Annotated in this window: 37 protein-coding genes and 1 pseudogene; 16 read left to right on the top strand and 22 right to left on the bottom strand. The window is 48.0% G+C overall.

Annotated features, from left to right (window positions below; translation table 11 throughout):
* Window positions 1–171: 171 nt before the first annotated feature.
* Entirely contained in the window at window positions 172–1,137 is a 966-nt protein-coding gene (locus tag GF401_16925; GenBank protein MBD3346741.1) for an alpha/beta fold hydrolase, read from the top strand.
* A 20-nt stretch (window positions 1,138–1,157) separates the two neighbouring features.
* Complete coding sequence (locus GF401_16920; protein MBD3346740.1) at window positions 1,158–1,568, top strand: hypothetical protein; 411 nt, start codon at window positions 1,158–1,160, stop codon at window positions 1,566–1,568.
* A 10-nt stretch (window positions 1,569–1,578) separates the two neighbouring features.
* Here the strand turns inward: GF401_16920 and GF401_16915 are convergent, their stop codons facing one another.
* The gene (locus GF401_16915) at window positions 1,579–3,075 is read right to left on the bottom strand and encodes a hypothetical protein (GenBank protein MBD3346739.1); all 1,497 of its coding nucleotides are present in this window, start codon (window positions 3,073–3,075) and stop codon (window positions 1,579–1,581) included.
* 290 nt (window positions 3,076–3,365) lie between these two features.
* Window positions 3,366–4,373 (bottom strand): DUF2914 domain-containing protein, encoded by a 1,008-nt coding sequence (locus GF401_16910; protein MBD3346738.1) that lies wholly within the window; start codon window positions 4,371–4,373, stop codon window positions 3,366–3,368.
* A gap of 165 nt (window positions 4,374–4,538) precedes the next feature.
* Between GF401_16910 and GF401_16905 the strand changes: the two genes are divergently transcribed.
* The 3 genes from GF401_16905 to selD all read left to right on the top strand — a co-directional run bounded on the left by GF401_16905 (window position 4,539) and on the right by selD (window position 7,012).
* Window positions 4,539–5,690 (top strand): aminotransferase class V-fold PLP-dependent enzyme, encoded by a 1,152-nt coding sequence (locus tag GF401_16905; protein MBD3346737.1) that lies wholly within the window; start codon window positions 4,539–4,541, stop codon window positions 5,688–5,690.
* Window positions 5,690–5,917: a DUF3343 domain-containing protein gene (locus GF401_16900; GenBank protein ID MBD3346736.1), complete on the top strand. Its 228-nt coding sequence runs from the start codon at window positions 5,690–5,692 to the stop codon at window positions 5,915–5,917. The genes GF401_16905 and GF401_16900 overlap by 1 nt, the downstream gene beginning before the upstream one ends.
* Before the next feature lie 75 nt (window positions 5,918–5,992).
* Window positions 5,993–7,012: a selenide, water dikinase SelD gene (gene selD / locus GF401_16895; GenBank protein MBD3346735.1), complete on the top strand. Its 1,020-nt coding sequence runs from the start codon at window positions 5,993–5,995 to the stop codon at window positions 7,010–7,012.
* A 235-nt stretch (window positions 7,013–7,247) separates the two neighbouring features.
* Here the strand turns inward: selD and GF401_16890 are convergent, their stop codons facing one another.
* Window positions 7,248–9,170 (bottom strand): hypothetical protein, encoded by a 1,923-nt coding sequence (locus GF401_16890; protein MBD3346734.1) that lies wholly within the window; start codon window positions 9,168–9,170, stop codon window positions 7,248–7,250.
* Between the two features lie 157 nt (window positions 9,171–9,327).
* On the opposite strand from GF401_16890, the gene GF401_16885 reads away from it, so the two are divergent.
* Window positions 9,328–10,215: an HD domain-containing protein gene (locus tag GF401_16885; protein ID MBD3346733.1), complete on the top strand. Its 888-nt coding sequence runs from the start codon at window positions 9,328–9,330 to the stop codon at window positions 10,213–10,215.
* 86 nt (window positions 10,216–10,301) lie between these two features.
* On the opposite strand, the gene GF401_16880 is transcribed toward GF401_16885, so the two are convergent.
* Window positions 10,302–11,627 (bottom strand): hypothetical protein, encoded by a 1,326-nt coding sequence (locus GF401_16880; protein ID MBD3346732.1) that lies wholly within the window; start codon window positions 11,625–11,627, stop codon window positions 10,302–10,304.
* Between the two features lie 114 nt (window positions 11,628–11,741).
* Between GF401_16880 and GF401_16875 the strand changes: the two genes are divergently transcribed.
* Window positions 11,742–13,403, top strand: coding sequence for a hypothetical protein (locus GF401_16875; protein MBD3346731.1), 1,662 nt, complete (start codon window positions 11,742–11,744; stop codon window positions 13,401–13,403).
* Between the two features lie 32 nt (window positions 13,404–13,435).
* Here the strand turns inward: GF401_16875 and flgI are convergent, their stop codons facing one another.
* From flgI to GF401_16845, 6 genes are all read right to left on the bottom strand, one after another.
* Window positions 13,436–14,536, bottom strand: coding sequence for a flagellar basal body P-ring protein FlgI (gene flgI, locus GF401_16870; protein MBD3346730.1), 1,101 nt, complete (start codon window positions 14,534–14,536; stop codon window positions 13,436–13,438).
* Window positions 14,537–14,602: 66 nt separating this feature from the next.
* Window positions 14,603–15,175, bottom strand: coding sequence for a flagellar basal body L-ring protein FlgH (locus GF401_16865; GenBank protein ID MBD3346729.1), 573 nt, complete (start codon window positions 15,173–15,175; stop codon window positions 14,603–14,605).
* The gene (gene flgA / locus GF401_16860; protein ID MBD3346728.1) at window positions 15,172–16,152 is read right to left on the bottom strand and encodes a flagellar basal body P-ring formation protein FlgA; all 981 of its coding nucleotides are present in this window, start codon (window positions 16,150–16,152) and stop codon (window positions 15,172–15,174) included. Before flgA ends, GF401_16865 begins: the two co-directional genes overlap by 4 nt.
* A 3-nt stretch (window positions 16,153–16,155) precedes the next feature.
* The gene (gene flgG, locus GF401_16855; GenBank protein MBD3346727.1) at window positions 16,156–16,944 is read right to left on the bottom strand and encodes a flagellar basal-body rod protein FlgG; all 789 of its coding nucleotides are present in this window, start codon (window positions 16,942–16,944) and stop codon (window positions 16,156–16,158) included.
* 50 nt (window positions 16,945–16,994) lie between these two features.
* Window positions 16,995–17,816 carry a flagellar hook-basal body complex protein gene (locus GF401_16850; protein ID MBD3346726.1) on the bottom strand — a complete coding sequence of 274 codons (822 nt, stop codon included), beginning with the start codon at window positions 17,814–17,816 and terminating at the stop codon, window positions 16,995–16,997.
* Between the two features lie 221 nt (window positions 17,817–18,037).
* On the bottom strand, window positions 18,038–19,231 hold the full coding sequence (locus GF401_16845; protein MBD3346725.1) for a carbohydrate-binding protein: 1,194 nt from the start codon (window positions 19,229–19,231) through the stop codon (window positions 18,038–18,040).
* A gap of 240 nt (window positions 19,232–19,471) precedes the next feature.
* On the opposite strand from GF401_16845, the gene GF401_16840 reads away from it, so the two are divergent.
* Entirely contained in the window at window positions 19,472–20,047 is a 576-nt protein-coding gene (locus GF401_16840) for a YqgE/AlgH family protein (GenBank protein MBD3346724.1), read from the top strand.
* Between the two features lie 29 nt (window positions 20,048–20,076).
* On the opposite strand, the gene GF401_16835 is transcribed toward GF401_16840, so the two are convergent.
* The 7 genes from GF401_16835 to GF401_16805 form a co-directional block, all read right to left on the bottom strand.
* A complete protein-coding gene (locus GF401_16835; GenBank protein ID MBD3346723.1) occupies window positions 20,077–20,922 on the bottom strand; it encodes a sigma-70 family RNA polymerase sigma factor in 846 nt (281 codons plus the stop codon).
* Between the two features lie 291 nt (window positions 20,923–21,213).
* Window positions 21,214–24,147: a DNA polymerase III subunit alpha gene (gene dnaE, locus GF401_16830; protein ID MBD3346722.1), complete on the bottom strand. Its 2,934-nt coding sequence runs from the start codon at window positions 24,145–24,147 to the stop codon at window positions 21,214–21,216.
* Between the two features lie 138 nt (window positions 24,148–24,285).
* Window positions 24,286–25,449: a hypothetical protein gene (locus GF401_16825; GenBank protein MBD3346721.1), complete on the bottom strand. Its 1,164-nt coding sequence runs from the start codon at window positions 25,447–25,449 to the stop codon at window positions 24,286–24,288.
* Between the two features lie 100 nt (window positions 25,450–25,549).
* Entirely contained in the window at window positions 25,550–26,326 is a 777-nt protein-coding gene (locus tag GF401_16820; GenBank protein ID MBD3346720.1) for a DUF72 domain-containing protein, read from the bottom strand.
* A gap of 149 nt (window positions 26,327–26,475) precedes the next feature.
* A complete protein-coding gene (locus GF401_16815) occupies window positions 26,476–27,615 on the bottom strand; it encodes a radical SAM protein (protein ID MBD3346719.1) in 1,140 nt (379 codons plus the stop codon).
* 15 nt (window positions 27,616–27,630) lie between these two features.
* Complete coding sequence (gene lexA / locus GF401_16810) at window positions 27,631–28,248, bottom strand: transcriptional repressor LexA (GenBank protein ID MBD3346718.1); 618 nt, start codon at window positions 28,246–28,248, stop codon at window positions 27,631–27,633.
* A 179-nt stretch (window positions 28,249–28,427) separates the two neighbouring features.
* The gene (locus tag GF401_16805; protein MBD3346717.1) at window positions 28,428–35,957 is read right to left on the bottom strand and encodes a PKD domain-containing protein; all 7,530 of its coding nucleotides are present in this window, start codon (window positions 35,955–35,957) and stop codon (window positions 28,428–28,430) included.
* 303 nt (window positions 35,958–36,260) lie between these two features.
* Here GF401_16805 and GF401_16800 point away from each other — a divergent pair, with 303 nt between their 5' ends.
* From GF401_16800 to GF401_16765, 8 genes and pseudogenes are all read left to right on the top strand, one after another.
* The gene (locus GF401_16800) at window positions 36,261–36,986 is read left to right on the top strand and encodes an SDR family oxidoreductase (protein MBD3346716.1); all 726 of its coding nucleotides are present in this window, start codon (window positions 36,261–36,263) and stop codon (window positions 36,984–36,986) included.
* A gap of 63 nt (window positions 36,987–37,049) precedes the next feature.
* On the top strand, window positions 37,050–37,889 hold the full coding sequence (locus tag GF401_16795) for a hypothetical protein (GenBank protein MBD3346715.1): 840 nt from the start codon (window positions 37,050–37,052) through the stop codon (window positions 37,887–37,889).
* A 442-nt stretch (window positions 37,890–38,331) separates the two neighbouring features.
* On the top strand, window positions 38,332–39,411 hold the full coding sequence (locus GF401_16790; GenBank protein ID MBD3346714.1) for a serine hydrolase: 1,080 nt from the start codon (window positions 38,332–38,334) through the stop codon (window positions 39,409–39,411).
* 484 nt (window positions 39,412–39,895) lie between these two features.
* Window positions 39,896–40,363 carry a hypothetical protein gene (locus tag GF401_16785; protein MBD3346713.1) on the top strand — a complete coding sequence of 156 codons (468 nt, stop codon included), beginning with the start codon at window positions 39,896–39,898 and terminating at the stop codon, window positions 40,361–40,363.
* A 273-nt stretch (window positions 40,364–40,636) separates the two neighbouring features.
* Complete coding sequence (locus GF401_16780; GenBank protein ID MBD3346712.1) at window positions 40,637–42,661, top strand: PAS domain S-box protein; 2,025 nt, start codon at window positions 40,637–40,639, stop codon at window positions 42,659–42,661.
* 637 nt (window positions 42,662–43,298) lie between these two features.
* Entirely contained in the window at window positions 43,299–46,187 is a 2,889-nt protein-coding gene (locus tag GF401_16775; GenBank protein ID MBD3346711.1) for a PAS domain S-box protein, read from the top strand.
* Window positions 46,188–46,200: 13 nt separating this feature from the next.
* On the top strand, window positions 46,201–46,743 hold the full coding sequence (locus tag GF401_16770) for a PAS domain-containing protein (protein MBD3346710.1): 543 nt from the start codon (window positions 46,201–46,203) through the stop codon (window positions 46,741–46,743).
* Window positions 46,472–47,606, top strand: a pseudogene (locus GF401_16765) (AAA domain-containing protein). The gene GF401_16770 and the pseudogene GF401_16765 overlap by 272 nt, the downstream one beginning before the upstream one ends.
* A gap of 341 nt (window positions 47,607–47,947) precedes the next feature.
* Here the strand turns inward: GF401_16765 and GF401_16760 are convergent.
* The 5 genes from GF401_16760 to GF401_16740 form a co-directional block, all read right to left on the bottom strand.
* Window positions 47,948–48,583 (bottom strand): hypothetical protein, encoded by a 636-nt coding sequence (locus GF401_16760; protein ID MBD3346709.1) that lies wholly within the window; start codon window positions 48,581–48,583, stop codon window positions 47,948–47,950.
* Between the two features lie 104 nt (window positions 48,584–48,687).
* Window positions 48,688–49,323 carry a hypothetical protein gene (locus GF401_16755; protein MBD3346708.1) on the bottom strand — a complete coding sequence of 212 codons (636 nt, stop codon included), beginning with the start codon at window positions 49,321–49,323 and terminating at the stop codon, window positions 48,688–48,690.
* A 190-nt stretch (window positions 49,324–49,513) separates the two neighbouring features.
* A complete protein-coding gene (locus GF401_16750) occupies window positions 49,514–50,365 on the bottom strand; it encodes a carbohydrate-binding protein (protein MBD3346707.1) in 852 nt (283 codons plus the stop codon).
* Between the two features lie 3 nt (window positions 50,366–50,368).
* Window positions 50,369–50,971 (bottom strand): hypothetical protein, encoded by a 603-nt coding sequence (locus GF401_16745; protein ID MBD3346706.1) that lies wholly within the window; start codon window positions 50,969–50,971, stop codon window positions 50,369–50,371.
* A complete protein-coding gene (locus GF401_16740) occupies window positions 50,952–51,443 on the bottom strand; it encodes a hypothetical protein (GenBank protein MBD3346705.1) in 492 nt (163 codons plus the stop codon). The genes GF401_16745 and GF401_16740 overlap by 20 nt, the downstream gene beginning before the upstream one ends.
* Between the last annotated feature and the right edge of the window lie 53 nt (window positions 51,444–51,496).

Here is a 51,496-nt window from a genome sequence, read left to right as displayed (position 1 = left end):
CCATATCGGCGCCTCGCTGGGGGTTAAAAAGTGGGATATCCTTATCGAAGGCGTTGTATATACTCCCAATCTCTTGAATACCGGGCGGGGCACGAAGAATATCGGTTTGGGCGACCAGGGGGTCCTGGGTGTCTTTCTCGGTGTCGGCTACCGGTTCGGTGGAGGTGTACAATGAAAAGGCATGTTTTGCTCTGGGGACCCGGTATTGCCGGAATTATGCTTATCGGCTGCATGAGTCTCGACCCCTTCCTTTTTGGCGGCGAAAAACTCGATACCTGCTTGTTTGACTCCTATGGGGGAGAGCAGGAGTGCAGTGATGCTATCGATTCGCTGGAGAAATATCAACAACAGGGGCTTGTTGCCTCCTACACTGCCGACCATATTCATCACTACTCGCTTTCGAGCGGCAATGAAACGATTGCCGCGGTGCTGGTTGCGCCGGATACCACGCTGGTTAATGATACGCTTATTGTCTATTTCCATGGAAAAAGCCAACATATCGATTACTACTGGCAGCGAATACGACTTCTGTACGCAACCGGGTATCCGGTCATTGCAGTCGACTACCGGGGGTTCGGCATGAGCACGGGTTCACCCGATGAGCAGGGGTTGTATGAGGACGGTCAGGCGGTGCTGGATTTTGCCCGTGAAAATCTCGGGAACCCATCGGTGGTTATTTACGGCTACAGCCTGGGAACCATGATCGCGGGCGAAATGGCGTCCCGGACGACCAACACAGCGGTCATTCGACTGATTTTTGAAGCTCCTATCGCTTCGATTGAGACGATTGTTGATGACGCCGCCTATTTGAACCTTCCGGGGCACTATGTCACCACTTTTACGGGAGACAACCTGGAAAAGATCAAAAGGGTTACCGTGCCCTTCTTCTGGCTTCATGGCGCCGAGGATGAAACCCTGGCACGAAAAACCCATGGCGTTCCGTTGTGGGAAGCCTATTCGGGCCCTTTGGGTATATCTATCAAGGCGATAGAAGCAACCCATCGAACAGTTCCCCGGACAGTCGGTTATCTGCGCTATGTAAGAGCTGTAGAGCAATTTATCGAATCGAATGGTATGCTCAATTTTGAGCCCCTGTTCAGTGATGCTCCAGGCATTGTCTGGGGGATAAAAGAGTAGCTCCGGAAGGGAAGGTATTAATGAATGAAAGAAACTCGAGTGAAATTCCATCGGGCCTTCGGGTGTGGTTTGTGATCCATTTTTTCGCCGATGTTATGGTTGGGATTCCGCTGCTTTTTGTTCCCGGACTATTTCTACCGCTTCTTGGCTGGGATGTTGTCGATCCCGTCTCGAGCAGGCTTGTCGGGGCTGCCCTGATGGGCATTGGGATCGAATCGCTACTTGGACGCAATGCCGGGGTAGAAGCATTCAGGGGCATGCTCAATCTCAAGGTTATCTGGGCGGTGAGTGCGGTTATCGGTATCAGCCTTGCTTTTTTTCACGGCGCTCCGGTTTCGGCATGGGGAATCCTGGCAATTTTTGTTGTTTTTGGCGGCGTATGGGTCTATTATCGCATGAAATTGAGGAAAAATCCGGGGAGAGGAGAATAGCGGCTCTGCGTCACATTCTTCTTTTCTTCTTGCCGGCATTCTTATGAACAGCTGACTCGAGGGCGGCAAAATCGGCAGAAGAGAGATAGGCCTTTAAAAAGTTTTGTAACTCCTCAAAGGTACGTTGAGCCTCTTTTTGCTTTCGTTTTTCTAAAAGAGCATAAATCTCGATCAGGCTCTCCTGAGCTTGCTCCTTTTTCTTCAGTTCCTTTATGATCTGCCGTTTCTTTTCCATTTCCTCTTTGACTTTCATCCTGCTCCGTCGAACTTCTTCAATCTGGGTCAGTTCACCCTTTTCTTTTCGGGTAAGCTCATTACCCTCAGACCTGGCCTTTGCCAGGAGTTTTGCTTGGGCCAGCATATCACCTACGATCAGTTCGCTCTGTGGAGCAGCTGTAAGTTCTTGAATTTCTTTGCTGATATCACTATCTTCTTTAGAAGCCAGTTGAAGGGCGGCTTCGGTTATTTGCTGATCGACCTGCGCAATTTTTGCCCGACCTACACCTCTTTTTTTCAGGGTTGTATCCAGAAACTCGGCGGCAGCGTAGATGCCGGCTGTATCTAAAACCGCAAGATTGGCTTCCACCAGCTCATCTTCACTTTTTTCGATCTGACGTTTCAGGCGCTTATTTTTGAAAAACCGACGGTCCCATTCCCTTGGAATTGTTTTGTTTTTGATATTATCGAGTCTGATAGATACGACTTTGGACAATTCGGATGCCCGGCCCAGGTTGCCATCGGCGATATGTTTATGCATATCAGGAAAAGTATTGTCGATAAATTCCAGCTCTTTATCTACCGAGATATTCGATTCGACACGGGCGGACAACCGGGCAAATTGAGTTAAGGAGATGGAAAGGTATTTGCGATTTAATTCACAATATGCCAATTCTTTACGGGCCTTATTGTAATCATCTTCTTCAAGGGATTTTTCAATAGTATAAAGGACTTCCTTGCTGATATTGGTTTGACGATCCACCATGGAATTGAAAATCTCCCGGGCCTTTTTCTCGTCGATTGAAGTCATACGCTGGTGGATCATGGAGAGTTTGCTGAAATCGGGACGGGACCGGGCAAGTTCCGCGTTGAATTGTGCAACAAGCTCATTCATGCCCGTAATCCGTTTTTTCTCCTGTTCCTCAAAAAGTCCACGCTCCTCGAGATAAAGAAGGCTTTCCAGTTCTCCGATTTTCCAGAGGATATATTTCCGGTTGGGATCATTCTCGGAAAGCTCTTTCATTTTTGTGACAATCTTTTTTGCATAAGCGATGGCTTCTTTGCGAGCGATTCCAGAACCGGGATCATCGGCTGCATTGAGCTTGTAGTAGGCCCGGGCAATAACCGTATCGATATAGGTCTGGGAGAGGTACTCAACGGCTTTGGCGGCATGACAATCTGACGGGTAATTCGGAAGGAGAGGAGAGAGGAGAAATAACAGCAGTATAAGAAGGAAAGACCGATTATTTACGGAGAACAGGGGAATATCTTGTGAGAAATATATTCTCATAAATCCTCTGAGGGGAATAGTGTTGAGTAATTGGTAAATTATGCTGCCGGTGCACAGGAAATTCTTTAATGGTTTTCAATCTATTCTATAATATAATTTCACGATTGCAGTGGCGCTTATATTAAAATCAAATTATACGTTTCCTTTCCCGGCAAGCAGAACATATTGTTTTTCGCAACAATATCCGACCGCTTGAGGGCACAAAAAAAACCCGCTGTAAGCCCGGAAAACCGGACCCGCGGGGTATTTTGAATTATAGCGTTTATGCTAATCTATTACCGGAACCACTTCTACTGTATCTTAAAACCGACCGTTTCAAGAACTTCACCACTCTCAACATCAACGATATCAACTTTCCAGTTGCCGGTACCCTTTGCGGGAACATCGATCTGGCTGTACGTTCTGAAACTTGCCGAACGTATCTGAAGCGGGACGAGGCTGAAAAGTTTATCATCTCGATACCATTTGTGTTGGATTTTAACCGTATCCTTTGCGCCTTTGATCTGAGAAAAGCAGTAGAGTTCTTTTACATCGGTTGAAAATGACGTGCCCTTTTCTTTTGGCTCGTGATTGACAATTTCTTTGCAGATTGCCGACCGTGCCACTTTAATGGTACTGCTTTTTTTGTCGGCTTTCTTTTCCTTTGCCGTTGCCTTTTTGGCCTTCTTTTTGACAGGAGCGGCTTTGACCGCTTTTTTCTCCGGCTGCGAAGCCTTTTTGGCTTTTTTGACGTCCTTAGCCTTTGGAGCTTCAGCTTTTTCGGCTTTCTTTTCCTTCGAAACTTCTTCTACGGCTTCTTTTTTTGCCCTTTTAGCGGCTTTTGCCGGTGAAGAGGCTTTTTTCTCCTTGGGAGCAGCTTTTTTGGTTGCCGCCGAAGCTTTTTTCTTTTCTGCCTTCGGCTTTTCGGTTTCAGCCTCTTCTTTTTTCATCGATGCTTTTTTCTCGACGACAGCCGCTTTCTTTGCCGGTGTGGCTTTTTCCTTTTTAGGGGCCGGTGTTTTCTTGACTTCTTCGGTTTCTTCCTTTTTCTTCTTTGAAGTCTTTTTAGTTTCAGCTTTGCTTGCTTTTGCTTTGGTGGAAGCTGCTTTTTTCTCCTTGAGGGCCGCCTTTTTGTCGGCCTTGGCCTTCTTTTCTACTTTCTGTGTTTCTTCTTTTTTTTCAACCTTCTTTTCTGCCGCCTTCTCCTCTTTTTCTACAGCAGCAGCTTCGGCCTTTTGTGTCTCTTTTTTATCCTTTGAGAGGACAGAGAAAACAACAGAAAGGACCAGCACTCCGGCAAGTAACAGGACATGCTTCATGAAAACCTCCTCCTTTTTCATAAAAAATTATTGGGTAGTAGTGGAACAGATAGTATAGATAAGATATTAAAATTTCGCTCATCAAGTCAAAATTTCAAATAATTAATTTTGTAAAAACATATTTTAAGGAATATTCCAATACATTAAACCGCAAAAAGCACCGGAATGATATATCTCGATAATCCTGCAACCTCATTTCCCAAGCCATCATGTGTCACCGAGGCAATGGTTCATTTTATGAATGACATTGGTGCAAATCCGGGCCGGGCAGGACATCACCGTGCAAATGAATCCGGTCGATGTATCTTTTCTGCACGGGAATCGGTTGCGGCGCTGTTCTCCTGTGATGATTCTTTGCGGGTAGTTTTTACCGGTAATGCCACCGAATCGCTCAATTATATTATTGCCGGTTTTCTTGAGCCCGGCGATCATGTTATCACCTCGAGCATAGAGCATAATTCGGTGATGCGCCCCCTGCGAGCACGGGAAAAAGAAGGAATTGTAATAAGTACGGTCTCCTGTGACAGACAGGGTTTTCTTTCACCAATTGCCCTCGAAAATGAGATCAGGCCATCAACGAAACTCATTATCCTCAACCATGCTTCAAATGTAACCGGTTCTCTCCAGCCCCTGGCTGAAATCGGCACGATTGTGCGAAAACATGATCTCTATTTTTGCGTAGATGCAGCTCAAAGCGCTGGTGCAATACCGATTCATATGGAGCGTGATGCAATCGATTTTCTGGTCTTTACGGGTCATAAAGCACTCTACGGCCCTATGGGAACCGGCGGGCTGGTGTTCGGCAAACGGGTTGATGTCGACAGTGTGCGACCCTTTATCACCGGAGGAACCGGAAGCAAGTCGGAATACGAACAACAGCCCTGCTTTTTGCCTGATAAATTTGAAAGCGGAACGCCCAATACTGTCGGTATTGCCGGCTTGGGAGCGGGAGTAGATTATATTTTGAGCAGGGGAGTGGAGTCGATCAGGAAAAGGGAAATGGAGTTATGTGAACAACTCATCGGTGGATTAAGCGCTTTGCACAACGTGACTGTCTATGGAGGACTGGACCCGGAGCGACAAACGGCAACCGTCTCTTTTTCTATTGACGACATTTCTTGTTCCGATGCCGGCTTTCGATTAGATGAAGTGTTCGGGATCTGCTGCCGGGTAGGTCTTCACTGCGCACCCTCGGCACATAAAACAATCGGCACGTTTCCCCAGGGCACAATCAGGTTTGGAGCAAGCTATTTTACTACCATGGAGGAGATTGAAATAGCGATCGATGCTGTTAAAGCACTAACGCAATGCAGATAATGAAAAAAGAGCAACAATCGGTAATAATCGTACATTCGACCAACTATGCATTGAAAGCAGAAAAAATGGTTAAACTGGCCGGACTCTCCTGTGCACTGATTCCCGTGCCCAGGCATATTGCTTCCGATTGCGGTGTATGCCTGAGAGTCTTGCGTGTTGAAAAAGAACAGGCACGCGAGATACTTGAGCAGGGCTGTATCGAAATTGATGGGGTAGAGGATCTCTGAATCCTTTCGATTACTATATCACTTTTAAACACGGAGCGGCATCCTTTGTCCGATAAAGAAATCAGATTGACGGCGATGACCTCTGCTGCCGGGTGAGCGGCCAAAATCGGGCCTGAAACCCTGGCGCAGGTTCTGCAGCCACTGAAAAATATGTTCACCCCTTCCGAGTTCCCGAAACTCCTGGTGGGGCTTGGCGTCGCTGATGACGCGGCCGTGTATAAGGTGAGCGATGATCTTGCTGTTATTCAGACACTGGATTTTTTTACTCCTATTGTCGATGATCCCTATGATTTTGGCGCCATTGCCGCAGCCAATTCAATGAGTGATGTTTATGCCATGGGAGGTGAAGTTATTCTTGCGCTCAACATTTGCGGTTTCCCCTGCAAACTTCCTTCGGAAATTCTCTCCGAAATTCTTCGCGGCGGTGCGGAAAAGGTCAAAGAAGCCGGAGCGGCTCTTGCGGGTGGTCACAGTATCGATGATCCTGAGCCGAAATACGGATTATCGGTGTTGGGACTGGTCCATCCGGAAAAAATTCTTACCAAAGCCAATGCCCGCAAGGGCGACCGGATAATTCTCACCAAAATGCTCGGAACCGGCATTATTACCACCGCGTCAAAGGGTGATCAGGCCGAAAAATCGCATGTAGAACAGGCGATTGTAAGCATGAAAAAACTCAGCAAGATTCCTTCAGCCATATTCAGACGCTTTGATATTCATGGATGTACCGATATTACCGGCTTTTCGCTTTTGGGCCATGGCTGGGAAATAGCCGAAAAAAGCTCGGTGAAACTTCGGTTTCAGCTCGAAAAAATCCCATTTCTTCCCGGCGCCGTCGACTATGCCGGTCAATGGCTATTCCCGGCAGGAACAATCCGCAATGAAACACACTACCAGAACCATGTTTCCTTTGCTTCCGATATCCCGCTCGAAATAAAACAATTGCTTTTCACCCCTGAAACCTCCGGCGGCCTGCTTGCAACAATTGATCCGACGGCGCTCGATGATATCAAAAAGGCTTTTTCCGAACAGGATCATCCTTTCTGGGAAATCGGTGATGTCGTTGAAGGCGACGGCATTGACGTGATTCGATAGAGGAACAGAGGCCGGTTTAGTGTGCAGAATTAGTCGTTGATATGCATAATAAACGGCATAACAAATGTCGCATAATATATATTATGTAAACTTAGGTACAGAGCAAATTCTCCCCTTTCGTATCCCAGGTCATGAACGCCTGTATTCTGCCTGAAACTATCGGCAAAAATAATGGCCGTAAATATGGATTTTTATTTCACACTCACGGCCGGAAATATATCGATGGATAATTTATTTATGAAATATCAGTTAAAAGATGATCATACTGTTGGTATGAATTCAGCTTCTTTGATGCATTGTTAAAAATGGTATCGGAAATAAGCCCGGTAGTATGAGTCAGAAACAGGAGGTAGGAGGCAACATTTTTTGCATACCGAAGCCGGGCTTCATCGCTGATCGAATAGAATCGTTTTCGTTGTACATAACCTTTGGAAGAGTGGTCGCCCAAAAGGGTAGTGGCCCCCTCCCCTGCCAGAACAAAGAGAAAATTATACTCAAACCAGAACATGTGGTCCGGTGACGGTTTTAGCGAATCAAGAGCATTTCTAAGGCTTTCAATTGATGAAAAAATGCCGTTACTATCGATATTTTCGGCATTTGCGGCGTGTTCGATGAATTCCCGGGCAAACTTTCGCTGTGTCTCATTGTCCGAAAAAGCACCTTCAACAGCAAGATCTTTGGTGAAATTGTACCAGTCTTCCCACAGCTTTTTATCATCGGGATAAATTGTTTCACTCAGCGCTTTCCCCATCTCATAGGTATACCGTCCGGAGGTTTTAACCTCAAAATTACCCCTGGTCGCCTTCCCGATAACGGCATAATTTTCGGCGGATTTGCCGCTTCCGGAGTGAAAACCAAAAGATATATTAAATTTTTCGGCTATTTCATAGAGTGCAACGATTTTTTTCTGCAGTTCATCGTTGTCCGGATAAGGAAAATTCTTCGTAAATCCTATATTTGGAGCCACATAGTTAAATTTTACGTCCATTGATTCGGCCATTGCCAGACACACCGCCAGTGTTTCGGTTGTTGTCTGGCCCGGAAGTTCATCGATCGATAACTCCTTGAAAAACTTTCTGCCTGCAGCAGTCGTGAAATTATCTTCCCTGATTTTTGTATAGAGCTTATCACGCTTTTGCATTTTATTCATGGCCGGCGTGAGATAGGTTATGAGCTTTTTTACAAGCGTTTCATTAACGGAAATACTCTTTTCTTTAAGTATTTCAAGGACTTTTGCATAAATATCCTTATCAACGGTCTGCTCGAATTCCTTTTCAAGCTCCTGATCATCATCAATAGTATTGTATTGTGTGAGTTCGGGGCTGAGATCATAGGTGATATAGGTGGCAAAAAGACTGCCTTCAACCAGTTCATTTTCGATTGAATCGAACCGTCCTCCTATCGGTTGATGGTCGGCATTGAATCCCCATGCTATTCGATTGTTATGAAAGCCGTATTTCAGATAGGTCATTATCGACGCGTGGGACATTCCCTGCACCGACTGCCCCTGATGGCCTTCCGGAACATTTCTGCCGATAAAGGGAAAAGGGACTTGTGCCAGACGATCTTCGTGCATGGCTTTAACATCATACACAAGCTCACGGGGAATGGAATTCTGATTTGCGGTCATTGAGAGATTACACTGTTTCATTGACCAGGCAACCGCGGGCCAGTGAAGGGTGGTAAATCGGGCGCCCACGCCAAGACTCGTATGCTCGAGAATGCCTTCTGCTTTGGGGAAAATTGTCGATGACCGATCATTTTCCTGTACAACGTTTTTCAGGCGAATCAGATTGCTCCAGTAGAGCGGAATCACTGTCAGGCTACCATCTATAACTTCAATATTTTCAAAGGGTAACGACTCAGCTCCTAACGTTATCAGTGATGAATCACCGGTAGCTTTTGATTCGATCAGATAAAAAGTTGTGTTTCCCACCTCGAATTTCGATTTCGGCCAGAGAATCAGTTTTTTCAGCCCCTGTGAAACAGCGTCAGCTTTGGAATTGTCTTTTAATTTAAGAAGAGCAGCTTTTTCTTCGGCGATTTCTTCAACCAGACCTTTAAAATCCAACACGAGGTCGGGTGATACGGCGGGATTGTTTTGTATCCGAATGTTGTTTTCGAGAAGGTAGGCGTTGATTATTGAAGGTTGTGCCATGAGCAATCTCCCCTTTGTGGCAGAATTAACAATTTAATTTTTATCAAGAGAAGTTTTAAAATAGGTAATGGTTGTTTTATCACAAAATCTGCTTGCTTTCAGACTTCCATAATGATAAGATTCAAAAAAAGAATAGCCATATATGAAGTAGGGATTTATGCCTTCACGCAAAAACCCGTCAAAGAAAACACCGATCCGCAAGGCGGCTCCTAAAAATAAGCCATCAACCTCACCCGTTTCGAAATCATCTTCACCCCCACCTCAAAAAAACAAAAATGATGAACTCTTCGAATTACGGCGCCGGATTAATGAACTCACTCATCAGAACCAAATTCTCGACAAATCTTTAAAAAGTGCCACAAGCGAACTGGAAATGCTGAAATCAGAGAATGCCGAGCTGGCTGCTTCCTATGCCTTAACAATATTCAAGCTTGCAGTTGCAAGTGAATACAGAGATAAGAGTGTTTATGACCATATCAAACGTATCAGCAAATACAGCGGAGCACTTGCTCGTGCAGCCGGCTTTTCCAATGATGAGATTTCTGCAATCGAACTCGCCGCACCGATGCATGATATCGGCAAGGTCGCCATCCCAAATGAAATTCTTATGAAAAAAGGGCGACTTACCGTTGAAGAATTTGCAATAATCAGGTTTCATACGGTCACCGGCGGCAATATGCTGGCCGATTCAGACTCGGAAATCCTGAATTATGCCCGTCGGATAGCACTTACCCACCATGAACAATGGAATGGCAATGGGTATCCTGTTGGATTAAAAAAGAAAAAAATCCCCCTGGTTGGAAGGATTGTCGGGCTAATGGACGCCTTCGATGCGCTTACCTCACCCCGTCCTCATAAAGACGCCTACCCTATTGAAGTGGCGGTTGATATTATCCGCGAAAACAGTGGAAGGCAATTCGATCCCGACCTGGTCGACTGCTTTCACGATAATGTCGACAAACTAATCAAGATTAAAGCCGATGTCGACCGTCCCGAAAATCTTCCATCCTACGATTTCCTGTTCAGCGAGCGAGACAGGAATTGAGAAGCGTTGGGGTGGTGGGATGACAGCGTGACAACAAGGTAATGTTTCTTGCTCCCCGAAACTCCCAATACTCCATTCCCCCATTCTTATTTCATTTGCAGTTTCCTGCATTCATGAATTTCTTTTTCGGGCATATTTGAAGGCATTGCGCTCAAAGAAACATTTTCGATTGTTCCGGTATCAACTCTTTTCAGATAAAACATTCCCCTGTCTGCTTCGTCTGATGCCCTGGTGTCAATGATTTGAACATTTTGGAGGGAGAACCCCGTTACATGCACGGCAATCAAATGAAAGGGGTTGGCAAGGTAATTCTCGGCCTCCGGATCCGACGCTGCTCGGGCGGTCCCGGCAGTTTTTATATGGGATGATAAATCCAGTTTTTCACCAGTGATATTCCAACGAAGATTTTTAATGGAAAGATTTTCGATCCTGTTTTCCGGCGTCCCCTCGATAAGCATTCTTCCGGGGCCCGTGAACTGAATGGTATCAAAAAATACCGAACGAATGCTTTGAGGGTTCGATGTTTCCGGATCGCGGGGGGCAATATCGATCATAAAGGGCAGCTCGTTTCGTGCTTCGGCAATAATATTTGAAAGTATGATGTTTTCGTAAGGACCATTATCTTTTAAAAACATGGTAAGCGCCCGTTCCGAGTCTCTGATTATGCAGTTCGAAATTGTGATATTTCGGATCGGCCCCTTGCTTTCGGTGCCGAATTTGATGGCCTGGCAACTCGAGCGGAGTATGCAGTTGGAAACGGTGATGTTTTCACACGGCTCACCCTCGGTGCTCTTAAACACCAGGCTGTCATCACCGGTATCCACAATGCAATCGCTGATACAGACATTTCTGCAGCCGTCAGGATCGATTCCGTCGGCGTTAATCCTCCGTGGATGAGAGGTGATTCTGAGGCCCGAAAGAACAACATCGGTACAATGCTTGAGATGAAGAGTCCAGTATTGAGAATAGAACAGGCTGACATTGGTGAACGTTACGTTTCGGCATGAATCGAAAAAGACCAATGCCGGGCGAAATGTTGCATCTTTGGACATCTCCCCCCACAACTCACTGTTGCCGTTACCGTCGATCGTTCCCTGACCGGTAATGGAAACATTCTCAACCTCCGCGGCATACAGGAGTGCCTGTATGTGCCCGGGAAGGTTTCCAAAGGGGGTCGGCCCTAAAACCGGATACAGCGACTGGTTGTCATCCGCCTCTATTCGCGCACCGGATTCTAAGTGAAGGGTGATATTTGAGCGAAGGCGCAGCATACCCGATTTATACATGCCGCCGGGAACAACAACTGTCCCGCCGCCATCCTCCGACGCCCTGTCCATGGCGGTTTGAAGCGCCTTTTGATCGCACACCATGCCGTCACCGACAGCACCAAAATCCCGTACATTATAACTCATTTGAGTACCCTTCGCTTACGTTTATCATTATTGTTCTATGCCACCATAAAATATATTCTATAATCGTTGAGGAACATCCGTAGAAAGAAAAACAATGGTTGAATCTCGAGGCCAATGATCCCAGAACTCCTTCAATTGCCCGGGCCGGAAAGTACACTACCCTTTGTGCCCTTTCTCTTTCTCTATGCCGAGACCCATTTCCGGTTTTTCAGGTTTTTTCCTAACTTTCTTTATAGAAGATCGCCGGAAATACTGTTCGATATGCCAGCACGGCTCGATCCGGGCCACGACCTTCCGGTCATGTTGCTGATCAATGATATTGATCGCTTTCCTGTTGATATTACCGAAGTTACACTCAGTGTCTCAAGCAAATCGGAAAGGCCGTTTACGGTTAAATTTGAAAGTCCCGGCAACCACCTGATCGACCACCCGATGTCCTGGAGAAGCAAGGTCTATCTCTTTGAAATTCCACGGAGTCGCCTGAAAAACACCACCATTTATGTCAACGGCAAAGCCGAAGTCCGGAAAGGGAAAAGAAAAAGAACCTATCCGGTTATTAATGATAATCTTATAACTTCATCAAAAACACCGCTCATTTGCCGGGTATCCGACACTCCCCTGCCCGGTTCTGACAACTGTTCCTATGGAGATCTCCATGTCCATTCTCAGTTTTCTCAGAGTCATGTTGAATTCGGACCGCCGGTTGCCGCAATCGACAGGCTCGGCCATGCTTCGGGCATTGATTTTATTGGAATTACCGATCATTCCTATGATATTGCCTGCAGGATGGATAATTATCTGGAGCAGGATCCAGCCTTGCAGCGATGGAGCGAACTCTCCAGGGAAATCAAAACGCGTAAGTTTAAAACACTCATTGTTTTAGGTGAAGAGATTTCATGCCTGAATTCAAGAAAGAACGTAGTCCATCTTTGCGGCCTGGGCCTTTCCGATTTTATTCCCGGCTCCAGCGACGGGGCCCGCCGTAACGTTTTGCATACAAAAGAATTATCGATACATGAAGCCGTGAACGCTATTCATGATCAGAACGGTGCGGCAGTTGCTGCGCATATCGGGGCGAAGCCGGGGCGACTCCAAAAGATCTTTCTCCATCGGGGCATATGGAATTCTGAAGATTTAGAGGCGAATCTCGACGGTATACAGGGAGTCAATACCGGGTTTACCGTGTCATGGGAACGGTCTAAAGCCTTATGGATAAAAAAATTACAGCAGGGATTAAGAATTCCGTTGATCGCCGGCAATGATGCCCACGGCGATTTTAACCGGTACCGGTATCTTGGAATCCCCTTTCTTCTGGTAAAAGAGATGTTCGAACGGTACTTAGGCTATGCTAAAACAGGCACATACGGAAAAGTTGTCTCCACCCTGGAGCTGGTTAACGCTATCAAAGAAGGGCGAACCTTTGTTACCAACGGCCCCTATCTTGGGCTCGGAAGTTCACCCGATGAAAAGGACACCCTCATTTCCAACAACGAAACGAAGCTCGATTACAGCTCATTATACCTTGTAATGAAAAGCACTTATGAGTTTGGCAAGCCCGAAGAGATTCGACTCTTTTGCGGCGAATATGCCCCCGATGGGAGCGAAAAAACAGTATTTCATCGAAAATGCGCTAACTTTCCCTGGGAATTCACCGAGAAAATTGCAATAACCGGTTTACCCTCCTCAAGGGGATACCTTCGTGCCGAAGCCGAGTGCAAAAAGGAGGACGACTCCAAAACATACGCATTCACAAGCGCTTGTTATTTTTATAGGTAGAAGCTTTCGACCTTTGTCCTTTTTCTCATCTTTTACAAAATTATCAGCTCTCCATGCAGCGCGCCGGCCTGTTTGATTGCCTGAAAAATCGAGATGACATCACGGGGTGCAACGCCCAGTGAATTAAGGGCATGGGCCAAGTCGGAGACTGTCGTCGTGCCGTCTAAAACCACCAGTTCGGCATCCTTTTCATCAACAACGACTTCCGGTTCGGGAATAATGGCTGTCTGTCCCATCGAAAAGGGTTGCGGCTGAACAACTTCGGGCTTATTCACGATTTCCACTTTAATCGACCCATGGGTGACAGCGATTTCTGAGATTTTTACTGCTGAACCGGCCACAATTGTACCGGTCCGTTCATTGACTACTACCCGGGCGTGAGAGGAAACACCGAATTCGACATTTTCCACAGCTGAAATAAATTCAACGAGATTCATCTTGTTTCGAATGGTATCTCGAGTGATCAGGCTGTAATCGAGCGCCACGGTTGCGGCGTCAACAGCTTTGGCGATATTCGAATTTGTGGTCTCTTCAAACCGGGCATTGATCGCCTTTGCCATGGCTGAAGCTGAGGAAAAATCTGGTGTATTCAGTGAAATCGATATTTCAGCGGCCCGGAGCGGTTCCAGTTCATATTGGCGTTGAACAAGGGCGCCGTCGGGGATCCGCCCAACAAGTGTATGATTTTTCTTGACATGCACCAGTCCCCTGTTGCGGACATCGTATCCACCGGTGGCCAGTGGCCCCTGGGCTGAAGCATAAATGACACCATCAGGGCCAAGAAGCGGCGTCATGATAAGGGTTCCCCCCTCCAAACTGGTAGCATCACCGAGCGATGATACCGTGATATCAAACCGGGTGCCCCGTTTCAGAAAGGGTTTCAATGTCCCGGTGACGATCACTGCTGCCACATTCCGAAGCCGCATGTATTTGTCCGGAAGCTCTATCCCCATGTTTTTCAGCATATTAATGACTGTCTGGTTGGTAAATATTGTCTGCTGACGATCTCCGGTGCCGTTGAGACCGACAACCAGGCCATACCCGTAGAGCTGCAAATCCTCGAGACCATCAACAACAGAAACATCTTTTACCCTTACTCGTTGCTGGCCGTTGATGAGCCCGGGAACTACCATCAGAATGCATAACAACGCCGGTACAGTGAAAAAAGAGCTTTTCATATCTCTTTCTCTTTCTATAGATTAGAATATCCAGTTGAAAAATCGGGCGATCAATCCGGGACGCCTGGCGGTCGTGTTTACCCCTTTGCCGGAATAATTTATCTTCGCATCGGCAACATTATAAGAATAAATGATATTATCGGTTTCGATATCCTGAGGACGAATAATTCCCGACAGCTTGATGATTTCTTTTTCGTTGTTAATTTCCACAACCTTGCTGCCGTCAATGACAAGATTGCCATTATCAAGCACCTTGGTAACCCGGGCCGATATCTTTGCAACCAGACTTCCCTGACGCGTGGTCCCGCCCTTGCCGTCATAGTCGACATTGGTTCCCGCGGATGTTCCGAAAGAGGGTAAAAAATCTAAAAGCCCCGAACCACCATTGCTCTGGGCGCCAACAGAATTTGACTTGCTTGTTTTTGTCCCGCTCTGACTCCCGGCTTTCGCTTCCTCCACAATGATAACCGTCAGAATATCATCGACTTTCATTGCCCGATGATCGGTGTAGAGACTGTAAATAGAATTTGCCCTGCAAAGATAACATGCTGCAATTAAAAGAAATGTAGCAGTTTTTCTAAAGCGTGACATCATATATTCTTCTCCCCTTTTCGAATAAGTCCCACCTTGTTTTCGGTGAGGATTTCAACGCGTAACAACCGATTGGATCCGATATTTTGGACCCATATCCTATCACCCACGTAGCCGTCTTCACGAGCCCGGCCATCAACAGAAACCGAAACCGCTCCCTCGGACAGCACAATCGATACCAGATCACCTTTTTTTATCGCAGGGACAGATTCACAGTTTTTGTCGTTGATAATCGTTCCCTGTGAGAGAGACCGGGATGCTGTTTTGCCGGAAATTGCATTCAGATCAGAATAACAGAAATACCGGTAGCCGGTGATGTCCTGCTTTATAATTTCGCAGTTGTGGCTCCCAAGCTCTTCACCTCTCCGGACATTTTCCTTTGCCGTCACAACAGCAGTTTCCACATTGATTTTGCAGCCAACAGAAACGCGTGTTGTATGAGCTTGCTCGATAAGCATTGTTAGCCGTAGCGGTCCTTTGGGATAGAACGTTTCGAGTTTATCAAATGAGACCGACCAGGGGCCGGGATAGAGCCTGAATTTATGGTCGGGATTATGGATCTCGAGCGTATAATCCTTTTCATTCCATCGTGTAGACTTTTTAATGAAACCGGCAATTTCTTTTTCAAAGTCGGTAATTCTCTTTTCCACACAATCGGTAAACACACGGATCCTTCGTGACGCGGGCAGGATAAAATCGAGTGAAGGCCAGACTGGTGAAATCTTGTATTTGACAATATCTGCCGGGTTCAGATATCTGCTGTAGCCCGGAGGAGCAGATTCACCGATAACGGTCTGTTTCAGCTTGTTTGCTGTTTCCCGATTATCGGCGACAATAACCGCAGCATCTCCACAGGTGATTTTTGTTCCCGAAACCATCACCGAATCATAAAAACGGAGAGTAACTCGTTGCCCGGACCAGGATTCGGTACTCAGGCAAAAGCAAACCAAGGAAAGTAACAATGCTCCCCGAACAGTCATGAATTATCTCTTGAGATTGTTGGTGACCTGAAGCATTTCTTCTGAGACCTGAATCGACTTTGAGACAATCTCGAAGGCCCTTTGAGCGTTTATCATATTTACCATTTCTTCGACAATCTGCACATTTGAAGCTTCAATAGCTCCCTGCTTGACATGTCCCATATTCAACTCTCCGGGCAAGCCGACAATGGGCACACCCGACGCTTCTGTTTCGGCAAAAAGGTTGCCGCCAATTGCTTTAAGTCCCGAGGGATTTATAAACCGGGCCAGTTCGATCTGACCAATCTCCGTCGAAGTATCTTCACCCGGAAGAATTACGCTTACTCGTCCTTCTGGGCTGACAGAGAATTCCTGAGCGCCTTCGGGAATAACGATCTGGGGTTCGAGATAGAACCCGCTTGATGTCACCAGACTGCCGTCGGATGAAAGCTTGAAAGAACCGTCACGGGTATATCCAACGCCGCCATCCGGGAGCATGACCTGATAAAACCCCTCACCTTCAACCGCCAGATCCATCTGATTTGAGGTGGCGTTTATCGAGCCTTGCTCAAAGATACGGTTTGTCGCTGCTGTTTTTACCCCAAGGCCGACTTCAATTCCTGCGGGAGACATGCTTCCTTCAAAGTTGCGGACACCCGGTTCACGTAGCGTCTGATACATGAGATCGTGAAACTCGATCTTCTGACGTTTGAATCCCGATGTATTTACGTTGGCCAGATTGTGAGAAATTGTATCCATATAGAGTTGCTGGCATTCCATCCCTGTAGCTGCTGTGTACATCGAACGAAGCATAACGAATCCCTCGCTTCAAAAAATTGTTAAACTAAAGAATGCCCTGTCTGTTACTGCACTCTTCCGACTTCATTAACCGCCTTGCCCAGTGATTCATTCTGCGCAAACACTGCACGCTGATCTGCTTCAAAATTTCTGTGAGCAGCAATCATCTGAGCCATATTTTTAATTATATTAACATTCGAACCTTCCAGAACCCCCTGTTGAATTGCATAGCCGGGTGATTCGACAACCTTTTCATCGGGCTTTTTTGGTACAAAACAGCCGTTTCCATAGCGGAGCATTTTGTAGGGCTTGTTAAAATCTGCGATCCGGAGCTCGCCTTTGCTCTCATTGCCCTGAAGAATTTCTCCCGTTTCGGTGACTGTTACCGCCGGAAGTTCGCTGTCGATTCGAATATACCCACCCTTTCCCATAACTTTGGAGCCGTCACTGGTGATAAGCAGACCATTCTTATCGACCGAAAAATTTCCATTGCGGGTATAGGCTATCCCCTGGTCGGTCATGACAGTGAAACACCCCGAGCCCTTGATCGAAAAATCGAGCGGATTACCGGTTTTGATCTGCCGCCCTTCCGAATAATCGATATAGACCTCATCGGATTTGATTTCACGATTTGCAAAAGGACGCAACTGATCGTCGGCAAGATATTTCTGGTATGCCCTGGTAAACAGGCCGCTCTGCTTGTACCCGGTGGTATTGATATTGGCAAGGTTATTGGCAATCTGATCCTGCTTCTGCATGAGTGTTGTCATACTTTGAGATGCGAGATAAAGGCCTTGTAGCATATTGTTTCCTTCGGATTGAACTGCAAATAATCGATTCCTGAAAAATCCTCCATCGCTGCACTTAAAATTGTATGCATATATCATGCCTGTTTGATAAATAATCTCAAGCGATTGTTTTTAAAAGGATTACAAAGTTTAGTGTAAGGAGCGTATTACCTGAAGAATGTGCCCATTTTTTCCGGCGGGAGGCATAATTTTCCTATTGCGGGTACTCTGGGATTTCGGGAATACTTATTTAATGACAAGATATAAAAAAGGCATGCGAATAAGAGACGCATGCCTTGAGTTTTCGATAAAAACCGGCGTTATCTTCCGATAACAATATTCCTGCGGTGGGTGCGGTTTTCCGTTTGCAGTATAAGCGTATAAGCACCATCGGCAAGATTGCCCAGAGGAATTTGTGATTTACCGGTAAAATGCTCTTTCATAACAACACTGCCGTTTGGACGGACAAGGGAAACCGTGTACTCCCCTGCAAGATTGGGGTCGATAATCAGTGAAGACGTATTCTGAATAATTGCATAAGGAATCATGGTTTTTTGTGAGACGATATCATGGCGAGTATCGACTATTGAGGAGGGAGAAGCGAAGGTGAACCAGTCGACAAGAATATTGACTCCATTTGAAACATAGGCAACCAGATAAAGGTCGTGCACACCGGTAAGTGGTGTATCAAGGGCTGCGCTGTAGACTTGATATTCACCACTGCCGATGGTTACTTTTGCGATTTGAGTTCCAACGGTCGAATCGTGACTTCCTGCATAAACAAAGAGGTCCTGGGATGTGGCGGCAAAACTACCCCCGTAGTATCCGGCAGCAAACACTGAAACCGATTCGGGAGCAGTCGTTCCCAGGTCGACAAAGGAATATTTGGCCCAATTGCCCTCTTTCATATTATTCAGGATTGTTTCGGGATAAACAGTGGCGCCTTCGGATTTTTCTGTAAAGGATTCTGCCTGAATTGTCGTTTGAGCATCAATGTTGTTGGCGCCGAACATGAACCAGTCGATGGCGATTCCTCCGCCGCCGGTGTTATAGTTTGTTATGTAGAGATCGTGCACACCGGTGATTGCCGTATCAAGCATACCGGAAAAGAGTTTAAATTCGCTCATATTATCCGTTACCCGCAACTTTCCGATAATCCCGGTGCTGTCGAACGTGTCGATAATAAAAACAAGATCTTTTCCGCAATAATTATCGACACACACGGCGTTTGCCGTTATGGAGTTGACACTTTCGGTACCAAAATCGACACCGGTGTATTTTGCGTAATTAGAGTCGATAAAACTGGTGACTTTGGTGGGATAAGCAGGAGGTCCTATGACACCCACAAGGGTATCGGCAGCTTCTGCCTGGATCGTATCGAGTCCGTTATGCTGTGCGGATACAATAAAGGACAGGCTCGCAACCACAATCACCAGGGATTTGACGGGGTTCATAACTCCTCCTCTCAACCTTATAAAAGAATATAAAAAAAATTTGTTTAATAATCGTATCATGTATAATGATTTGAGAATATAAACAAATGCAAAGAATTATTCAATTATTTTCGCAACTATTTTGATTGTGGGCAAAGGTCAGGCAATGTAGGGTAGATACTTTTCCAATTGGCTGTTGCCGACGGCAGGAGAGCCCCGGCTTTTTGCAGCATTAGTTTATACTCTCATTTGCTACATCGCCGGGCTGCACGTATTATTTTTAAAGGAAAGCGCATAAAATCTCTACCAATAAGAGTGTTTATGGAACCTTCATTAGGCGAATATTTTGACGACATTGCAAAACAGCGGCTAAAACGCCTGAAAAGCGGCTGCATTCTTCTTTCTGAAGAACGGCTGCGCGACCCCAATTTTGAATCATCGATTGTTCTCATCTGTGCCCATAATGATGATGGGGCTTTTGGCTTTGTGGTCAACAGACCATCCCACATGCCGCTCTGTGAGGTCTTTTCGGTTGATGTCCCCCTGAGGGATTGTAAAAGAAAAATTTATATCGGCGGCCCGGTCCGTCAGGAAGAACTCCAACTGCTGCAAATCACCGATAATCCCCGGCAACATTCCCTGGAAATTGCTCCTCGTGTTTTTCTGGGAGGCGAATGGAGTACGCTTGAAGAGATCCTGGATACCGATGAAAACGCTACCCGCCTCTTTTTAGGATATTCCGGATGGGGCGCTGGGCAACTTGAAGGCGAAATTCTTCAGGGCGCCTGGGAAGTCTTCAATGTGGATCTCTATAAACTTTTCACCAACCCCGAGCAGAACCTTATCGGCAATGTCGAAACGCTCCGGAATTATCTTTCCGAAGTAAGCTCGGCCTGAGCATTCAATCGATAGGTTGGTTTTGCCGTTCAGGCGATATAGGCTTTAAGGGTTTTGCCGTAACTGGAGCGCCGTACCCGCAGAAGTGCCCGTTCTTTTATCTGACGTGCCCGTTCACAGGTAAGATTGAATCTTTTGCCAATTTCACCCAGGGTGTAGCGCTGATGTTCTTCGAGGCCGAAGTAGAGCCTGAGCACTTCCTGCTCCCGTTTGCTCAATGCTCCAAGAGCCTTCCGGATGTTTTCCTTTAAATCTGATTCTTCAAGATTTTCATCTGGAAGTTCCTGATTTTCATCGTATAAAATATCAAAAAGCGTGGTATCTTCCTGCATATCAACCGGCGCTTCAAGGGAAAGATGCTTTTCGATAAGATGGAGCACTTCTTTTATCTCATCACCAGTCATGCCGGTTTCATCGGCAATTTCATCAATATCGGGATATCGCGCAAGCTTCTGCTCGAGCTTTTTGACTGCCCGGCCTATTTTGTATACTACATATACCCGCTGAGCCGGTACCCTGACAATGCGTGACTGATCGGCAAGGGCACGAAGGATTGCCTGGCGGATTCTCCAGACAGCAAAGGAAATGAACCGTACGTTACGGGATTCATCAAAAAGCCCTGCCGCACGAATCAACCCGATATTGCCTTCACTCACAAGATCACTGAGCGGAAGCCCCTGATGCTTGTATGTTTTTGCAACACTCACCACAAAACGGAGATTGGCCACAATCATCTCGGTCAGGGCCTCGTGATTGCCCTTTCGTATTTCCGATGAAAGAAGAGCTTCTTCACTGGAACTGAGATTTTTTTCTTTGCCGATTTCAGCCAGATAATGCATCAGAGAGCTGTCTTTTGTTTTCATAAACAAAACCATGCTTTTTAAGTAACTAAAGATATTTCAGCTTTTTAACCGCTCAAACAACCTGATAGTCGTCCAGCTTCGTACTCCGGTTCAAATATTTAGTATTTAATTTCAAAAAAAGATTAAAGTGCCCAAATAAAATCTCCGATACATTTTAATGTAAAGTGCCTTAAAACTCTGATGCACCTCCCTTGTGTGCTTTCTGTTCACTCATAGCTTCCCCAAGACCTCTGAGTGCCGGAAGAGTTGAAAGGCTCCAATTTCTATAGAAAAAACGGATGCTTTTTATGGCATCCGTTTTTTTTATTCCTTCAGCGGTGCAATTGAACGAACCTCAACGATTATCGCCCCATGGTCATCAACCACTTTCCCCCTCACCCAAAACGCCTCCTGCCACGTAAGATAACGCACAAAAATAGTGTAGGCATCGGGAAACAACACCGTTTCACAGATCCCGGTCTCATCTTCAAAGGTCACAAACTGCATGGATTCACCGGATTTCGTGGCCACAGTCTTTGATGTCACGCACCATCCGGAAAAAACAACGAATCGGTTAACCTTCGATTTATTTATCATACTGATTTTAATAGTATTAGGAATTCTCCTGTGACTTACCAGTTGAATCGGATGACAGGCGGTGAGAAAGCCCGATGCGCCATACTCAAAGCGTAAAAGTTGAAGTCGTGAAAATGATCTGAACCGCGGCACACTCTTTTCTTCATTGAAACTGCGATAAAAACAGCGCATCTGCCAGAATATCTGCGGGCGGTTGTGTTTTGGTGACAAACTGTCGAGAGCACCGGCTTTAACCAGGTGCTCGGCATCGCTTTCATCAATGGAACATCGTTCAAGGAAATCATTAACATTCCTAAACAATCGGCCCTCGTGCCGCCGGTTAAGAATACGTTCCTTTGCTGTGGATGACAGTCCTTTGATCTGGCAGAGCCCTACGCTGATCGAATTGCCCCGGGCAATAAAACGGTCTTCACTGGCGTTCACATCCGGAGGATACACGTGTATCCCCAGCCGCTGTGATTCGCTGATATAAGCCTGGGTTGTATAAAATCCTCCATAATTGCTCATCACTGCAGCCATGAACGGCGCAGGATAATGGGCTTTGAGCCAGGCAGACTGGTACGATATCCGACAATAGCTCGCCGAATGGGGCTTACAGAACGAATACCCGCCGAAATGGAGGATCATCTCCCAGATCTGTTTCCCATGGTCCAGGAGTATTCTTTTTTGTTTTACCCCTTCAAAAAAGGCCCGCTGATACCGGGCAACCGCCTCTTCACTTTTCTGGCGGGTCACCAGTTTCCTGAGTTTATCGGCATGCTCATAGGAAAACCCCGCTACCGCCATCGCCACCCGGGTAACGTCCTCTTCATACACGAGTATGCCGTAGGAATCTTTGAGAAGCTCGCTCAGTGGAGGGATAATCTGTTTCCAGGGTTTGCCTTTCAGACGGTCGATATACTCATTGATCCACTTGTTTGCCGCGGGGCGTATTATCGATGAATGGATTACCAGATGTTCGAAATCACCCCGCCCGGTTTTCTCCTGGAGAAGGCGCATGGAGGGCGATTCCACATAAAAGACCCCGATCGATTTTCCCCGGGCCAGAAGGCGTTGTGTTGAGGGATCATGGGCCGGTTCCCAGGCCTGTTCATTAATCGAAATTTTTTCCTGTTTCAGGTTGGCCAGGGTATCCCTGATCACCGCAAGAGAGCGGTTGCCCAGAAGATCGATTTTAACCAGTCCCATGCGCTCGGCGCCGTCCTTTTCCCACTGAATAATCGGATATCCTTTGGCGGATATCTGTACCGGCGCTACCGAGGCGATTTCCATGGGAGTGATAATAACCCCGCCGCAGTGGGTCCCGATCCCCCGGGGCATTTTCAAAAGCCGCTGTGCAATCCTTATTATCTCCGGCCAGGGAGGGTCGAGGGGAATGTCTCTCAGTTTCGGATGCAGCCGAAAAACCTCTTCAATTTCATACCCCATGGGCGCCGCCATTGCCAAGAAAGGAATTTTTCCGGTAACCGTACTGATCTCGGATTCGGTCATGCCGTAGACCCGGGCAGTCTCACGGAGTGCCATTCGGGGACCGAAGGTCTGATGGGTCGCAACCATGGCTGCGTGTTTGCCGGTATATTTTTCAAAAACATAATCTAAAACATCATCCCGCTCATCCCATGCAAAATCGACGTCGATATCGGGTGGATCTTTGCGCTCCGGGCTGATAAACCGCTCGAACATAAGATTGTAACGTATTGGATCGACATTAGTTATGCCGAGACAGTAGGCGACCAGGCTCGCTGCCCCCGACCCCCTGCCGCAGGTACGGGGCGACTGCTTAACGATATCATCAACCACAAGAAAGTATGATACATATCTCTTTTTTTCGATAACACCGAGTTCGTATTCGAGGCGGTCGGTAATTTTACGGGTCAGCTCGGGATATCGGTAATGGGCTCCTTCATAGGCTTTTCTCCGAAGAAGCTCCGGCGGCGGTTCATCGCTGTTGAATTCCGGCATGATCGGTGCGCCGAAATCGGTCTTTGAAATCAGCGACCCGGCAAAATGTTCTGTAGCCGCAACAGCGTCTTCGAAAACCGCAAAACGGGCCCTCAGCTCTTCCCAGGGAACAATCACGGCATTTTCGGGAATACAATCCTCTTCAGGAAGCCGGGAAAGGGACGTATTGTTGTCGATTGCACGAAGAAGCCGGTGGAGCGCATAATCTTCCGGGGTAATAAATGCAGCCCACGGAACGATCAGCGCCGGAATGCCGCACCCACGAACAGCTTCAGGAAGCCGCTTGAGCGAGGTAATCCGGTAATATACCGGGAGTTTCCGGTGGAGCTCCATAAGCAGAGAGGTATCCCGGGTCGCCATAGTGAGCCCTGAAAAATGAGCTTTAAGCTCTCCCGCAAGATCGAACGACTTACTGCAATGCTTATGTGTTATTATCCTGCAGAGATTGGAATACCCCCGGTTACCGTGAGCATACACCAGAGCACTTACTCCATCGTGATAAAGCTCGGCCCCGATAATCGGCTTAAGACCATGTTTTTCGCAGAGATCCAGAAACAATGGAAGCGCATAGAGATTGTTCCGGTCGGTGAGGGCAATCGATGAGTAACCGTTCTTTTTTGCATATACGCAGAGCGCCTCGGGAGTATGCACCCCCCTGAGGATGGAGTAGTGAGTGGTTGTTGCGAGGAGCGGTGCCATGATCGTTATACAAGGGTTTCCCGCTGGGCGGGACTTTCGCGACGCTCCAGCAGTGGTTCAGTTTTAATTTCCGGACTTGTTCTCAGCAGTCAGCGACCAGCGGTCGTTGGTTTCGACCTGTTCTCAAATCTTCTCCCCTCATTCCATCATTCCAATCTGTTTCCCATAAAACTTCACCGAATTGATGCCGAATTTACCCCTGATTTTATCGAGGGCGTTCATGAGTTGATTTTCCTGTTCGTTGTCGACAAAGAGGTCGAGCTGGCCATAGGGAGAAGAGAGCTGTTGCAGTTGGATACTCATCTCGGTGAGACATATCCGCCGCTTGTACGACAAATTCAGCATGGTGCGACAGCAGTCGAAAATGCTCAAATCACCGTTGATCGGGGTGTGAAGGGATGTTGTGCGCCGGCTCCGGGAGTTGTCTTTGTAGGTGATTACAAGCACAATTTTCCGGGTAGCTATCCCCTGCTGTCGAAGTCTGACTCCGGCCCGTACAACGAGATTGAAAAGCTCGGATTTGATATACTCCAGATCGTTGGACTGTTGTTTCAGGCTTGCCTGTTCTTGTAGTGATGGTGCCGGGTCTTTCAGTTTCCGGACCGGGGTGGAATCGATCCCGTGGGAAAGGCGCTGGACCGTGGAGGCGATATCACCCAGGGCCTTTGACAGTTCCCGGGGCTGCAACACATGCAAGTCGCTGATTATGTTTAAATTAAACTGAATAAGTTGCCGGATTACCTTATGATCGATTCCCGGCAGAAAGGTAATAGGCAGGGGGGCCATAAATTCATCTTCACACCCATGAACAACCGAGCAGAGCCCGACCGGTTTGATCACCCGGGTGGCGACCTTGCTGACCAGTTTGCTCCCTGCCAGGCCGGCTGTGCATGGAAGGCGGTATTTGTTTTCGATCGTCTGTTTCAGCCGATAGCCGACATCGACCGCTCCGCCAAAGAGCCGCCGGGTTCCGGTGAGATCCACAAAGAGATGTCCCGGCCCGGCGGTTTCCACCTGGGGTGAAAGACGGGAAGCCTCGCCGGTCAGGGCGGCATAGGCCCGGTCGTATATCGACGGCGTGGGGTTGAGTATGCGAAGGTCCGGGCACCGGCGCCGGGCTTCATCCAGAAGCATCCCCCGATAGAGCCCCGCCTCCCGGGCCTCCGAGGAAAAATCCAGCACCACCCGCCGGGTTGCCCCCGCCGAGACCACCGCCACCGGCCAGGATTCCAGCCGCGGATTAAGCGCCCGGGCTACCGCGGTGTAGAAATTCACTATGTTGATGTGCAGAATGTTGCGCATGAGTATACGAAGTTACGAGTTCACGAAGTGACGAGCGTAAGAGGACGATTTTTGCTTCCCACGTGCGTTCGTGCGCTCGTGAACCCGTACGCTCGTACACTCACCCCTCAAGCATCTCCTTCAACCGCTTCGCGTTCTGAGCTGCCTGGCCTTTGGAGTGGTTGTTAAATGCCACCATTACCCTGTGGGCCGTTGCAGCCATGGTCTGGATCCTGGGGACCCACTCCATGAGTTCATCATCGCTGTACAGGTAGTCGTACCGGGAGACATTGTCGCCGGTCCACCAGTTCTGTTGGTTTCTTCCATGAAAACGGACATAGGCAAAATCTGCGGTGGTGATCTCGGTCGGCTTGAGCAGTTTGGGTAAATCGGGTTCATCAACACTCACCAGCGCGACATTCCGTTTTTTGAGCCCGTTATAGACCGAATCGTTCTGCCATTCACTGTTGCGAAACTCCACGGCAAGGGGAATATGCTCGAATTCGGCACAGAGTGCATCGAGATATTTCCGCGACCGGGGAACATAATGGAAACTGTAGGGGAACTGAAGTAATACCGCACCAAGTTTCCCCGCTTCGGTCAGGGGCCCAATCCCATGCTTGAACACGGCGGCGTCTTCCCTGAAATTCTTGATCTCATGGGTCAGACTCTTATGCCCTTTCACCACAAAAGTGAAATCATCACCCGTCATATGGGCCATTCGCCCCATGGTCCGCTGGTCCGGTTGACGGTAATAGGAAAAATTGAGCTCGGCCAGCGGAAACATTCCGCTGTACAGCTCCAGAAAATCCTTCGGCGCGGTCCCCGGCGGATACACCGGGCCAACCCACTCCTTGTAGGAGTAACCGCTTGTTCCTATGAGTATTTGTTGTTTCATGCTTAGTAAGAATGAGTATCGTTGTCACAAATCGAATTATTTGTGATGCTTAGGGCCTGGGGGTCTATTCCCTCCCCCGGTCGGGACCATGCTAAAACCCAGCTTGGAAAATGCTTTTCCTGATAGCCCAGCCCCCCGGGCTCCGCCCTTCACACACACAGATACCCTCTCGCTTTTTCAAGCCGTTTTCCGACTCTTCCGATATCTTCCAATCTCCTGATTCTTCTCCCCTCCTTTCTCATAGAAAGAATGGTGTTTACTGTTATATGGCCTATCCCCGGTACCCGGAGCAGATCGTACTTGTTTGCCCGGTTGAGATTGATCGGGAAAAATTCCGGATGGCACCGGGCCCAATGTTCTTTGGGATCTATGTCGAGGGCCAGATACCCTTGTCTGTCCAGCGGGATATCCTCGGGAGCAAAACGGTATTTCCGCATGAGGAAATCGGTCTGGTACAGGCGGTGCTCCCGGGTCAGGAGGTCTGCATTGCTCTGCAGTGAATGCTCTCCCGGAAGGTCGGCGGTGCCGGCACCCCGCTGATAGGCGCTGAAGTAGATACGGTTGAGTTTCAGTTTGTTGTACAACCCGCCAGCATACCGGACAATATCCCTGTCGGTTTCATCGGCCGCACCCACAACAAACTGGGTAGTCTGTTTCACCCGGCTGTATTTCATTCCTTTACCCGTTAGTTTACTGATATATTTCAACGGGCGAATTACATCATTGAAATAGTCTTTTCGGCCGCTCAAAAGCCTGAAATGATTTTCACCGGGCGTTTCGATATTGATCGAAACCATACCGGCCAGCGAAACCGCCTCTTCGATGGCGCCATCCGATGCGCCGGGAATGATTTTCAGGTGCATATACCCTTTGAATTTGTGCTTTTTCCGTAAAATCCTCGCTATCGCCGTGATCCGGTCCATGGTGCTGTCCGGCGTGCCGATCACGCCGCTGCTGAGAAAAATACCCATCACTTTTTTCCGGGTATAGTAGTCCATAAACACTGACGCCACCTCCTCGGGACGTAAACTGCACCGGGGAACATCACGCTCACTCCTGATCGGGCAGTACTTGCAGTCGTTACTGCACACATTGGAGATCAGGGTCTTGAAAAGAAATCGCTTCTCCCCGCTCCCCGGCAATGCCGCCGGATACACCCACCGATCATCCCCCGACCGGTGACGGCGCTCCTTGTCGTTGCTTCCACAAGCACAGGATAAATCATATTGAGAATCCTGCGAGAGGAGGTGGAGTTTTTGGAGAGTGGTTGGTTGTTTGTGTATGTTCATTTTACGAGCGTACGCTCAACATCTCCTCATAACCCCCACCAATTTCCCCACGACCCACACATCCTTATCATCAAAAACGATCATATCCCCATAGGCCGGGTTTTCGGCGCGGAGAATTATGTGGTCGTTGTGGCGGATAAAGCGCTTGAGCGTGGCATCGCCATCGATAATCACCACCGCGACTTCGTTGTTTTCCACCATAGACTGCTGACGGACTATCACGATATCACCATCCATAATACCGATATCTTTCATGCTGTCCCCGCTGATACGGAGGGTAAAAAGCCCTTCACCACGGAAAATTGTCCGGTCGAGCGTAACATAACCGTCGAGATTCTCCACCGCGGTAATCGGTTTGCCGGCCGCAACCCGCCCGACCATGGGTACCCGGAGCCCGGAATCGTCTTTCTCCATCTCGAATCCCACCACAATCTCGATCCCCCGGGCTTTGCCGGGAATGCTCCGGATATACCCCTTTTTCTCGATCAACCGAAGGTGCTGGCGGGCACTGTTGATACTCTTATACCCAAGTTTCTCGGCAATCTCACGAACGGTGGGCGGCGCACCACGATTCTTCTGGCTGTGGATCACAAACGAAAGAACACGATGCTGTTCGGGGGTAAGATCTCGCATAAAACTCCCTTGTGAAATGAAAGAATGCTCACTCCTATAATATACTGTACATTTGAACAGTATGCAAGTGGAATTTGAGGTCACGAGCGCACGAAGTCACGAGCGTAAGAAGTCACGAGCGTAAGAGGACGGTTTTTTACTCCACTCGTGCGCTCGTGACCTCGTCCCTGCCCCTCGCCCTATTTCACATAGGTCAACCTTCGCTTGAACAACCGCGTTTCCTGTTTGTTGTCGACAGCGGTCATGCGGAGCATGTATGTGCCTGAGGCGATTTTGTCGCCGGTGCGGTTGAGGCCGTTCCAGGTGATACGGTTGAGACCGGGGCGCATGCTCCGGGAGGGGATTTTCAGGTCCCAGACAGTCCGTCCGAGCATATCGAATATGCTGAAATGAAGTTCCCGGATGCCCGAATAGGGCAAGGAATAGAGGATCGTAATGGTATTTCTGAAAGGATTGGGAAAGGTATTGACCAGGGCAAGGTTCCATGTTTTGAAACCGGTTTTGAACTGCTGCAGAAACGTGTTGTCACCAACAACCAGATAGCGGTACTCCTTCGCCCCGCCCGAAACGATGGTTTTGCAGTCGGCACTGTCGTCTACCCAGGTTTTTGTTGCAGGATCGAATAGTTTAATGCGATAATTCTCCGGCGTCGATGACAGGATCTCGTAGTGAGCGGTTATCTGCTTTTTGTGTTCGGAGTCGTTGGAGAAAAGGAGCGGGAAAACAGCGCCGTTCCCTTCCAGTCGGTGGACCAGACTGTGTCCGTATTGCCGACCGCCGGCTTTATCATAGATACTCACCGATATGTTGCCGTGTGACGGCGGTTTCCGGTAATAGGTGACCATTCCCTCCCCCGGCGAATAACCGCAATACACCGAGGTAATTTTCCCCATTCCTTTCACCCGAGGCACAAGCCGTATGCGCCATTCACTGGTCTTCTTTCGGCGGGCAAGGAAGGTCGTTTCGCTCTGCGGAACGGTCGACATGCTCAGAGGAACCGGTGGGAATTTCAGGGTTACCATGGTATCGGCACGGTTGTACACCGTATGCCCCGCGGCATCACCGGATACAATGGTCATGGTATCCGATCCGATCAACCCGGGAACATAGAGAGCTTCGGAAAGGAAAATATCCCCCTCGGGGCCGCCGCCTTGTTCCCAACGGTAGAATTCACAGCTGTCGGCCCGGGAACCGGTGGCCGCAAGGATATCACTGATCCGCATGTCAAACTTGAATGGTATCGCACAATCGGTCCATTCGTTGGGAGGAAGCTCGAGGTTGAAGGTGTCTTTGAGCGAAAGCGTTACGGCTTTTCCGAAATCTACCGATTCATTTTCCTTTGTTTTTATCCAGATCAGACGTCCCGGAAGGCAGTCAAAATAACCCAGTGAATCGTATTTATCCGAATATTCAATCCATTTCTCGTTATCGTATCGATTATCCTCGCAGGGGAACCACCTGAATATCCGGGCCCGCTTCCTGTTGTAGGACCATGATGCTCCCGATTGCACGGTGTTTCTCATCATGAAAGCTACCGATGCACTTTCCGGCGTGGCGGTGGTATGCACGGGATACCATTCCATGGCCTCGGTGGCGAGCGGATCGGACAGGGGACGGACTGTCTGCCGCGAAAGATTAACCGTATCCACATGAACACCGTCATCGACAACAAGCAGAATCCGCATGCCGTTGTCTTCGGTCCCCCGGCTGTCAATGAAACTCACGATCGTATCGGAAGTCGAACTCAGGATTCCCGAACTATCCGGAGCGGGTTTGTCGATCGATTCCCCGCCCTTTGCATAGTAGAGCCGCCACCGGGCATTCCCCACGTTGTCGCCGAGAATAAAAGTATCCGATATCGTGCTCTGTACCGCCATATCGACAACCGTTGTGGTTTCACTCTCAAAAGTAATCTCGGGCGAGGCCGTATCGATCATGGGAATAAGGGGGATTTTCAGGTCGTTGGAATAGAGTGCGTTGGTTTTTATGTAAATCAGATCGAGGGATGTATCCAGTACCGTATTCCGTTCCACCACATATTCTGTACCGATAAAGCGGTATAAGCGGATATCGCCGGCTGTATACCCCGATGGTATCGAATCATAGGCAAATCCCAGATAGAAAGGCTGGGACGGCTGCGGGTTTTTGAAATACATCCCCACTCCCACCGGATCGAGACCCTTCAGAAGCGCAGTGTCGGGTGAATAATTATAAATAATATCAGTCGTGGGCGGAATCGTATAGGTACTGTCTTTCCACAGGCGGACATTCCGGTTGAACAGTTTGACCGTGTCCCGGGTGAAATAGGTCACGCTTTGCCATGTATATGACGGCGTCTCCAGGGTTTTTCTGGATGAATCGGTGGGAAGGGAGGGCGCCCCGCCACTCCGCTTGAGCCACATCGAGATACAGTAAAGAGCATCGAACACAAGCTCATCATGGTTAAATTCAATCGAATCGACATTGAATGTATCAGTGACCGGGAGCCAGACCGCCGGGGTATCGAGGCTGCAGAAGCTGGTATCCAGATGTATCCCATAACGCCGGTCGATATTGTCGTAATGATCGACTCGCCAGGTGATAATGATCTGGTTGACCGAAGTATCGAACCGGGCATCGACGATATCGATGGAATTGACAATACTTCCCGTATCAGCGGCAGGAGTCGAATCGGTTGCCGATGAATTCTGCGTGACAAGAGACCAGAGGCCGTTTTTACGTATCTGGAGGCCGAACCGGTAGCGGGTATTGGCATTGAGCCCTTCGGCGGTATCAACGGTATCGGTAGCACCGGGAACCAGAGTCATCAGCGTGAGGGCTCCGGGCGGGTCTTCGGGGATCTCCTGCGTGCCGTACCATATTTTAATACTGTCGACACCGGAGATTTCACTCCACGAAAGCCGGATTGTTTCCGAATTGAGCGCCGTGGCCCGCAGCACGACCGGATTGTCGGGCCGGGGATTGCCAACCGTAAAGTCGGCCTTTGCACTATCCTCGCTGTACAGAAGATTCTTTCCTTCCAGAACAGCCCGTACATAAAGGGTTCTGGATTCACCGGCAAAAAGCGGGTCGGAAAGAGTAACCGACCAGGTATCGGCAACGGTTCCGGCTATAATGGTCGAAACATCATACCACCGGGTGGATGAAGTATCTGAAAAATCTCCGGTCTGGGAAAGACCATACCATATGCCGATTCGAGCAACATACTGTGTGTCGATGCTCGATATGCTGTCGAGAGTCAGCCGGATCGAGTCCCCTCCCAGATAGGTGCCGGTCATAATCAGATCATTAACCGGCCGGGTTGTGTCTTCCATTACAACAAGATCACCGTTGATCGATCTGAACCCTGAGGGATGACCGTGTATCCATTCCACTGATGTCATAAATCCGTATGCCGTATCGCCGGACGCGAGTTGCGGGACAGTAACCGTATCGAAAGCAGGATCTCCCCTGTTTTGCAGGTTAGATACACTGTATTTCGTAAGTTGAGTTCCCAAATTCTGATCGGTGGGAAGAGCATTTGGCCGGATCCACAACTGGATCGAATCGGCAGAGGGGGGTTCGAAGAGAGATGTACTTATATCCGAATGGCCTTCAAATGATAATGCTACGGTCGTATCATTGATATACTGTCCATCAAGCCTGATCGGATTCTGGTCTTCTTCATACACAAGAAGTGAATCGGTCAGAAAAGCGGTATCCTTTCCCCCGGGGCCATCAACGATAAGCCCGACAAGATAGGACCCGGCCGTCTGATAAACATGAGTCGGATTCTGCTCTGTTGACGTATTACCATCACCGAAATCCCACAGATATCCGGTAATGGCGCCCTTTGAAGTATCGGTAAATTGAACCGCCGTTGCCCTCAGTGCGCTCCCCCGAGCATCGAACCCTGCAACCGGCGGCTGATAGAAGAGGAAATGATTTTTCGCAGGGATCTGCTGGACATTACCTGCGCTGTCGACCGCCCGTGAAGCCACAGTATAGGCGGTATCGGTGAACTGATTATCATTTATTGGATAGTGCCATGACACCGTACCGGTTGCAGAAAGCCATAACGAATCGCCGTCAACCCACGCATTACCATTCCAGAATCGTCCACTCACCCTGCTTTGTATGCTGATACGCACCGATTGTATTCCTGCAGTCGGATCGGAAGCTGTTCCTTTTACCGTATCGATCCATGCCGAAGGGTTCATCACTGAAGCGGGAGCAGGAGTGATCACCAGACTTGTAGGCGGGGTAATATCAAATGTTGTCGTGTCGCTCGCCCAGGCCCCCACATTCCCCACGCTGTCCTTGAACTGGGCGTAGATAATTTTTGCCCCGTCACCGCCCGAAGAAATGGTAATGCTGTCTGCCGAATTCCAGGGTTTCCACACTGCAAGAGGATTCTGTGACAGAGCGATCCGCATGCTGTCGGCGCCGCTTGCAGTCAGCCGCAGATAAGGGTCTGTATCGCGGGTATAGCCGTTCTGATCGGTAATCAGAATTTCCGGATTAAGGGGAGGGGTATTGTCATAGGTAATGTCTCCCGCGGCAAGAGAACTCTGCAGGTTACCGACCCGGTCGATCCCCCGGGCCCAGACCGAAAAAACACCGTCGGTGAGATTAGATGCGGCAAGGGGGTAATACCAGGAACCGGCGCCGGTTGCAGGAAGCCATATGGGAGTGGCGGATGCGGTCCAGGCGGAACCGTCCCACCAGGTGGAATTCAGCTGGCTCTGAATGCTTACTTCAATGAGCGAAACACCCGCTGCATTATCCGAGGAAGACCCCTGGATTCGTCCGCTCCAGCTCGTGCTGTTGAATGTTCCGGCCGTGGTTATTATTGCTGAAGGCGGAGTGATATCATAGGTGGTGGAATCACTGATCCATATTGAGCGGTTATCGTTGGCATCGCGGTACTGCACATAGATTCGCGCACCATTGCCCGATCCCACGCCCGAGATATCGATACTGTCGGTGGTGCTGTAGTTTTTCCAGGAGATAGTATCGCTTGCCGCCAGGCCGATTCTCATTTCGACAACATCGGTAGCATAGAGCGACAGGGGCGGCGTTGGATCGGCGGTGAAGCCGCTGCTGTCGATAATCGCAATCTGAGCGCCCGCCGGACCACTGCTGTCATAGGCAAAGGATGCCGCGGTGGCTGTGGCCTGCTCGTTGCCCGATGAGTCGACTGCTTTACACGTGATATTGTACTGACCGTTACTCAAACTGCCCACAGGAATATTCAGCGACCAGTTCCATGAATTTGCGGCTCCGAAAGTAAGTGTTGCCGAGAGAAAACCGGCGCTCCCCCACCCCGAACCGGTCCAGTACCCAGGCGGTGAAACCCGCTCGACCTGGACCAGCACCTGTTCCACACCCGAGGTCGAATCGGCTGCAGTGCCCGATACCGCTCCGGGCCAGGCGCCGCTGTTGTAGGTACTCGTCGTGGTAATAGCCGATTGCGGATCGGCGCCGTCGTAGATTGTATTATCACTCACCCATCCGGAAACATTTCCTACGGCATCCTTGAACTGCGCATACACACTCACCGGACCGTCTCCCCCGGCCGCAACAGGGATACTGTCGGGGGTGGCATACACTTTCCACGTAGTGGTATCGGCGCCGAAAGCAAGCCGCATGTTGTCTGCATTCGATGACGTAATAGTCAGGGGCGGGTCGGCGTCGTTGGTATAGCCGTTGTTGTCGGAAATTGTTACTGATCCCGAGGGCGGCGTGTTGTCATAGGTGATATAGGTGGTATCGAGCACGATCTGCAGATTCCCCGCATTATCTTCGGCCCGGGACTGAATAAGACAGGTACCGTCGACAAGACCGGCGTCGAGGAGTTCGTATTCCCACGAAGTTGTGCCTGTGACAGACAGCCAGATCGTATCCCCTTCTGCAAATTGCCATCCACTGCCGTTCCAGTTCTGACTGGTGGACTGGTTGAAAATACTGATTTTGACCGAAGCTATCCCGGATTGCGGAGCGGCGTCGGTGGCACTTCCCTTAATCGAATCACCCCAGGATGAAGCATTGAAACCGCCGGTGGTTGAGATATCGGAATTGGGCGGGGTACCGTCATAGAATGTACTGTCCACAACCCAGTAGGATTCATATCCCTGAGAATCCCTGAATCGTGACCAGAGATATTTCCATCCACCGGTCGAGCCGACAGTCACGTTCTGGAGTTGAGGATCGGAAAAAGCGACATACGACCCGCCGGCAGGAGGATTTTGACTGTTGGAGCCTTCAAGGACCTTCACCCCGGTAGCCTGGTCTGCCGAAAGATGGCAGCTAATCGTAGTTGTATTCGAATACCCGTTTCCATCCTCGACACTAATGGAAGGATTTTCCGGTCCGGGGGCGTCGTAGGAAAAGGAACCGGTTCCGGAAGATGATTGCACATTTCCCGCTTTATCATAGGCCAGGGAGGATATGGTATATGTTCCCGAGCCTCCCTCATTGAGTGACGCTGTATCGATTTCATAGGACCAGACCCCGCTTGCGAGGGTCGCTTTCAACCATGTTTCGGTTGACAACCAGGCTGAGCCGTCCCAGTAACGATTCCCTGTCCCCGGTGCCTTGATGGTGATTTTTACCGAGTCCCCCCCGGCTACTTCCCCCGAACCGTCGGACATTGTTCCTTTAACAGAATCATGAGGATGCCATGTGTCGGGGATAAATGAACCGCTTGTTATTATCGCTGATGTCGGTGGGGTGATATCGTAGATTGTGGAGTCTTTGACCCATGCCGATGGATTGGAACCATCGGTAAATTTCGTCCAGACAATGTTTTTACCTTCGGAAGTAAAGGTAATGCCGTTATAAGTCGATGCCACAGGTATGAAGGAGTATGAATTGGTGTCGAGTGTTATGGCCATCTGGTTTGCGTTAGCATGAACTACGGTAATAAGGGGGGTATTGTCGTTTGTATACCCGTTGTTGTCCTGGATAGTGATTGTGCCGCCCGGAGAATTATCGGGAGCGAATGCACAGACGACATGCGCCCATCCGTTCTGAGAAGCGGGGGCTGAAGTCCATCCCATGCCCGCGTTTCCCGCGGTACCGATTTGCCGTCTACTTGCCGCACTGTGATATATTCCCCAATTAGTAATATCCCACATTTCCTGTTGTCCCGATTCAGTTGGAGCGGGATCATCCCCTCCGTTGACAAAGAGGGCATCAACCAGCCATGCCCCGTCGGTTATCGTCGTAACATCAGTTAAAATGTTTGTCCCGGATGTCAGTGTTGTTGAATCTTCCGCTTCAGGGGCTTGCTGGGCGGCGCCAAAAAAGGAAATTGCCCCCGCGGAACCGGGATCAAATTCTCCCTTAAAAAACACCGAACATCGATAGGTTCCGGCGGCAGGAAGAGAATCCTCGAGCATATACCATATCTGTGAACATAAAGAATTTGTCCCATAATAGGATGATGCCGCATAGATTGCCTTTTTGTTGTTAAATTTGATACTGTCAATTCGAGCGGCATTTGTGTTATTGTTATCCCACTGTGCGCCCGATATGCTGAAAACAAGCAGCCGATTGACTCCATTCCCAATAGTATGGTTCCATCCGAATTTTACATCTTCGTAGAGTACCCCTGCATTACTGGTTGCATCAACAGTCATAAATGCATACGAGGTTTGAATTCCCACAACCAGTAAAACCAGAACGATAACTCGATAAATTTTTATTGCGGATGCAATAGTTTTCAAGGCAGGCCCCCACTTTCCAGACTGAACTCTATTGTTCGACCCTAAATGTCGTCACGATCCAAGGAAAACACCATATATGTTGTATATATACTAGATTATAATATTCCTGTCAAACCAGAGTAAAGAGACATATGCATCTTTTAGAGAAAAGATGAATTTCCGGAATAATCCGCCCCTATGGCTCTGCATTCGTACCCTCCCGGGTTCGTACGCCCCCGGGCACGGGATTTGCTTTACACGTAGTATTGCAAAACAACAACGAGTAATCCTTTCAATCTTTTCTCTAAACAAAGAGGTGGTTCTATGGCTAAGAAGGTGGTTCTGTTCGGTGGTTCGAGTGAGGTCGGTGTTGGTGTTGCCGAGATAGTTTCCCAAAAGGGGTATGGTCTTCATCTGGTTGGACGGAATGAGCCGGGTGTCAGGGAGATTGCCGGGCGGTTTGACGGCTCCTATTCTGTGGGTGATTTTACCGATTTTTCCACGTTTCCCCGGGTTGCCGAGGAGATCGAGGGGGCGGTTGATGGGTTGCTCTACTGTGCAGGAACGATCAACCTCAAGAGTCTTCACCGGTTTTCAGAGAAAGATTTCATCGAGGACTACACAATCAATGCGCTGGGGGCTGCACTGGCTGTTCAGTCGTTACTGCCCCATCTTGGAAATGCCGCGGATGGTGCATCGGTCGTGCTTTTCTCCAGTATTGCGGCAAAAAAGGGGTTTCCATTTCATGCATCGATGAGCATGGCCAAGGGAGCGGTCGGTGGGTTGACCGTTGCCCTGGCCGCAGAGCTGGCTCCCCGCATACGGGTAAACGCCCTGGCGCCATCCCTGGTACAGACCAAACTTGCCGGACATATTCTTCGCACCGACAAGAGCAAAGACTCCATCGCAGCCCTCCACCCCCTCAAACGGCTGGGAACAAAAGAGGACATCGCACAGCTTGCAGCATTCCTCCTCATGCCCGAATCCGGATGGATTACCGGTCAGATTATCGGCATCGACGGCGGCCGGTCAACCCTGGAGACAAAATAGCTCTTCAAGCCTGTAAACTTAGTGCATCTCGTTCGATACCGGTTTCCTTTCGCTTCCCGATCAATGACCAATTTAGGATTATTTTCAATCGCTATTCCTCCCGAACCTGGTCTTTCTATTGTATCGATCTCAAATTCAGATGTTTTGCGGCTGGAACTGGATATACTCGAAAGCGGCAATAAAATTGGTGGAATACAAATAAAGTTTTATCCGGAATCAAAGGATTTGCACTTGCGTGAAGGAATTCTGAATGATGTGGCGACCGTGCAGATGGTTACTTCGAATGCAAAGCCAATCGAAATTGCCAATATTTTTTCTGATCTCGAAAAAATGAACAGCAACAATCTGATGCCTTCGAACACAATCAGTTTTAAGAAATACTCGGCAAGTCCCGAAGAAATGCGAAATACTGAATTTGTCGAGACATTGGCTGCCTCGGTAGCGATAAATATCATTCTTACCCCTCTGACAGGTTCAATCGTTGCTCCTAACACGAGCTATTTCTATGGGGCGAACAAAGATAAATTTCATTCGAAATGGCACGGGTATGTTGTTTCGAATTTTCAATTGGTAAACAATACGAATGTGAAAGGTATAATCAATGCTATCCTGCAAACATATACAGCGAGCGATAAGCTTCTTTATATTATGGATTATATCATCCACTCAATACGAATTGAGGGAAATTTCGAGGTCTCTGTAGATTCATATATTTTATATGATAACAAAGGCTGCGATATAATTTTAAAAACAGGTAAAAGAGCAAAAGGATATATCGATGAAATTAATGAAAAGCATATTGTATATAGAAAATCATCATTTTCAAAGCACCAAATTAACTTAAAAAAGAGATTCGTAAAAATGACTGTTTGCGGGGAAGATACAAGTTGGATCTCAGAGTAAATTTGCTGTACCACAAAAATCCCAAAAAGACTTCTGAAAGATATGAACTTGGAGGATAACTTCGGAATTTTCTATTTGTGGGCAATTTTATTTGTGAGGAATTTTTGGAAAACATAATTAAAGCAAAGTCTGAAAATATACCTGAAATTGTAGATATTTGGTACGAAACTTCAATAATTGAAGGTTTTTTGCAAAAACAAGAAAAGTATTGAATTTTATAAATTGAAGGGCTTTTCTGTAGTATCTGAATCAAAAGATGAAGAGACAGGAGAAAAAGAATTTGTTATGCAGTGGCACAAATAAAACAGCACATACGAGCGAATATGCGGTTCCGCTACGCTCCACCAAAATTGGCCATTGGCCAACTTCGTATATCCGATAGAACGTTGTCGGAAACCTGATATTTGTGTAAGATAACAAGAAATGATAGGAGGAAATGTAAATGGATAGAAACGAAATAGTAAGCATAATTGAAAAATCTTTCCGGAAGCAAGTAAAAAAGGATACAACAGTTAAAAATGCATTTTTACTTGTGCACTCAGACAAGCTGAATATTGATATATATATTGCAGAAGGTAAAACCGGGCACATGGATGCGAATCCGCACCAGCCAAACCATTTGGCTAGCGTGGGTAAATTGTTTACCGCAACCATCATAGGTATGCTCCACGACAAAAACAAGTTGTCATTTGATGACAAAATCAAGGAGTATATCGATGATGAGTTAATGAATAATCTCCATGTTTTCGAGGGTAAAGATTATTCAAACGACATAACTATTTGTCAATTGCTCAATCAAACGTCCGGTTTGCCTGATGTTTTCTTTCCGCTCTATGAGAAGATGGTTAATGATCCAGGCATGAGGATCACCACGAGAAAGGCAATTATTTGGGGCAAACAAAACTTAAAACCGAAATCAAAACCTGGCGAAAAGCATTTGTACACTGATACAAACTACTACCTTTTAGGCTTGATAATTGAAAACATTAATGGAAAACCATTTCAGGAAGTTCTTCATCAGCTTATTTTTGAGCCTCTGGGGATGAAACATGCATACACGAATGATTTTACTGAACCCGAGAAACCATCAAAATATCCAACCGCAGAAGCGTTGATAAACAATGTGGATTTTACGAAAATTGAAGGCATTGCTCCGTTAGATCATGCGGGTTCCAGTGTAATTGCACCACTGGACGAGTATTTGATATTTATGAAGGCACTTGTTGATAAAAAAATACTGAAGGAAGAAACCCTAAAAAGGATGATAGCTGATGCCAGGCCAATGGGGTTTCCTGCCCTTGGAATATATTATGGCTATTCTATATGGAAGTTTGTGACTGTTCCAATTGTTATGCCATCAAAGTTCAACTGCTGGGGTTGCGTGGGAGTTACAGGTGCGTTTATGTTCTATCATCCAAAAACAGAATCGTACATAATTGGCACATTTAATAACTCATCATACAAAACAAAAGCACTTCGCTTTATGATATCAAAAGTGATTAACAATTTGTTGAAAATGTAAAAAGAAAGAACTTTTGGGGTCATTGAACGAAGGTCCCTCATTTCAACTGCCAATAAAAAAACGCTCAATGCTTACCACGCAGCCCACGCATGCCGGCATTACCAGCATGAATATAATAAGCATTTTCGACGTGGGTTTATAAAGGGAATGGAGATCCCCTTTCCAAATCATGCATCCCTCCCCTTTCCAAATGCTCTGATATTTTGCTCCATATTCGAATTGAAAAATATAACAGCCTTGTCAAAAACAATACGCGAATACGCCGATATCTGCCGATAAGAAAGATAAAAACAGCAAAATATCAGCGATAATAAGCCCAATTAGCGTTATCGGAGTAAAGAATGGGATAGCCGGCTAATCGTGCCAAAGCACAGGCATTCGGGCAATTGTCATAAAGAAATATTCCTGTCTTTATCATTCCATGAACCGGCCCGAATTCTTTGTGCATGGTTTTTCGACCTGCTAAAGTATATTTTCAACTCCTATGATACAAAAAGATTACATCCTCAGAATGATCGAACAACTCGGCAAAGTCCTTGCCCGTGTGCTGCTGAAAAAGAATGCACAAAAGCACGAAGAAGCCACTCTGGATATCGAAAAAGCCTCCGGCGCAATTCTCGGTATCGATTTCAGCCTTTTAGATACGCTCTCTTCACCCGCGATTGCCGAACTCCTGGGGATTTCTATCGCCCCTTCAACAGGAAGCATGAAATGCCTTATCGCAGGACGCCTGCTGAAAGAAAAAGCCGATATTCTCAAATTATCCGGGAAAGATTCTGCCTCTACCATTCAATACTATCAAAAATCGCTCTATTTGTATCTGAAAGGTATGCCCACGATGGGCTACACCGAGCTTGACACAACAGAGTGGCGTAATGACATACGGATACTTGCAGATATTCTGGGCGATTCGATTTCCGGGGATTTAATGATCATGATGCGCCGATTATAACAGTCGACACGATATTTAATGAGCTTGCAGCCGGTTGGATTAGGAGCATTTGGAAGGGCATTCCTTCCCCTTGAACCCTGGTAGGCCAAAATTCTTGCGGAAATACAAATGCAGAAAGTGTAGAATTCGTAGTAGCCGATGCCCAAAGAAACGCAAGGAGTGAATCCCTATTATAAGAAATAGTCGTGATGCAGCAAAAGAGCGCAAAGGCTCAGAGATACCGCTTTATTTCCTGAGGAAAACGACAACCCCGAGCTCAGGATAGACCGTGAAATGCGCCTGCTCTATGCAAATCCAGCGGCGCTGAAACTCGTGGTGGAGGCCGGCAATAGAATCGGCGACAAGATACCGGCCCAATGGCATTCTCTGGTAGAATCTTTGTCGACTGAAGAGAAACAGAACAGCGTTGATGTGACGCTTGGTGAAAGGGTCTATTCCTTTGTCGCTATGCCCATCCCCGATCGCGGCTATGTCAACATATACGCCACCGACATCACCGAGCGTAAACAGGCGGAAGTCGAGCTGCGGGAAAATGAAAATCAACTGAGAATCCGGAATGAAGAACTGGTTGCCGCAAAAGAAAAAGCGGAAAGAAATGAAAAAGAACTCAAGAGGACACAAGAGATAACTCATGTAGGTAGTTGGTATCTGGATACCGCAACCAATCAGGTCGTTTGGAGTGAAGAACTCTACCGGATGTACGGATTTGATCCCTCACTTCCTGTGCCGCCTTACACCGAACACATGAAGCTGTTCACTGCTGAAAGTTGGGACATTCTATCATCTTCACTGGCAAACACCAGAGAAACGGGAGTACCCTACGAACTTGAACTGGAAATGGTAAGGAAAGACGGCAGCAATGGTTGGATGTGGGTGCGTGGAGAAGCAGTTCTTGATAGCGAGAAGAAAATAATCGGTCTTTGGGGAGCTGCCCAGGACATAACAGAGCGCAGAAAGCTGCAGGATGCCCTCCTAGAGAGTGAAGCCCTGCTGGATAGAACCGGACAAATGGCTCGAGTTGGTGGCTGGGAGCTCGATCCCGCCACAAACGAAGTCACGTGGACCAAAGAAACGTACCGTATACACGAAGTCCCTTTTGATGACAAACCGCCACTGGAAAACGCTCTTGAATTCTGGCATCCCGATGACAGGCCGATTCTGGCGAATGCTATTAAAAAGGCCCTTGCCGAAGGAAAACCCTATGACCTCGAGCTAAGGTTCATTACGGCGAAAGGACGTCATCTCGTTGCCCGAACAATCGGCAAACCCATTTTGGAGAACAATGAGGTTGTCAGACTACAGGGTTCGTTTCAGGACATAACCGAACGCAAAGAAGCGGAACAGACTCTTGCTGAAGAAAAAGAACGCTTGGCTGTCACCCTTCGCAGCATCGGTGATGGAGTCATAACGACCGATGTAGAGGGCAACGTTACTATGCTCAACAAGGCGGCAGAGCAAATGACGGGGTGGAATTCGGAGGCTGCTACCGGACGACCATTGATGGATGTTTTCAATATTGTCGATGAAGACACACGGCAAAAGCGAGAAAACCCGGTTGAGAAAGTTCTTAGAACAGGGCAAACAGTTGATTTGGCTAACCATACATGCCTTATTGGCAAAAACGGCCGCGAGGTTGTCATAGGCGACAGTGGCGCCCCGATTCTCGACAGAGAGAGCAACATCATTGGCGTTATACTTGTATTCCGGGACATAACTGATAAACAGAAACTCGACGAATCAATGCAACGGGCGCAAAGATTAGAATCTCTTGGCGCCCTTGCCGGCGGCATTGCCCATGATTTCAATAACCTCCTCGGGGGCATATTCGGCAATATCGACCTCGCTCTTGAGGGAATCGGTGATGGAGAACATGTCCGGCGATATCTGGGCAGAGGCATCGGGGCTCTGGAAAGAGCAAAAGACCTTACGCAGCAGTTGCTTACCTTCTCAAAGGGAGGGGCACCCCGCAAAAAACCGGTAGATATCTCCCGAGTACTGGAGCAGTCACAACACCTCTCCCTGAGCGGTTCAAGTATCGATTGCTCGATCAACATTGCTCCCGAGACATCTACAATCGAAGCGGACGAAAACCAGCTCTGCCAGGTATTCAACAATGTGATGATAAACGCCCGCCAGGCGCTGTTGACTTTTTCCGCCGTGGCCGAAACCTTTCCGGCAACCAGTGCACGGCCCTTTATTTATCGTAATATATATACGGCACTTTGCGGATACAACAAATTTAATTCTTTTCCGTTTACTAATCAAATATTATCAATTGCGTTTGGAATAGAACACTAACGACCTGTCATTGCAGGAACGAGCAAGTCCCGGACCGTGTCGGGGCAGGCTTTCAGCAGTCGAAGAAATTCGTAAAGCATTCAATAGCAAAAAATCATAAAGACAGCGCTCCCCAAAAGACGGAATTACGGTGGTCGGACCACGGTATAAGAAACAATTGCTGTAGGTAAGCTGATCTTAGATTTAGTTCACAACCATACCGGCTCTACAAGCCTGTAAACACCGGCAAAACACCCTTGTTTGCAAATAATAGTTTTTAAAACTGTAACCATCATTTCAACTGCCAATTAAAAAACGCTCAATGCTTACAACTCAACCCACGCATGCCGGCATTACCGGCATGAATATAATAAGCATTTTCCAAGTGGGTTTTAAAGGGAATGGAATTCCCTTTGCAAATGCATCCCTCCCCTTTCCAAATCATGCATCCCTCCCCTTTTCAAATACTCTATATGTTGTTATATATGTTATTCTATATACCCAAATATCCAACGACGAATAATTTATAGGGATCTGAAAAATATCTTAATTAAGATAATAATATTGAGAAAAAGGTTTATATGCCGGGTATGCACTTTATATATTGCTTGAATGGGTATTTTTTATTATTAAGTCTTTATGGGTAAGAATTATTATTATGCGATACGGAGATTTAACCGAGTTGAATAAGGACGGCATGCTTCTCACCGCAGTGGGACCTTCCCTGCTGCAACAGGTGACCGCCCCCTACCTCGATCTGCTGCAGACATCGAGTGCCATCTACGAAAGAAACGGCGATTACGCCATGGGAATTTTCTCGTCGAAATGGTGTACCTTTCTGGACAACGCCTCCCGGAATCTTGCCGGGACCCTCGACAACGCGGAGGCCTTACAAAGCGGAAAATGGCACTGTCATGAATCCTGCTGGAAGGTATCGAAAGAGGCCATGGAACGGGGTAAACCACAGGACCGAGCATGCGCGGGCGGTATTCATATCTATGCCTGTCCGATCATGAGTGGTGATGAAGTGGTTGGGGCGATCAATTTCGGTTACGGCGCCCCTCCGCGGGACAGTGAAACTATCCAGCGGATCGCGGCAGTCTACAAGGTGGACCCCAACGAGCTTGCGGAATATGCCCAAGCCTATACTCCCCGCCCCACCGAAGTCATCGATTCGGCACGAAAGCAGCTCCAGACCTCGGCCATGCTCCTCGGCGAGATTGTCCGGCGCCATGCTGTCGAACAACAACTCACCCAAAGCACCCTGAAATACAAAGGCATCTTCGAAACCGCCCCCAATCTCATCACATCGGTGGATGAGCAGGGAATTATTGTCGAATGTAACTCCTGTGTGGAAAAGGTGTTGGGATACCACCGCGAAGAGATTATCGGGGCCTCCATGGAAAAAATTATCCATCCCGACTTTCACCAAAAAGCCCGCGCATCCCTTGCCGAGATACGTTCGAAAGGATCCAGCTACGACAAGGAATACCGGATGGTCAAAAAGGACGGGGCTCTTATCGATGTCACGATAAATTCGAGAGGACTCAAAGCTCCTGACGGCCGGTTCACCCGGACTATCTGTGTCATCGAGGATATCACCGAACGGAAACGGGCGGAAGCCGACAAAGAGGAGCAAAGGAACTTTCTGAAAACCATTATCGACATGAGTCCCTTTGCCATGTGGGTTGCCGACAGACAGGGGACGGTGATCAAGACCAATCGTACTCTCCGGGAAACCATAAACCTCAGCGATGACGCGATTATCGGCAAGTACAATGTTCTTGGTGATGAAAACCTGAAGGCCGGCGGGGTTATGCCGCTGGTAAAGGATGTCTTTCACAAGCATATTCCGGCACGCTTTACGATTCCCTGGAAGGTGGAACAGGCCGGTGACGTCGATTTTTCCGGCGGACGGAACATGTATATCGACGTATCCATGTATCCCATACTCGACATGGAGGGGGGCCTCAGGAATGTCGTGTGTCAATGGATCGATATCAGCGAGCAGAAGCAGGCCCAGCTTGATCTGATCGCCGAACGGGAGCGGCTTGCGGTCACCCTCCGAAGTATCGGTGACGGGGTTATCACAACCGATACCCATGGCAGGGTTGTGCTCATGAACCGTGAAGCCGAAACGCTCACCGGATGGTCGCTGGAGGAAGCCCAAGGCCGCTTGCTGGGAGAGGTGTTTATTATTGTTAATGAAATTAGCCGGGAAACCTGCGAAAACCCGGTGGACAAGGTCCTGTCTTCGGGAGAAGTAATCGAACTGGCGAACCACACCCTGCTCATTGCCCGTGACGGCGCCGAAAGGGTGATTGCCGACAGCGGCGCCCCGATCAAAGACAATGAGGGCTCCATTATCGGCGTCGTGCTGGTCTTCAGGGATACCACAGAAAAGCAGCGGATGCAGGACGCCATGCAGCGGGCAGCCAGGCTCGAATCGCTGGGCATCCTCGCCGGAGGCATTGCCCATGATTTCAACAATCTACTGGGCGGTATCTATGGGTTTATGGATATGGCCGGTGATGAATCCTCCGAACCGGAGGTACGAGAGTATATCCAGCGATCGATGGCAACTATCGACCGTGCGCGGTCCCTGACTTCCCAGCTTTTGACTTTTTCCCGTGGCGGAACGCCGGTGAAGAAAGTCGCTCATCTTTTCCCTTTTGTGAAAGAAACCGCAAAATTCGCCCTCAGCGGTTCCACTGTTTCACCGGTTTTCGACATTCAATCCGACCTCTGGTCGTGTGATTTCGACCAGAACCAACTGGGACAGGTGATCGACAACCTGGTGATCAATGCCCAGCAGGCCATGCCCCTGGGCGGAGAGATCAGGATCAGTGCGGCAAACGTGACTGTGAAAGCAGCAAAACACCAGACTCTTCCTGCAGGCGGATACGTGAAATTATCGATCGAGGACCAGGGTATCGGTATCCCCCACGACCTGCAGGATAAGATTTTCGATCCCTTTTTCTCCACCAAGACCAAGGGGCACGGCCTGGGCCTGGCCACCTGTTTTTCGATTATCGACCGTCACGGCGGCAGTATCGATGTGGATTCGGCGCCGGGGGAAGGAAGCGTGTTTCATGTATATCTTCCTGCAGCCGGTCATCGGGATACAACCGGTCTCGTGAAACCGGTACTGCGGCATCGGGGGAAGGGAACGATCATTGTCATGGACGATGAAGCGGTGATGCGGGATATCACCCGTCATATCCTCGAATCCTTCGGCTACAGCGTAGTCTGTACCACAACGGGCAGAGAGGCGATCGATGCACTTCAAAAAGAAATCCGGGGCCACCGATCGGTGCGTGCCATGATCCTTGACCTCACCATCCCCGGCGCCATGGGCGGTAAAGAAGCGGTCGGCGAAATCCGCACTATCGATCCCACTCTTCCGGTCTTTGTCGCAAGCGGCTATTCCGAAGATCCGATCATGGCAAACCCTTCGAAGTACGATTTTACGGCAAGTATCCCCAAACCGTTCAGAAAAGCCGAACTCGCCGAAGTGTTTGAAAAATATCTGAAAATGATGGAGTAAGGACCAGCAATCTGTGGAAACGACTCGACAACTGAAAACCCTTCTGAGTAATCTCCCGGGCATGGCGTACCGGTATCTCAACGATAATCACTGGACCATGGAGTTTGTCAGTGAGGGGTGTACAAAGCTTACCGGGTATACTCCCGATGAATTAATCGGCAACCGTACAATTTCCTACAACAGCCTTATTCTTCCCGACGACCGCGACCGGGTCAAGGAGGAGGTGGAGGCGAGTCTCGGCGAGATGCGGCATTTTGAAGTGAAATACCGTATCACCACCCGCGATGATCATATCCGCTGGCTCTGGGAACGGGGCATCGCGGTCCCCTGCCCCCCAACGGGGACCAGGGAACGTTATCGAGGGCTTTATTACCGATATCACGGCGATGAAAAATGCCGAAAAAAAACTCATCGAAAAGGAAAAAAACCTTCGCAAACTCAAGGAACAGCTGGAAGAAGAAACGATCTATCTTCAGGAAGAGATCAAGGCACGAAGCAATTTTGGGGAGATCATCTCCCGCAGCGACTCGTTTTGGATGGTACTAAAGGCCGTTGAGAAGGTCGCACCCACCAACAGCACCGTACTGATTACCGGCGAAACCGGAACCGGCAAGGAGCTTATCGCCCGGGCACTTCACAACAACAGTAACCGGAGTAACCGTCCATTGGTGACGATCAACTGTGCGGCGTTGCCCGCCGAATTGATCGAGAGTGAGCTTTTCGGCCACGAAGAAGGAGCCTTTACGGGTGCCCACCGGCGAAAACCCGGCCGCTTCGAGCTGGCCCACTCCGGAACCATTTTTCTGGATGAGATCGGCGAATTCCCTCCCACCCTCCAGACCAAACTGCTCCGAGTACTTCAGGAAGGTGAATTCCAGCGGCTGGGAAATTCGATGCCCATGCGGGTCGATGTTCGCCGCCACAAACCGCGACCTGATCAAGGCCGTGAAGGAAGGACGGTTCAGAGAAGACCTCTATTACCGGCTCAATGTCTTCCCCCTCCATCTACCGCCCCTGCGGGAACGGAAGGAAGACATCCCCCTGCTGATACACCATTTTGTTAAAAAATATGCCCTCAAAACCGGTATTAGCGTCACCCAGACATCGGCAAAAGTCATCGACCGGCTCACCGCCTACCACCCCGGCAATATCCGGGAACTGGAAAATGTCATCGAACGGGCCGTTATTCTCGGCGATGGCGAGACACTCAAAGTGGGCGGATGGATTCCCGAACCCCGGACGGAACAGACTAAGACTATTACGACACTCAGGGAAAATGAACGACAACATATCCTATGGGCCCTGAAAATCAGCAACGGGCGGGTAAGCGGCCCGAACGGCGCCACCGCCCTCCTGGATATCAAACGGACCACCCTCGAAGCCCGGATGAAAAAACTGGGGATCAAGCGCCTCGCATAAATGCCCATATATAGGCGTCATGCCAATATTTCGTCAATCCCTCTCGTTTCAGGGCTCCTGCAAAAGTACCTTGATTTCGCCTAACACCAATAATTACAGTCTGTTATTCAGTGTGCCTCTAAATTGGCATATCTATTGCATCTATTCGGTACAGTAGGAGGAACCGCAATGCAGTATGTCGGTAGTTTTGAAAGGATACTCAGGTACAATCGTTTGGTGATTGCAGCATTTTATACGGAATGGAATGCCTCGTCGTATATAACGCGTCTGATGGTTGAGGATATCCATCGAAAATACGAAGATCTCATCGCACTGGCCTTAATTGACACAGAAAAACTTGGTCAATTAAGTACATATTCAGCGAACAGTCGATTGTCCAATTCCTTAAATCGTGCGAATGCTTTGGCAGCCATAATAAAGCCGATAGCTTCATATTTATTGATAATAACAAGGAAATAAATTATGATCCTCTCCAGAATGCCAATCAAGCGTCCGTTATTGTATTCGCCTTCACCGTTCTCATCAACTATCTGATCTTTTTGCCTGCCTGGATGTGCAATAGAGAATAAATCGAACACAAGTCGGAAAAGAATATTCACTTCATTAACAACTAATAAAAGCCCCATAATTCCAGGCAACAGTTTTTCAGCTCCTGTTTTGTTTACAAGACCGGGAATAATCGTATAGTCGGCAATGGCAGCGCATGCATTCCCGATAAGTAACGATCCTGTATGGCTTTTTGCCCATGTTCCCAGAAAGGCTAAATACAAAATTAATGCTCCAAACCTGACACCATTCAATCGCAAATGGCTTATGCCCTCGCATGCAACATTATCGCTCGATTTGTTAATTGGAGCCAATTTTTTTTCTGCAAAATACTGACATGCAATAATAGCTATAATGATGCCGAATCCAGCGAGACAATGATATATGCTTTTAATTGTTGCCAAAACCGAAACGCACTGTATCAGAGCCATAATCAAAGATTCTTTTTTGCTTATTGTTCTCGCTTGCGTTTGTTTTCTAAGGTAATACAAGCGCGTAATTAAAATGCAGATTAACACTATATAAAATTGATTGCTCATTTATTCACCAGGCGTTCGTTCAAGGCTTGTTCGAAATTTTCCATAAATGCTACTGTATTTGCGATATTATTTCCTCGTATATGCTTGTATACTCCTTGAATCGTTAAATCCAACTGGTCAGCAATTTTTTTAACTGGAGTTTTGCTATACAATGCGATGAGGATTTCAAGGCTGTTTTTGTGCATGCTTTCTATACTTCCGGCAAACATAGTAAGCGATGATATAAGCAATTTATTATATGATAAAGATTCATCCAACCCCTGAATGACTATTATAGGTGACCGTTTCCTTCCTTTTTGCCTTTCAATTCCCTCTCTGGCGCAATGAAATGCCGGGCCATCCATGCCAAGCGCTTGCTTTCGATTTATTGCGGTAGTAATTTTTCCGACCCCCATTGCTATTCTGACTTTTTCAGGATAAATTCCGGAAATAATTCTTATACAATCCGACAAAACCCCATCGGCTTTTTTATAAAGCGCCTGGAATTCATCTCCAATAGTTAATGTGTATGGGGATACTATATTTCTTCTTCCGCGATTCAACTGCATCATCAAGCTTTTCAATTTTTGTTGAAATTGATTTCGCGCCTGTATTTTGCGAGAAGTCTTAATGTCGCCGATTATTGCTATCATAACGCCACAATTTAAACCATTTTGGTTTAATATTACAAAATTAAACTTTTTTGGTTTAAAGTTATTATAATAAACTTATATGGTTTATTATAATAATTTTGAAGTCAGGAATTCAATAAAAATCAAATAATTACTATTTCCAGTTCTATGAGAACCTGAAAAACGACGAATAAATAACCATTGTATATTCCTACTGCTTTAAATAGCGATACTGAAACTGCTCCATGCCTCTCATGGTTATCTTGAGGATATAAAGTCCGGGCGCAAGCTTTTCGGTTGGCAATAGAATCGTGCTGCGGCTGTCGGTCGATTTGGATACAAGCATTGTTCCATCGGGCCTCAACAGGCGGATGGTGTGCGCTCCCCTGTTATTCAGGTTGACAACGATTGAATGCCGGTCCGCTATTATTGATGGTGATTTTTCGGAAAAATCGTGCGGCTTTACCGGGGTAACCTGCGGGATCGAAATATAGGGTTCCGGTGTGGCATCGTAGAATGTATAGGCGTATCCATCATTGGAAAGCAGAAACCATTTCAGATCGATAATGCCGGTGCCGCCCGGTTCGCCGCACAATGCGCCTTTGATATACAGATCGTGAATACCGGTGATTGTTTCATCCATGGGAAGCCGGTGAATCACCCCGCCGCGCCATCCGCCGGTAGGAAAAGTTTTCAGCCGCTCCTGTTCATTGGTCAGTATCAGTGTTCCGGCATCGACATCATCGACACGGAACTCAAAAAGGCACCCGCACTTATCACCGCAGGAGTAGAATACATACATATACGCATAGCCGCTCCCGAAATCGACATCCCTGTACATCACCCAGTCATCGATATGAAAACTCCCGATCCCGCGACTCGAGCAATACTTGCCGTCATTGGAAGAATCGTAGGTGCAGACCCATTGACTTTGGGATGAATCATACACGGTGCAGAAAACCGTGTCGGCGGGATTGACCGCTGCAAGAAGCTCAGCCGGTACAGCACAATGAATGGCAGCGAATGCCGCAATATATGAAGCGATTCTCCCTCTCGTTTTCATTCGTTACCTCATCTTTTCGAAACATAATTTTGTTACGGCAGCTCTATCGCTGTTCCGGAACTGAACAAGCAGTATTCCGGCCGATTCTGCAGCAGTGATGCAAACCGATGCTCCTTTTGCAATGTTCTTTCCGGTGACAATTGCTTTGCCCGATACCGCAAAAAGAGAGATGGCGCCTGCAGCGCCTGCTGTGATAACAATTCTGCCGGAACCATCACGCGCAATCGCAACAGGGACTTGCCCGTTGAGACAAGCAGGTGTGACAGCGCGGGTAACAACACATTCGGGCTTCACGGCAGGCCGCCCCTCAAAAACATCAGCCCAGTAGGAACGCCACAGCTCCCGGTTATCGACAAAGCAGCGAAATTCCGGATTGATTTCATCGACCGAGGACACCCAGAAATCGCCCGATTCGGCATGTTTGTCGGTGGTGCCGCCGGGAATATCGCCGGTCCCGATATCGCATTTGAGCACATCGGTATCGGCTTTACAGGAGCGATAGCCTTTGGTCACATTGATCGCTTTTTCATCGAACCAGTTAACGAGAATCATATTGGAGCTGCACTCCAGGAACCGGCTGTCGGCGCTAAGGCGCAGAATATCCATGCTGCCCGGCTCTTGTTATATAATATACTATTGGATCGTGAGAAAATCCGACAAAAAAAAACCGACTTGATGCCGTACCTCGACCATAAGGAAGGGAATTCGTATGACCGATTGTCGCCTGTTCTCCCGGTTCGGTAGTAATATAAAGCAAATCGACTCTATCCAGCAAATTACGAGCGGGAGACTGTTTCTGCCGTCCTCGTTTTCCCGGAGCCTTTTTTTCTGTAATTGGATTGGCACGATAACCGTTTGCAATGATAGCACGAAGCCGGGGACCATATTGAACCGGCGCATCAACTCCCTGTGGAAAAGGTGCCGTATGTATTTCGCCACACTCGCAGCGGAGCGTTTCTGCCTGGTGTTCAGTTATCTCGACTTTGCTCGGAGGAATATCAAATACCTGGCGTTTTTCAGTTCTTATCAGTTCTCCATCGGCAATATTGCGTCCGCAACCGCATTTCCGGATAATTATTTTACATAAAGCCGGTCTGTTTTTTAAATCCCCCGGGAAAGGCTTTCATGATT

This window comes from Chitinivibrionales bacterium (assembly GCA_014728215.1).
Lineage (GTDB): Bacteria > Fibrobacterota > Chitinivibrionia > Chitinivibrionales > WJKA01 > WJKA01.
Note: the sequence above shows the minus strand (reverse complement) of the source record. Positions and strands in the feature narration are given on the sequence as shown.

Coding starts and splice junctions, on each gene's coding strand:
- GF401_16825 (MBD3346721.1), bottom strand. CDS start 25,449: ATGCGCAACATTCTGCACATCAACATAGTGAATTTCTACACCGCGGTA.
- GF401_16845 (MBD3346725.1), bottom strand. CDS start 19,231: ATGATACGATTATTAAACAAATTTTTTTTATATTCTTTTATAAGGTTG.
- GF401_16815 (MBD3346719.1), bottom strand. CDS start 27,615: ATGAACATACACAAACAACCAACCACTCTCCAAAAACTCCACCTCCTC.
- dnaE (MBD3346722.1), bottom strand. CDS start 24,147: ATGGCACCGCTCCTCGCAACAACCACTCACTACTCCATCCTCAGGGGG.
- GF401_16745 (MBD3346706.1), bottom strand. CDS start 50,971: ATGGATATTCTGCGCCTTAGCGCCGACAGCCGGTTCCTGGAGTGCAGC.
- GF401_16760 (MBD3346709.1), bottom strand. CDS start 48,583: ATGGCTCTGATACAGTGCGTTTCGGTTTTGGCAACAATTAAAAGCATA.
- GF401_16885 (MBD3346733.1), top strand. CDS start 9,328: ATGCCTTCACGCAAAAACCCGTCAAAGAAAACACCGATCCGCAAGGCG.
- flgA (MBD3346728.1), bottom strand. CDS start 16,152: ATGACTGTTCGGGGAGCATTGTTACTTTCCTTGGTTTGCTTTTGCCTG.
- GF401_16755 (MBD3346708.1), bottom strand. CDS start 49,323: ATGATAGCAATAATCGGCGACATTAAGACTTCTCGCAAAATACAGGCG.
- GF401_16835 (MBD3346723.1), bottom strand. CDS start 20,922: ATGGTTTTGTTTATGAAAACAAAAGACAGCTCTCTGATGCATTATCTG.
- GF401_16910 (MBD3346738.1), bottom strand. CDS start 4,373: ATGAAGCATGTCCTGTTACTTGCCGGAGTGCTGGTCCTTTCTGTTGTT.
- GF401_16820 (MBD3346720.1), bottom strand. CDS start 26,326: ATGAAACAACAAATACTCATAGGAACAAGCGGTTACTCCTACAAGGAG.
- GF401_16875 (MBD3346731.1), top strand. CDS start 11,742: ATGATCCCAGAACTCCTTCAATTGCCCGGGCCGGAAAGTACACTACCC.
- GF401_16780 (MBD3346712.1), top strand. CDS start 40,637: ATGCGCCTGCTCTATGCAAATCCAGCGGCGCTGAAACTCGTGGTGGAG.
- GF401_16785 (MBD3346713.1), top strand. CDS start 39,896: ATGATACAAAAAGATTACATCCTCAGAATGATCGAACAACTCGGCAAA.
- GF401_16905 (MBD3346737.1), top strand. CDS start 4,539: ATGATATATCTCGATAATCCTGCAACCTCATTTCCCAAGCCATCATGT.
- GF401_16750 (MBD3346707.1), bottom strand. CDS start 50,365: ATGAAAACGAGAGGGAGAATCGCTTCATATATTGCGGCATTCGCTGCC.
- GF401_16880 (MBD3346732.1), bottom strand. CDS start 11,627: ATGAGTTATAATGTACGGGATTTTGGTGCTGTCGGTGACGGCATGGTG.
- GF401_16915 (MBD3346739.1), bottom strand. CDS start 3,075: ATGAGAATATATTTCTCACAAGATATTCCCCTGTTCTCCGTAAATAAT.
- GF401_16900 (MBD3346736.1), top strand. CDS start 5,690: ATGAAAAAAGAGCAACAATCGGTAATAATCGTACATTCGACCAACTAT.
- GF401_16925 (MBD3346741.1), top strand. CDS start 172: ATGAAAAGGCATGTTTTGCTCTGGGGACCCGGTATTGCCGGAATTATG.
- lexA (MBD3346718.1), bottom strand. CDS start 28,248: ATGCGAGATCTTACCCCCGAACAGCATCGTGTTCTTTCGTTTGTGATC.
- GF401_16850 (MBD3346726.1), bottom strand. CDS start 17,816: ATGATATATGCATACAATTTTAAGTGCAGCGATGGAGGATTTTTCAGG.
- GF401_16840 (MBD3346724.1), top strand. CDS start 19,472: ATGGAACCTTCATTAGGCGAATATTTTGACGACATTGCAAAACAGCGG.
- GF401_16890 (MBD3346734.1), bottom strand. CDS start 9,170: ATGGCACAACCTTCAATAATCAACGCCTACCTTCTCGAAAACAACATT.
- flgI (MBD3346730.1), bottom strand. CDS start 14,536: ATGGTAGTTCCCGGGCTCATCAACGGCCAGCAACGAGTAAGGGTAAAA.
- flgG (MBD3346727.1), bottom strand. CDS start 16,944: ATGCTTCGTTCGATGTACACAGCAGCTACAGGGATGGAATGCCAGCAA.
- GF401_16865 (MBD3346729.1), bottom strand. CDS start 15,175: ATGATGTCACGCTTTAGAAAAACTGCTACATTTCTTTTAATTGCAGCA.
- GF401_16775 (MBD3346711.1), top strand. CDS start 43,299: ATGCGATACGGAGATTTAACCGAGTTGAATAAGGACGGCATGCTTCTC.
- GF401_16920 (MBD3346740.1), top strand. CDS start 1,158: ATGAATGAAAGAAACTCGAGTGAAATTCCATCGGGCCTTCGGGTGTGG.
- GF401_16800 (MBD3346716.1), top strand. CDS start 36,261: ATGGCTAAGAAGGTGGTTCTGTTCGGTGGTTCGAGTGAGGTCGGTGTT.
- GF401_16795 (MBD3346715.1), top strand. CDS start 37,050: ATGACCAATTTAGGATTATTTTCAATCGCTATTCCTCCCGAACCTGGT.
- GF401_16790 (MBD3346714.1), top strand. CDS start 38,332: ATGGATAGAAACGAAATAGTAAGCATAATTGAAAAATCTTTCCGGAAG.